The organism is Aminobacter sp. BE322 (genome assembly GCF_050433525.1).
In the GTDB taxonomy this organism is placed as follows: Bacteria; Pseudomonadota; Alphaproteobacteria; order Rhizobiales; family Rhizobiaceae; genus Aminobacter.
The window spans coordinates 227,296-281,324 of record NZ_JBNPXB010000001.1 but is presented as its reverse complement, the minus strand read 5'-3'; the positions used below and the strand labels follow the sequence as shown (position 1 = coordinate 281,324).

Annotated in this window: 57 protein-coding genes and 1 tRNA gene (2 of these 58 only partly in view); 31 read left to right on the top strand and 27 right to left on the bottom strand. The window is 65.5% G+C overall.

What is annotated here, in order from left to right:
- Window positions 1-429: the 5' portion of a histidine phosphatase family protein gene (locus tag J2X50_RS01380; RefSeq protein ID WP_429090816.1), read on the bottom strand. The gene continues 117 nt to the left of window position 1, outside the view; 429 of the gene's 546 nt are visible here — the first part of the coding sequence; it begins with the start codon at window positions 427-429; its stop codon lies off the left edge, out of view.
- Window positions 430-589: 160 nt separating this feature from the next.
- Between J2X50_RS01380 and J2X50_RS01375 the strand changes: the two genes are divergently transcribed.
- The 3 genes from J2X50_RS01375 to J2X50_RS01365 all read left to right on the top strand — a co-directional run bounded on the left by J2X50_RS01375 (window position 590) and on the right by J2X50_RS01365 (window position 4,698).
- Window positions 590-1,540: an AEC family transporter gene (locus J2X50_RS01375; RefSeq protein ID WP_429090814.1), complete on the top strand. Its 951-nt coding sequence runs from the start codon at window positions 590-592 to the stop codon at window positions 1,538-1,540.
- Between the two features lie 156 nt (window positions 1,541-1,696).
- Window positions 1,697-3,154 carry an NAD-dependent succinate-semialdehyde dehydrogenase gene (locus J2X50_RS01370; RefSeq protein WP_429090812.1) on the top strand — a complete coding sequence of 486 codons (1,458 nt, stop codon included), beginning with the start codon at window positions 1,697-1,699 and terminating at the stop codon, window positions 3,152-3,154.
- 335 nt (window positions 3,155-3,489) lie between these two features.
- Complete coding sequence (locus J2X50_RS01365) at window positions 3,490-4,698, top strand: cytochrome-c peroxidase (protein ID WP_429090810.1); 1,209 nt, start codon at window positions 3,490-3,492, stop codon at window positions 4,696-4,698.
- Between the two features lies 1 nt (window position 4,699).
- On the opposite strand, the gene J2X50_RS01360 is transcribed toward J2X50_RS01365, so the two are convergent.
- Complete coding sequence (locus tag J2X50_RS01360; protein ID WP_429090809.1) at window positions 4,700-5,152, bottom strand: Lrp/AsnC ligand binding domain-containing protein; 453 nt, start codon at window positions 5,150-5,152, stop codon at window positions 4,700-4,702.
- A gap of 171 nt (window positions 5,153-5,323) precedes the next feature.
- On the opposite strand from J2X50_RS01360, the gene putA reads away from it, so the two are divergent.
- Entirely contained in the window at window positions 5,324-8,929 is a 3,606-nt protein-coding gene (putA, locus tag J2X50_RS01355) for a bifunctional proline dehydrogenase/L-glutamate gamma-semialdehyde dehydrogenase PutA (RefSeq protein WP_429090807.1), read from the top strand.
- Between the two features lie 158 nt (window positions 8,930-9,087).
- Here putA and J2X50_RS01350 read toward each other — a convergent pair whose 3' ends face one another.
- The 3 genes from J2X50_RS01350 to J2X50_RS01340 are packed head-to-tail and all read right to left on the bottom strand — an operon-like array spanning window position 9,088 to window position 12,889.
- A complete protein-coding gene (locus J2X50_RS01350) occupies window positions 9,088-10,374 on the bottom strand; it encodes a TonB family protein (RefSeq protein WP_429090805.1) in 1,287 nt (428 codons plus the stop codon).
- A gap of 9 nt (window positions 10,375-10,383) precedes the next feature.
- Complete coding sequence (locus J2X50_RS01345; protein WP_429090803.1) at window positions 10,384-10,830, bottom strand: hypothetical protein; 447 nt, start codon at window positions 10,828-10,830, stop codon at window positions 10,384-10,386.
- A 4-nt stretch (window positions 10,831-10,834) separates the two neighbouring features.
- The gene (locus J2X50_RS01340) at window positions 10,835-12,889 is read right to left on the bottom strand and encodes a TonB-dependent receptor domain-containing protein (RefSeq protein ID WP_429090802.1); all 2,055 of its coding nucleotides are present in this window, start codon (window positions 12,887-12,889) and stop codon (window positions 10,835-10,837) included.
- Between the two features lie 274 nt (window positions 12,890-13,163).
- Here J2X50_RS01340 and hemP point away from each other — a divergent pair, with 274 nt between their 5' ends.
- Genes hemP through J2X50_RS01315 form a run of 5 tightly spaced genes read left to right on the top strand, consistent with a single transcriptional unit; the run spans window position 13,164 to window position 17,221 of the window.
- Window positions 13,164-13,316, top strand: a complete 153-nt coding sequence (gene hemP / locus J2X50_RS01335; RefSeq protein ID WP_429091817.1) for a hemin uptake protein HemP — start codon at window positions 13,164-13,166, stop codon at window positions 13,314-13,316.
- Between the two features lie 11 nt (window positions 13,317-13,327).
- A complete protein-coding gene (locus J2X50_RS01330) occupies window positions 13,328-14,383 on the top strand; it encodes a hemin-degrading factor (RefSeq protein WP_429090800.1) in 1,056 nt (351 codons plus the stop codon).
- 5 nt (window positions 14,384-14,388) lie between these two features.
- Window positions 14,389-15,291, top strand: coding sequence for a heme/hemin ABC transporter substrate-binding protein (locus J2X50_RS01325; RefSeq protein WP_429090798.1), 903 nt, complete (start codon window positions 14,389-14,391; stop codon window positions 15,289-15,291).
- A gap of 10 nt (window positions 15,292-15,301) precedes the next feature.
- Complete coding sequence (locus tag J2X50_RS01320; RefSeq protein ID WP_429090796.1) at window positions 15,302-16,411, top strand: FecCD family ABC transporter permease; 1,110 nt, start codon at window positions 15,302-15,304, stop codon at window positions 16,409-16,411.
- An 18-nt stretch (window positions 16,412-16,429) separates the two neighbouring features.
- On the top strand, window positions 16,430-17,221 hold the full coding sequence (locus tag J2X50_RS01315; protein WP_429090794.1) for a heme ABC transporter ATP-binding protein: 792 nt from the start codon (window positions 16,430-16,432) through the stop codon (window positions 17,219-17,221).
- 2 nt (window positions 17,222-17,223) lie between these two features.
- On the opposite strand, the gene rirA is transcribed toward J2X50_RS01315, so the two are convergent.
- Window positions 17,224-17,682: an iron-responsive transcriptional regulator RirA gene (gene rirA, locus J2X50_RS01310; RefSeq protein WP_340038986.1), complete on the bottom strand. Its 459-nt coding sequence runs from the start codon at window positions 17,680-17,682 to the stop codon at window positions 17,224-17,226.
- A 221-nt stretch (window positions 17,683-17,903) separates the two neighbouring features.
- On the opposite strand from rirA, the gene J2X50_RS01305 reads away from it, so the two are divergent.
- From J2X50_RS01305 to J2X50_RS01285, 5 genes are all read left to right on the top strand, one after another.
- A complete protein-coding gene (locus J2X50_RS01305) occupies window positions 17,904-18,476 on the top strand; it encodes an N-acetyltransferase family protein (RefSeq protein WP_429090792.1) in 573 nt (190 codons plus the stop codon).
- Between the two features lie 70 nt (window positions 18,477-18,546).
- A complete protein-coding gene (locus tag J2X50_RS01300; RefSeq protein ID WP_429090790.1) occupies window positions 18,547-19,854 on the top strand; it encodes a DUF445 domain-containing protein in 1,308 nt (435 codons plus the stop codon).
- 70 nt (window positions 19,855-19,924) lie between these two features.
- A complete protein-coding gene (locus J2X50_RS01295) occupies window positions 19,925-20,356 on the top strand; it encodes a phasin family protein (protein WP_429090788.1) in 432 nt (143 codons plus the stop codon).
- A 230-nt stretch (window positions 20,357-20,586) separates the two neighbouring features.
- Entirely contained in the window at window positions 20,587-22,095 is a 1,509-nt protein-coding gene (locus J2X50_RS01290; RefSeq protein WP_429090786.1) for a helicase HerA domain-containing protein, read from the top strand.
- A 78-nt stretch (window positions 22,096-22,173) separates the two neighbouring features.
- Complete coding sequence (locus J2X50_RS01285) at window positions 22,174-22,665, top strand: MaoC family dehydratase (protein ID WP_429090784.1); 492 nt, start codon at window positions 22,174-22,176, stop codon at window positions 22,663-22,665.
- 22 nt (window positions 22,666-22,687) lie between these two features.
- On the opposite strand, the gene J2X50_RS01280 is transcribed toward J2X50_RS01285, so the two are convergent.
- Window positions 22,688-23,386 (bottom strand): fumarylacetoacetate hydrolase family protein, encoded by a 699-nt coding sequence (locus J2X50_RS01280; protein WP_429090783.1) that lies wholly within the window; start codon window positions 23,384-23,386, stop codon window positions 22,688-22,690.
- Between the two features lie 237 nt (window positions 23,387-23,623).
- Here J2X50_RS01280 and J2X50_RS01275 point away from each other — a divergent pair, with 237 nt between their 5' ends.
- From J2X50_RS01275 to J2X50_RS01265, 3 genes are all read left to right on the top strand, one after another.
- Window positions 23,624-24,124, top strand: a complete 501-nt coding sequence (locus tag J2X50_RS01275) for a (2Fe-2S)-binding protein (RefSeq protein WP_429090781.1) — start codon at window positions 23,624-23,626, stop codon at window positions 24,122-24,124.
- A gap of 119 nt (window positions 24,125-24,243) precedes the next feature.
- Window positions 24,244-26,595 carry a xanthine dehydrogenase family protein molybdopterin-binding subunit gene (locus J2X50_RS01270; RefSeq protein WP_429090780.1) on the top strand — a complete coding sequence of 784 codons (2,352 nt, stop codon included), beginning with the start codon at window positions 24,244-24,246 and terminating at the stop codon, window positions 26,593-26,595.
- 123 nt (window positions 26,596-26,718) lie between these two features.
- Window positions 26,719-27,516: an FAD binding domain-containing protein gene (locus J2X50_RS01265; RefSeq protein ID WP_429090778.1), complete on the top strand. Its 798-nt coding sequence runs from the start codon at window positions 26,719-26,721 to the stop codon at window positions 27,514-27,516.
- Window positions 27,517-27,637: 121 nt separating this feature from the next.
- Here the strand turns inward: J2X50_RS01265 and J2X50_RS01260 are convergent, their stop codons facing one another.
- Entirely contained in the window at window positions 27,638-28,168 is a 531-nt protein-coding gene (locus tag J2X50_RS01260) for a dihydrofolate reductase family protein (RefSeq protein WP_429090776.1), read from the bottom strand.
- Window positions 28,169-28,475: 307 nt separating this feature from the next.
- Here J2X50_RS01260 and J2X50_RS01255 point away from each other — a divergent pair, with 307 nt between their 5' ends.
- The 3 genes from J2X50_RS01255 to dusA all read left to right on the top strand — a co-directional run bounded on the left by J2X50_RS01255 (window position 28,476) and on the right by dusA (window position 31,286).
- Window positions 28,476-29,618 carry an alpha-hydroxy acid oxidase gene (locus tag J2X50_RS01255; RefSeq protein ID WP_429090775.1) on the top strand — a complete coding sequence of 381 codons (1,143 nt, stop codon included), beginning with the start codon at window positions 28,476-28,478 and terminating at the stop codon, window positions 29,616-29,618.
- A 97-nt stretch (window positions 29,619-29,715) separates the two neighbouring features.
- Complete coding sequence (locus J2X50_RS01250; RefSeq protein ID WP_429090773.1) at window positions 29,716-30,156, top strand: YbaN family protein; 441 nt, start codon at window positions 29,716-29,718, stop codon at window positions 30,154-30,156.
- A gap of 125 nt (window positions 30,157-30,281) precedes the next feature.
- Complete coding sequence (dusA, locus tag J2X50_RS01245; protein ID WP_429090772.1) at window positions 30,282-31,286, top strand: tRNA dihydrouridine(20/20a) synthase DusA; 1,005 nt, start codon at window positions 30,282-30,284, stop codon at window positions 31,284-31,286.
- On the opposite strand, the gene J2X50_RS01240 is transcribed toward dusA, so the two are convergent.
- Both J2X50_RS01240 and J2X50_RS01235 read right to left on the bottom strand, forming a co-directional pair.
- Window positions 31,283-31,984: a TIGR02281 family clan AA aspartic protease gene (locus tag J2X50_RS01240; RefSeq protein ID WP_429090770.1), complete on the bottom strand. Its 702-nt coding sequence runs from the start codon at window positions 31,982-31,984 to the stop codon at window positions 31,283-31,285. The two genes, dusA and J2X50_RS01240, sit on opposite strands and share 4 nt — an antisense overlap.
- 15 nt (window positions 31,985-31,999) lie before the next feature.
- Entirely contained in the window at window positions 32,000-32,230 is a 231-nt protein-coding gene (locus J2X50_RS01235; RefSeq protein WP_347965253.1) for a DUF1289 domain-containing protein, read from the bottom strand.
- A gap of 230 nt (window positions 32,231-32,460) precedes the next feature.
- Here J2X50_RS01235 and J2X50_RS01230 point away from each other — a divergent pair, with 230 nt between their 5' ends.
- Window positions 32,461-33,459 carry a nicotinate-nucleotide--dimethylbenzimidazole phosphoribosyltransferase gene (locus J2X50_RS01230; RefSeq protein WP_429091814.1) on the top strand — a complete coding sequence of 333 codons (999 nt, stop codon included), beginning with the start codon at window positions 32,461-32,463 and terminating at the stop codon, window positions 33,457-33,459.
- Between the two features lie 18 nt (window positions 33,460-33,477).
- On the opposite strand, the gene J2X50_RS01225 is transcribed toward J2X50_RS01230, so the two are convergent.
- Window positions 33,478-34,995: a sensor histidine kinase gene (locus J2X50_RS01225; RefSeq protein WP_429090768.1), complete on the bottom strand. Its 1,518-nt coding sequence runs from the start codon at window positions 34,993-34,995 to the stop codon at window positions 33,478-33,480.
- 76 nt (window positions 34,996-35,071) lie between these two features.
- On the opposite strand from J2X50_RS01225, the gene J2X50_RS01220 reads away from it, so the two are divergent.
- From J2X50_RS01220 to J2X50_RS01205, 4 genes are all read left to right on the top strand, one after another.
- Window positions 35,072-35,689, top strand: coding sequence for a thermonuclease family protein (locus J2X50_RS01220; RefSeq protein ID WP_429090767.1), 618 nt, complete (start codon window positions 35,072-35,074; stop codon window positions 35,687-35,689).
- A gap of 39 nt (window positions 35,690-35,728) precedes the next feature.
- Window positions 35,729-36,340 (top strand): glutathione S-transferase, encoded by a 612-nt coding sequence (locus J2X50_RS01215; RefSeq protein WP_429090765.1) that lies wholly within the window; start codon window positions 35,729-35,731, stop codon window positions 36,338-36,340.
- Between the two features lie 2 nt (window positions 36,341-36,342).
- A complete protein-coding gene (locus J2X50_RS01210) occupies window positions 36,343-36,975 on the top strand; it encodes a uracil-DNA glycosylase family protein (RefSeq protein ID WP_429091811.1) in 633 nt (210 codons plus the stop codon).
- Window positions 36,976-37,067: 92 nt separating this feature from the next.
- Entirely contained in the window at window positions 37,068-37,559 is a 492-nt protein-coding gene (locus J2X50_RS01205; RefSeq protein ID WP_347965258.1) for an Lrp/AsnC family transcriptional regulator, read from the top strand.
- Here the strand turns inward: J2X50_RS01205 and J2X50_RS01200 are convergent, their stop codons facing one another.
- From J2X50_RS01200 to J2X50_RS01150, 11 genes are all read right to left on the bottom strand, one after another.
- Window positions 37,560-38,261: a DNA alkylation repair protein gene (locus J2X50_RS01200; RefSeq protein WP_429090763.1), complete on the bottom strand. Its 702-nt coding sequence runs from the start codon at window positions 38,259-38,261 to the stop codon at window positions 37,560-37,562. It lies immediately after the preceding gene.
- 11 nt (window positions 38,262-38,272) lie between these two features.
- Window positions 38,273-39,142, bottom strand: a complete 870-nt coding sequence (locus J2X50_RS01195; RefSeq protein ID WP_429090761.1) for an NAD(P)-dependent oxidoreductase — start codon at window positions 39,140-39,142, stop codon at window positions 38,273-38,275.
- An 85-nt stretch (window positions 39,143-39,227) separates the two neighbouring features.
- Complete coding sequence (locus tag J2X50_RS01190) at window positions 39,228-40,058, bottom strand: ABC transporter permease (protein WP_429090759.1); 831 nt, start codon at window positions 40,056-40,058, stop codon at window positions 39,228-39,230.
- The gene (locus J2X50_RS01185) at window positions 40,055-40,768 is read right to left on the bottom strand and encodes an ABC transporter permease (protein WP_429090757.1); all 714 of its coding nucleotides are present in this window, start codon (window positions 40,766-40,768) and stop codon (window positions 40,055-40,057) included. Before J2X50_RS01185 ends, J2X50_RS01190 begins: the two co-directional genes overlap by 4 nt.
- Before the next feature lie 131 nt (window positions 40,769-40,899).
- Window positions 40,900-41,676 carry an ABC transporter substrate-binding protein gene (locus J2X50_RS01180; RefSeq protein ID WP_429090755.1) on the bottom strand — a complete coding sequence of 259 codons (777 nt, stop codon included), beginning with the start codon at window positions 41,674-41,676 and terminating at the stop codon, window positions 40,900-40,902.
- A gap of 161 nt (window positions 41,677-41,837) precedes the next feature.
- Window positions 41,838-42,350 carry a molybdopterin-guanine dinucleotide biosynthesis protein B gene (mobB, locus tag J2X50_RS01175; protein WP_429090753.1) on the bottom strand — a complete coding sequence of 171 codons (513 nt, stop codon included), beginning with the start codon at window positions 42,348-42,350 and terminating at the stop codon, window positions 41,838-41,840.
- On the bottom strand, window positions 42,350-42,961 hold the full coding sequence (gene mobA / locus J2X50_RS01170; protein ID WP_429091808.1) for a molybdenum cofactor guanylyltransferase MobA: 612 nt from the start codon (window positions 42,959-42,961) through the stop codon (window positions 42,350-42,352). The genes mobB and mobA overlap by 1 nt, the downstream gene beginning before the upstream one ends.
- An 11-nt stretch (window positions 42,962-42,972) precedes the next feature.
- A complete protein-coding gene (locus J2X50_RS01165) occupies window positions 42,973-43,893 on the bottom strand; it encodes a DMT family transporter (RefSeq protein ID WP_429090751.1) in 921 nt (306 codons plus the stop codon).
- A gap of 85 nt (window positions 43,894-43,978) precedes the next feature.
- Window positions 43,979-44,449 (bottom strand): hypothetical protein, encoded by a 471-nt coding sequence (locus J2X50_RS01160; RefSeq protein ID WP_429090749.1) that lies wholly within the window; start codon window positions 44,447-44,449, stop codon window positions 43,979-43,981.
- Between the two features lie 44 nt (window positions 44,450-44,493).
- Window positions 44,494-45,504 (bottom strand): GTP 3',8-cyclase MoaA, encoded by a 1,011-nt coding sequence (moaA, locus tag J2X50_RS01155; protein WP_429090747.1) that lies wholly within the window; start codon window positions 45,502-45,504, stop codon window positions 44,494-44,496.
- Window positions 45,505-45,677: 173 nt separating this feature from the next.
- Entirely contained in the window at window positions 45,678-46,097 is a 420-nt protein-coding gene (locus J2X50_RS01150; RefSeq protein WP_429090745.1) for a lysozyme inhibitor LprI family protein, read from the bottom strand.
- 143 nt (window positions 46,098-46,240) lie between these two features.
- Between J2X50_RS01150 and J2X50_RS01145 the strand changes: the two genes are divergently transcribed.
- The 3 genes from J2X50_RS01145 to J2X50_RS01135 all read left to right on the top strand — a co-directional run bounded on the left by J2X50_RS01145 (window position 46,241) and on the right by J2X50_RS01135 (window position 48,269).
- Window positions 46,241-46,594: a gamma-butyrobetaine hydroxylase-like domain-containing protein gene (locus J2X50_RS01145; RefSeq protein ID WP_429090743.1), complete on the top strand. Its 354-nt coding sequence runs from the start codon at window positions 46,241-46,243 to the stop codon at window positions 46,592-46,594.
- A 65-nt stretch (window positions 46,595-46,659) separates the two neighbouring features.
- A complete protein-coding gene (locus tag J2X50_RS01140; RefSeq protein WP_429090741.1) occupies window positions 46,660-47,271 on the top strand; it encodes a pyridoxamine 5'-phosphate oxidase family protein in 612 nt (203 codons plus the stop codon).
- Window positions 47,272-47,381: 110 nt separating this feature from the next.
- Window positions 47,382-48,269 carry a sulfite oxidase heme-binding subunit YedZ gene (locus tag J2X50_RS01135; RefSeq protein ID WP_429090739.1) on the top strand — a complete coding sequence of 296 codons (888 nt, stop codon included), beginning with the start codon at window positions 47,382-47,384 and terminating at the stop codon, window positions 48,267-48,269.
- Here the strand turns inward: J2X50_RS01135 and J2X50_RS01130 are convergent, their stop codons facing one another.
- Window positions 48,270-48,719, bottom strand: coding sequence for a MarR family winged helix-turn-helix transcriptional regulator (locus J2X50_RS01130; protein WP_429090737.1), 450 nt, complete (start codon window positions 48,717-48,719; stop codon window positions 48,270-48,272).
- Between the two features lie 47 nt (window positions 48,720-48,766).
- Here J2X50_RS01130 and J2X50_RS01125 point away from each other — a divergent pair, with 47 nt between their 5' ends.
- Window positions 48,767-49,675, top strand: a complete 909-nt coding sequence (locus tag J2X50_RS01125; protein ID WP_429090735.1) for an alpha/beta fold hydrolase — start codon at window positions 48,767-48,769, stop codon at window positions 49,673-49,675.
- Window positions 49,676-49,680: 5 nt separating this feature from the next.
- Here the strand turns inward: J2X50_RS01125 and J2X50_RS01120 are convergent, their stop codons facing one another.
- Window positions 49,681-50,076: a rhodanese-like domain-containing protein gene (locus J2X50_RS01120; RefSeq protein ID WP_429090733.1), complete on the bottom strand. Its 396-nt coding sequence runs from the start codon at window positions 50,074-50,076 to the stop codon at window positions 49,681-49,683.
- 288 nt (window positions 50,077-50,364) lie between these two features.
- Between J2X50_RS01120 and J2X50_RS01115 the strand changes: the two genes are divergently transcribed.
- A complete protein-coding gene (locus J2X50_RS01115; RefSeq protein ID WP_429090731.1) occupies window positions 50,365-52,230 on the top strand; it encodes a L,D-transpeptidase family protein in 1,866 nt (621 codons plus the stop codon).
- 43 nt (window positions 52,231-52,273) lie between these two features.
- Here J2X50_RS01115 and J2X50_RS01110 read toward each other — a convergent pair whose 3' ends face one another.
- The 3 genes from J2X50_RS01110 to J2X50_RS01100 all read right to left on the bottom strand — a co-directional run bounded on the left by J2X50_RS01110 (window position 52,274) and on the right by J2X50_RS01100 (window position 53,531).
- Window positions 52,274-52,525 carry a hypothetical protein gene (locus J2X50_RS01110; RefSeq protein ID WP_429090729.1) on the bottom strand — a complete coding sequence of 84 codons (252 nt, stop codon included), beginning with the start codon at window positions 52,523-52,525 and terminating at the stop codon, window positions 52,274-52,276.
- Between the two features lie 180 nt (window positions 52,526-52,705).
- A tRNA-Val gene (locus J2X50_RS01105) sits at window positions 52,706-52,780 on the bottom strand.
- Window positions 52,781-52,847: 67 nt separating this feature from the next.
- Window positions 52,848-53,531 carry a phosphoglycolate phosphatase gene (locus J2X50_RS01100; RefSeq protein ID WP_429090727.1) on the bottom strand — a complete coding sequence of 228 codons (684 nt, stop codon included), beginning with the start codon at window positions 53,529-53,531 and terminating at the stop codon, window positions 52,848-52,850.
- A 145-nt stretch (window positions 53,532-53,676) separates the two neighbouring features.
- Between J2X50_RS01100 and rpiA the strand changes: the two genes are divergently transcribed.
- On the top strand, window positions 53,677-54,029 hold the 5' portion of the coding sequence (gene rpiA / locus J2X50_RS01095) for a ribose-5-phosphate isomerase RpiA (RefSeq protein WP_429090726.1). 346 nt of this gene lie beyond the right edge of the window; 353 of the gene's 699 nt are visible here — the first part of the coding sequence; it begins with the start codon at window positions 53,677-53,679; its stop codon lies off the right edge, out of view.

The following is a 54,029-nucleotide window of genomic DNA, read 5'->3' as shown; positions in this document are numbered from 1 at the left end:
CAGCACGATGTTGTCGGAGCCAGAGAAGTTGCGGATGATTTCCTTTACCGCCGTCACGTCGGCCTCGATCGTCGCTTCGGTGGGCTTGTCGAGCGCGGCCAGCGGCTCGACGAGGCTGTCGCCGAAGGCAAGGCGGGCGGTTTCGAGCGTGCGGCAGTAGCGGCTGGAAAGAACCTTCTCGACCGGCGCGGCACGTGCTGCAAACAAAGCACCGATCTTGCGCGCCTGCTGGCGTCCTCGGTCGGAGAGGTTGAGCTGGGTGGCGCATTTTTCGATGTCGAAGCTCGGCGGCTCGACGGTGCCTGTCGTGGCGGCGTGGCGCAGCAGCACGACGTGGCCGCCGTTGCGCAGGAGCGCCCAGCCGGCTTCGGTCGCCTGGGCCGGTACGGCACCCAGAAACACTATGATGGCAAGCGCAAGCCTGAGCATGAATCGTCCCGAATTCGCAATGCGGATATAGGGATGCCAAAGCCGATTGAAAGGCAAGGCGGCCGGCAATCGCAGCGGATGGCCGAAAGGCGCCGGCCGGCTTGATCGGGACGGGATAGGCGGCAATGCTGGAGCGCGATTCCTCACCCTGCGGCCACCGATGTCACCACTCGTCGAAACAGTGCTCTTCGTCTTCGGTCTCGTGGCCCTGGGCTACCTCGCCGGCGCGACCGGCTATCTGCGGGCCGAGGCCGGGGACCAACTGTCCCATTTCGCGGTCGGGGTGGCGCTGCCGCTGCTCTTGTTCCGCACGATGCTGGGCGCCGATTTCCAGGGCACCGCGCCCTGGGGCCTGTGGGCCACCTACTTCGCCTCAGCGGCCGTGGCCTGGACTGCCGGTCATCTGGCGACTACGCGCCTGTTCGGCCGGGACGGGCAGGCGGGCGTGGTCGGCGGCGTCTCCTCGGCCTTCTCCAACCTGGTGCTGCTCGGCATCCCGTTCATGCTCGGGGTCTTCGGTCAGGAGGGTTTCGAGATATTGTTGCTGATCGTGTCGGTGCATCTGCCGACGATGATGATGGCTTCGATCATCCTGTTCCAGCTGTTCGGGCCGCGCAGCAGCGAGCCCGTGCATTCGCTTCGGATCATCGGCGACTTCCTGCGCAAGATCTTCCAGAATCCGCTCATCATCGGCATCCTCGCGGGTCTCGCCTGGCGCTTCACCGGCCTGCCGCTGCCGTCGCTCGCCAACCGTTTCGTCGACGCGCTCGCCAACGTTGCCGGCCCGGTGGCGCTGTTTGCCATGGGGCTCGGGCTGAGGAAGTTCGGGGTTTCCGGCAATATCCGGCCGGCGCTCGTGCTGTCGGGGCTGAAGCTGTTCCTGATGCCCGCTGTTGCGCTGGCCTTTGCCTGGATGCTGGGCTTGCCGCCGCTCACGGCCAAGGTGGCGGTTGCGGCCGCCGGGCTCCCGTCCGGGGTCAATTCCTATCTGATCGCCACCCAGTTCGGCACCGGCCAGGCGCTGGCCTCGAACCAGATGACCATCGCCACGGCCTGCGCTGCGGTGACGACCGCCTTCTGGCTGACGGTTGCGACCGCTGTATTCGGATGAGGCTGGACCAACGTATCTATGCCATAATGCGGTTGATCGCGGACACTGCGGCAAGATACTAATTTGGCGACCGTGGCGCGGCGGCGGGAGCCCGTCCGCCCAACGTTTCTACCGATACGAAAAGCCTGCATCGACAGGCGGACAGGGAGGCAAACCATGCTCCAGAAAGCCAGTCAGTTCATGCGGCAGGCCAATCTCATCAACGGCGAATGGGTCCAGGCCGACTCCGGCAAGACCATCGACGTCATCAACCCGGCGACGGGATTGAAGATCGGCACCGTGCCCAGGTCCGGGGCCGCCGAGACCCGACGCGCCATCGAGGCCGCCGACGAGGCGTTCAAGACGTTCCGCAAGACCTCGGCGCTCGAGCGCTCGAAACTGCTGCGCAAGCTGCACGACGCGATCATGGACAATCAGGACGCGCTGGCCGAACTGCTCACCATCGAGCAGGGCAAGTCGCTGACCGAGGCCAAGGGCGAGATCGGCTCGTCGGCCGCCTATGTGCTGTGGTTCGCCGAGGAGGCACGCCGCACCTATGGCGACGTCGTGCCTTCGCCCTGGGCCGACCGCCGCGTGCTCGTCACCAAGGAGCCGGTGGGCGTCATTGCCGCGATCACGCCATGGAACTTCCCGTCTTCGATGCTGTCACGCAAGCTCGGGCCGGCGCTTGCCGCGGGCTGCACCGCAGTGGTCAAGCCGGCGTCGCAGACGCCTTATTCGGGTCTTGCCTGGGGCGCCCTGTGCGAGGAAGTGGGCTTCCCCAAGGGTGTCGTCAACGTGCTGACCGGCTCGGCCGGGGAAATCGGCGACGAGATCTGCGCCAACCCGCTGGTCAAGAAGATCACCTTCACCGGCTCGACCGAGGTCGGCAAGATGCTGATCGCCAAGTCGGCCTCGACGGTGAAGAAGGTGTCGATGGAACTCGGCGGCAACGCGCCGTTCCTGGTCTTCGACGACGCCGATATCGACCGCGCCGTTGAAGGCGCCATCACTGCGAAGTTCCGCAATTCCGGCCAGACTTGCGTCTGCACCAACCGCTTCTTCGCCCAGGCGGGCATCTACGACAAGTTCGTGGCCAAGTTGGCCGAGGCGTCGAACAAGCTCAAGGTCGGCTCCGGCCTGGACGCCGGCGTGCAGCAGGGGCCGCTGATCGACGAGAAGGCCGTCGAGAAGGTCGAGGAATTCATCGCCGACGCCACGGCCAAGGGTGGCAAGGTGGTTGCCGGAGGCAAGCGCCACGCACTCGGCGGCTCGTTCTTCGAGCCGACCGTCATTTCCGGTGCGACGCCGGCGATGATGTTCATGAAGGAAGAGATCTTCGGCCCTGTCGCGCCCGTCTTCAAGTTCGAGACGGAGGAGGAGGCGATCGCGCTCGCCAACGACACCGAATTCGGCCTCGCGAGCTACTTCTACACCGGCAATCTCGGCCGCGCCTTCCGCGTGATGGAGGGGCTGAAATACGGCATGGTCGGCGTCAACGAGGGCCTGATCACGACGCCGGAAGCGCCGTTCGGCGGCGTCAAGGAGTCCGGTCTCGGCCGCGAGGGCGGGCATCAGGGCATCGAGGATTATCTCGACACCAAGTATGTCTGCCTGGGCGGGCTGGGGTTCTAGGACCTCCGCCAGCTTGTAGCGAAATCGGCGCGCGGTCTCGGAAGAGATCGCGCGTTTTCATTTTCGTCTTTGACAAGGAGAATCCGAAAATGGATGCAAGATCATGTTTTATTTGGCAAAATCTTGCCAGAGCTTTGATTGGGGCGCCGTGGCCGAGACAAAGATCCTCCTCTTTGCAATAGATATCGCTGCCATCGGCTATAGTCGACGCGCCGGGGAATGCCGGATCGGCTGAAAACGTTGTCGTCAGGAGGCTAGGAGGGCGAATTGGTTTCGGCTGCGTGGCGAAGGATTGTCGGGGCGGCTTCGACAACGGGTGAGGCGCCTGCGGGACAATGAAGGCGGCTGCGATCAGGCATCTCGCCTTGGCTGCTTCGCTGGTGGTGATGCTGGCCGGCAGCAGCGAGCCTGATTTCACCGATGCCGAGAAGCGTGCCATCGCGTCGATGTCGTTGTCGGTACTGTCGCCGCTGCCGCCCGATCCCACCAACCGTTTCGCCGACGATCCCGGTGCCGCCGCACTCGGCGCGACGCTGTTCTTCGACACTGGCATGAGCCGCGACGGCAACGTCGCCTGCGGCACCTGTCACAAGATCGACCGGCAGTTCCAGGACGATCTTCCGCGCGGCGTAGGCATCGGCGAGACCAACCGGCGAACCATGCCGCTGGCGGGCGTGGCGCGCGATCCGTTCCTGTTCTGGGACGGGCGCCGCGACAGCCTCTGGGCGCAGGCGCTGGTGCCGCTCGAGAACCCCAAGGAGCAGGCGGGCACGCGACTGGCCTATGCCCACTACCTCAAGCGCCGTTTCGGCGAGCGCTATGAACGGATTTTCCGTCCTCTGCCCGATCTTTCCGGTCTGCCGGCGAGCGCCGGGCCGTTCGGCACGCCAGCCGAGCAAGCGGCCTGGGCGGCGATGACTGTCGAACAACGCGAGGGCGTCGACCGGGTGTTTTCCGACATCGGCAAGGCGATTGCCGCCTTCGAGCGCTCGCTCGTGCATCACCAGACCCGTTTCGACCGCTTCGCCGACGCCGTTGCCAAAGGCAGCATGCTCGCACCGGAGAACGATCTTTCCGATGAAGAGCGACGTGGGCTCGGGCTGTTCATCGGCAGGGCGAAGTGCGCGACCTGCCACACCGGTCCGCGCTTCACCGACAATGAGTTCCATAATACCGGCGTTCCGCCGGTCGCAGGCCTGCCCGAGGATCGCGGCCGCATCGCCGTGCTGGACGAGGTGCTCGCCGACCCGTTCAATTGCCTGGGAAAATTCCGTGACGGCGGGGAGGAGGCGTGCCGCGAACTGCGCTTCATGCAGAAAGGTTCGCCGGAACTGGTGCGCGCCTACAAGACGCCGTCGCTTCGAGGCGTTGGCGACCGTCCGCCCTACATGCATGCCGGCCAGTTCGCGACGCTGGAGCAGGTCGTGAACCACTACGCGTTGGCGCCGAAGGCTGTCGAAGGGGAGAGCGAAATCCATCCTGTCGCGCTCTCCGATCAGGAACGTGCGGCCTTGGTGGCGTTCCTGAAAACGCTGTCGGAATAGATCAGCGGTCCTTCACCGTCTCCATGGCCACGAAGGTCGACGTCTGGGCGACGTGGGGGAGGGCGGAGATGCGCTCGCCGAGTATGCGCCTGTAGGCCGCGATGTCCCTGGTGCGCACCTTGAGCAGATAGTCGAAGCTCGCCGCCATCATGTGGCACTGCTCGATCTCGCGCACGGCATGAACCGCGCGGTTGAAATCGTCGAGCGCGGCAGAGCGGGTGTCCGAGAGCTTGACCTGGACAAAGGCGACGTGGCCTTCGCCCATGCGCTCGCTGTCGATGATCGCCTGGTAGCCCCTGATGTAGCCGTCCTTCTCCAGCCGCTTGACCCGAGCCTGCACCGGGGTCTTGGAAAGGCCTACCTTTGTGGCGAGCTCGGCCATGGACAGCCTCCCGTCGCGAGACAGGGCGAACATGATATTGCGGTCAATGCGGTCCAATTGGTCTTCTGGCATCGAATTGATGATCCATATCGTCGTCACATGGCCTCAATGCTAGATCATTTGGTCTGTCGCGTCGACTTCTTTGGACCGGCTGAAAAACTGGCGTTATGCTAGCTTCCGGCAAAGGGCTCTGCGGCACCTTCTGCCGCCGCGCCGTCATGCCAACCGCTCCACAGGATCGCCATGCAAGCGCTCGACGCCATCCGCCAGGAAATCCGCGCCAACTACCTCCCCGACGAAGCTGAAGCTGTGAAGCGGCTGGCGGCTCTCGCCAACCTGTCCGTCGACGACCGCAAGGCGATCTCGGCGCGCGCCGCCGACCTCGTGCGTGCCGTTCGCGGCTCGACCGATCCGCGGCTGATGGAGGTCTTCCTCTCGGCCTACGGCCTGTCGACCAAGGAAGGTGTGGCGCTGATGTGCCTGGCCGAGGCGCTGCTGCGCGTACCCGACACCGAGACCATGGACGACCTCATCGCCGACAAGATCGCGCCGCATGACTGGTCGGCCCACTCGGGCGGCTCCAGCTCGATCTTCGTCAATGCCTCGACCTGGGCGCTGATGCTGACGGGCCGCGTGCTGGACGAGGGCGAAGGCTCGATCGAGCGCACCCTGCGCTCCATGGTGCGCCGTCTCGGCGAGCCGGTGATCCGCACCGCGGTTGCCGCCGCCATGCGCGAAATGGGCGAGCAGTTCGTGCTCGGCCGCACCATCACCGAAGCCGTCAAGCGCGGCCGCTCGATGATCCAGAAGGGCTATCTCTATTCCTTCGACATGCTGGGCGAGGCCGCCCGTACCGAAGCCGACGCGCTGCGCTACCACCGCGCCTATGCCGAGGCGATCTCGTCGCTCGACAACGGCAGCAACGGCCCCGACATCCGCTACAACCACGGCATCTCGGTCAAGCTGTCGGCGCTGCACCCGCGCTACGAGGTCTCCCACAAGGAAGACATGCTGCCCGTGATGGCTGAGCGGCTGCTGTCGCTGTGCCTTGCCGCCAAGCGCGCCCGCATGGGCCTCAACATCGACGCCGAGGAGGCCGACCGCCTCGACCTGTCGCTCGACGTCATCGAACGTGTGCTCGCGCATCCCGATCTGGCAGACTGGTACGGCTTCGGTGTCGTCGTGCAGGCTTACGGCCCCCGCACGGCCTTTGCCATCGACTGGCTCTATGCGCTGGCCAACAAGCTCGACCGCAAGATCATGGTGCGCCTGGTCAAGGGCGCCTATTGGGACACCGAGATCAAGCGCGCCCAGACGCTGGGCCTGCCGGGCTATCCGGTGTTCACCCGCAAGGCCAACACCGACGTTTCCTACATGGCCTGCGCCCGCAAGCTCCTGTCGATGACGGACCGGATCTACCCGCAGTTCGCCACCCACAACGCGCACACGGTTGCCGCCATCCTGTCGATGGCCACCGACCGCACCTCCTTCGAGTTCCAGCGCCTGCACGGCATGGGCGAAGCCCTGCACGAGACGGTGCGCAAGGCCGAGGGCACGCGCTGCCGCATCTACGCGCCCGTCGGCGCCCACTCTGACCTGCTCGCATACCTGGTTCGCCGCCTGCTCGAGAACGGCGCCAACTCGTCCTTCGTCCATCAGCTGACCGACGAGGACGTGGCGCCCGAGGACATCGCCCGCGATCCGCTCGAAACGGTCGAGACGCAAGGTTCGGCCTCGAACCCGTCGATCCCCGCGCCTGCCGCCATCTTCGGCGCCGGCCGCCAGAACGCCAGGGGCTGGGACATCACCGACACCACCACGCTTGCGGCGATCGATCATGCCAAGTCGGGCTTCAAGGGTCCTGACCGCTGGACGGCGAAGCCGATCACGCGTGCCGCCGGCTACGGCGCGTCGCGCAAGGTCATCAACCCGGCCAAGCCTTCCGACATCGTCGGCACGGTGACCGAGGCTGCCGCCAAGCAGGTGGATACGGCAGTCCGCATCGCCGTCGAGGCGCAGCCCGCCTGGGCGAGGAAGCCTGTCGCGGAGCGCGCCGCGATCCTGCGCCGCACCGCCGATCTCTACGAGGCCAACGCGGCCGAGTTCTTCGCGCTCGCCACCCGCGAGGCCGGCAAGTCGCTGTCCGACGGCGTGGCCGAAGTGCGCGAAGCGGTCGACTTCCTGCGCTACTACGCTGCCGAGGCCGAGAAGGCCGAAGCCGGCACCGAGGCACGCGGCGCCATCGTCTGCATTTCGCCGTGGAACTTCCCGCTGGCGATCTTCACCGGCCAGATCGCGGCAGCGCTTGTCACCGGCAACACCGTCATCGCCAAGCCGGCCGAGCAGACCCCGCTGATCGCTGCGCGTGCCGTCGAGATGATGCGCGAGGCCGGTGTGCCTGAGGACGTGATCCAGTTGCTGCCCGGTGACGGCCCGACTGTCGGCGCGCCGCTGACCGCCGACCCGCGCATCGCCGGCGTCTGCTTCACCGGCTCGACGGAGGTCGCCAAGATCATCGAGCGGCAGCTTGCCGAGACGGCGCAGCCCGATGCCATGCTGATCGCCGAGACCGGCGGCCTCAATGCCATGATCGTCGACTCCACCGCTCTGCCCGAGCAGGCGATCCGCGACGTGCTGGCCTCGTCGTTCCAGAGTGCGGGCCAGCGCTGCTCGGCACTGCGCGTGCTCTACGTCCAGAAGGACGTCGAGAAGAAGATGGTCGAGATGCTGAAGGGCGCGATGGATGCGCTCACCGTCGGCGATCCGTGGCTGCTGTCGACCGACGTCGGCCCCGTCATCGACGAGGAAGCACAGAGCGGCATCCGCGACTATTGCGAGAAGATGGAAGCCAAGGGCAAGCTGATCGCCAAGCTCGACGCGCCCGCCGATGGCCGTTTCGTTGCCCCGCATGTCTTCAAGGTCAAGGGCATCGAGGAGATGGAGCGCGAGATATTCGGTCCCGTTCTCCACGTCGCGACGTTTGAATCCGACCAGATCGACGAAGTGGTTTCGGCCATCAACCGCAAGGGCTACGGCCTGACCTTCGGCCTGCACACCCGCATCGAGGGCCGCGTGCAGCACATCGTCGACAGCATCCATGCCGGCAACATCTATGTGAACCGCAACCAGATCGGGGCCGTGGTCGGCTCGCAGCCCTTCGGCGGCGAGGGCCTGTCCGGCACCGGCCCCAAGGCCGGTGGCCCGCACTACCTGCGTCGTTTCCGCAAGTCGGCCGAGGGCGGCCAGGTCACGGCGGATGGCCGCAAGGTGACGGCGACCGAGCTGATCGACAATCTCGTCGATGCCGGCGAGTGGGCAACGCGCGGCGACCGTATCGCCGTGCTGCGCAAGCACCTGCGCGGCAAGGGCGCGGCGGCCATCGCCGCTGCTGCCGGGATCGACTTCGGCCAGGTGGACCTGCCCGGACCGACGGGCGAGGCCAACACGCTGTCGCTCAATCCGCGCGGTCGCGTGCTGGTGCTCGGACCTGACGCCGAGACGCTGCTTGCCCAGGCGATCCAGGCACTCGCTGCCGGCTGCTCGGCACTGGCGGTGGCTCCCGGCGCGCCGGCGGCACTGCAGTCGCTGCTCGGCAAGGGTTTGCCGATCGCCGCGCTCGACGCCCGCGCCGATCCGGTCGAGGCACGCGCGCTGGCGGTCGATGCCGTTGCCTATTCGGGCACGCAGGAAGGCATGAAGACCATCCGCAAGGTGTTGGCCGAGCGCAAGGGACCGATCATCCCGCTGATCAGCGAAGTGATCTACCCGGCAGCCTACGCCCACGAGCGGGCGGTCTGCGTCGACACCACGGCCGCCGGCGGCAACGCCAGCCTGCTGGCCTCTGTCTAACGGAGAAAAGGGGCGGGCTCAGGCCTGCCCCTTTCGAACCTGAAGGCGCCGGCGGTCACGTCAACTGACTTCGACCGCCGAAAATTCCTTGAATTGCGGATGGCCGAAGGCTTGTCCGAGCGCGCGTTCCTGCGCGCATTGCGCAAGTTCTCCGATGGTCAACGGCCGATGCCGAGCGGCAGGGTGAACTGCCAGCTGGACCGGCCTGCCTCGGCAGGAATCGGCGGGAACGGGGCGGCGCGGCGGACGACGTCCAGGGCGGCGGCGTCGAGTTCGGCCGACCCGGAACCCTGGACGATGCGGATGCCGCCGACACCGCCCGACGCGCCTACGGTGAAGGTCACCTGCACGTCGCTGCGGGCCTTGGCCCTGGCGGCGCGCGAGATGCCGCGCAGGGCGCGGCGCAGCTTGGCCGCGACCTTGCCGGGATAGTTCGAAACCGAAGCGTTGCCGGCCGACCAGCTGCTGCCGTTCTTGCCCTTGGCGGCCGTGGTGCCGTTTGCCGCGCCGTCGGCTTCGCCCTTGCGGGCGTCGGCCCGGCCTTTGCCCGCCGAGCCGGCCTTGCTCAGGGTGGCCTTCTTGGCCGGTGTCTTTTCCGCTTTCTTCGGCTGCTCGGCCTTTTTCTCCAGCGTCTTGACCGGCTTCGGTTCTGGCTTCTTCACTCGTTCCGGCTTTGCCTGGGGCCTGACGGGCTCCAGTTCGGTCTTGGCGGCGATCTTTTCAGGAGCCGGAGCCGGCGTGGGCTCGGCCTTCGTCTCGACGGGCTCGACCTTCGCCAACTCGACAGGCTCCTGGACGACATCGTCGTCCTCGACGGGCTCGACCTTGTCGGTCGCGAGGATTTCCGGAAGCTGGTCCGTGTTTGCCGGCAGCGACGGCTGCTCGGCAGCGGGCTCGATGATCTCGTCCGGTGCTTCTTGCGCGGCCGCTTCGACGGCCTCGACTGGTCCAGGCTCGGGCACTGCCTCGACCGCGACGGTTTCCACCGGCCTGGCGTCCAGCATCGTGATCATCGTCACGTTGGTTACGGTGTTGGGATCGATCTCGGACGGTTCGCCGGCAGCGGACTGATCCTCAGCGGCATTGCCGAGCAGCGTGACGCCGGCGTCGGCGCTTCCCTCGATCAGGATCTGGTCGCTGTTGCGGGTCACGAAGAACATGGCCACAGCCGAGTGCAGGGCGACGGAGGCGAGCACCGCGGCGAGCCACTTCCGGCTGCGGGCCTTGGCCGGTGCTGCCTTGGGAGCGAGCGGCTCGCTCGCCGGCACCGGCAAAAGCGGGCTTGCATCCGCGATATAGGTCCCGTGCGCGGTGTCGCGGGCGCAGATACGGAGCGCACCGAGCGGGATCGCAAACGCCGGATCGTCGGGCTCGATCGGCCATGCGCCGATACCCGCCAGCGGCCAGGCGAGGGTGGTTTTGGCGAAGGCCGGTTCGAGTCCCACGGCAGCCCCTCAGATCCCGAATGCGATGCCGGATTTGGATTCGGTGCGCAGCAACTTCAGGCAGGCCGACGGCTCCACGCCGGGGCCGGCACAGTCGGTGGCCTGGTTGACCAGCGCGCGGTTTACCTTGGTGCAGTCGGTGCCGGGCAGGTCGAACCGTGTCACCTTGGTCTTGCCTGCAGGCAGTCGCTCGAAGTCGAGAACGGTCAGGCGGTCGACCACGCCCGCTTGGTTGAACAGGGCGATCTCGAACGCCGCCCTGGAAAGCTCGGCTCCGAGCCTGTTGCTGACCACGAAGGTAAGGTGGCAGCCCTTGTCGGACGGGGTGGCGGCATTGAGCTCGAGCAGCAGTTCCGGCGTTGCCGGGGCGCTTTGCGCCCCGGCCGAACCCGCCGCCCCGAGCAGGGCAGTCGCAGCCACTGCCAGAATGCAGAACTTCCCGGCGTTCGCCCTCATCGCATCACCAGTCCAGCTGCTTGACCAGGGTGAGCTTGAAGGTGCGACCCTTGCCGGCCGTGCCCGAGAGGAACTCGCGGTACTGTTCGTTGAAGATGTTGTCGACGCGGAAGTTGGTCTCGAACCCCTTCCACGCGCCGTCCTGCGGCTTCCAGGTCACGAACATGTCATGGGTCGCGAAGGAGGGGGTGGCCCGGCGCATGTTGGGCAGCTCGCTGACGCGGTCCTGGGCCGCAACGAAACGGCTCGTCCAGCCGAAGGACAGGTCGCGGTCCGGCACGCGGCCGCCGAGGGTGAAGGCGAACTCATGCGGCGCGACCGTGTTCAGCGGCATGTCCTTCAGCAGGTCCTCGCCGATCACGTAGGAGTAGGCCGCGTTGCCGAAGACGTAGTCCGAATCGTAGGCAAGTTCGACTTCGGCACCGTAGATACGTGCCTCGCCGATGTTGGTGTAGCGCGGATTGGCGCCGTTGCCGTTGTCGGTGATCAGGTCGGTGATGTCGTTGTAGAAACCGGTGGTCTTGAGCTGCACCGCATCGCCCGGCTGGGCCAGGTCGTAGAGCGACACCGCGACGCCCGCCTCGTAGTTGTTGGACAGTTCCTTCCTGAGATCGGGACGTCCGATCTGCGCCGAATCGAAGACCTCGTCGATGGTCGGCACGCGCTCTGTATGGGCGACCGACCCGAACACGGCAAAGGTGTCGTTGAACTTGTAGTGCGCCGCGATCTTGGGGGAGAAGGCCGTGTGGTCCTTGGCGCTGGCTGCGGCGATGTCGGTCGGCTCGAGCCTTTGCCAGTCGAGGCGCGCGCCGCCGATGAGCGTCAGGCGCTCGTCCCAGACGAATTCGTTCTGCACGAAGGCGCCGGTCGCCGTCCGGGTACCCTGCGGATGGGTGCCGGACTTGCTCTTGAGTGTCGTCCGTTCCTGAAAGTTGCTCTGCGAGCCGACGGTGAGATGATTGACGAAGTTGTCGCCTTCATAATCGAAGGTGTTCTGGACGCTGAACTGGTAGGTTTCGTAGCCGAAGGTGCGGTTGAGCGAGGGGATGCTGGCATCCGACTGGTCGTTGACGGTGTCGGAGAAGGACGCCTGCACCTTGAGGTCGAGCCAAGGATTGTCCGAGGCCGGGTTCTCGTAGGAGATGATGGCCGTCTTGTCGGTGATCTTGCGGTCGACCGTGCCGAAACCGGGCGGCACATCGATGCCGGTCTGGTTGTAGTATTGGTCGTCCTCGTCGGTCTGCCACTGCATGTAGGAGGCGCGCAGGGCCTGCTCGTCGTTGTCGCCGAAGCGATAGGTGCCTTTCAGCAGGCCCGACAGGGCGCCGATCTCGGAGCCGGGGACCTCGGTACCGTTGCCGGAGGTGTAGGCGTTGGCATAGCGATAGTTGCCGGCGGCCAGCAGTTCGAAATTGTCGCCGAGGCGCGTGGCCAGGATCGCCGAACCAAGCGCGCCTTCGGAGTTCGAATCGAAGGCGGACTTGAGCCGCAGCGCGCCCTTCTGGCCGTCGGCGAGGAAGTCGGCCGCGTCCTTGGTGGTGAAGTTGATGACGCCGCCCAGCGCGCCCGATCCGTAGAGCGTGGAAGATGCCGGCCCGCGCAGCACCTCGACGCGCTTGAACAGCTCGGTGTCGGTGAACAGGCCGCCCATGCGGTACTGCTCGTAGAACTTGGTCGCGCCGTCGACGTTGACGATGATGCGGCCTTCCTCGCCGCCGCTCTCGGGGCCGCCGACACCGCGGATGTTGAAGGTCTGGCCAAGCGCGCGGTCGGAACCCGACACGTTGACGCCCGGGATCGTCTTGACCAGTTCGCCGACCGTTTCGGCCTGCTTCCGGTCGATGTCCTCCTGCTCCATGACTGACACCGCCTGCGGCGTGTCGATGGCCACTTTTTCGGCGCCCGCGCCCAGGATCAGGCGCTGCAGCAGCGTCACGCGGCCCTTCTTGTCCAGTTCATTGGTCTGCACTTCCTGGGCTTTCGCGCCCTGCAGTCCAACCAGCACCATCATCGCCGCTCCGCCCAGCAGAGCAGCCTTGTTCCGAGCAACCAGCCCCATGTCCCAACTCCAAATGTCCTTTGCTGGCTTGCCCGCTGCTTGCTCGCACTTTTTCGCCTGCCCGGTTCGTCATAAATCTTGACTAATTCACTCCGGTATTGCACTGACTAATAAACATGATAGTTCGAGTCAACAATTTGATTTGAACATTTCAGCCCGTCGGAATGGTCCGGCGGGTGGGTGGACCAAGGAGTGCAATGAGATGAATTCGCACAATCCGAACCACTTCCGTTCGGGCCAGTACAGGCACGGATACCGGCGCCCGGAAGGGCAGATGGGCGTACGCCCGATCGCCGAATCGCTGGCCGTCAGGACCCTGACCAGCGAGTCGCTGTTCCTCGGCGACTACGAGATCGGCATCAACCACGGCGGCGCGCTCTACCGCCTCAAGATCACCCGTCAGGGCAAGCTCATTCTCAACAAGTAGGTGCTTCGAAAATGGACCAGCGCGTGAAACCCGCCCCGCATGCAATCAGGCGGGCGCGATCGGGCAACCCCAAGATGCGCGAGCGCGACCTGGCCGGGCAACTGGGGATATCCGAGGCGGAACTGGTTGCCGCCCACTGCGGCGAGGGCGTGGTTCGCATCGAACCGCGCGTCAACGACCTGCTCGCCGGGCTCGAGGCCGTCGGCGAGGTGATGGCGCTGACCCGCAACGAAAGCGCAGTGCACGAGAAGATCGGCGTCTACGACAAGGTGGTGCAGGGCAAGCTGAGCGCCATGGTGCTGGGCGAGCAGATCGACCTGCGCATCTTCCCGGGCGCCTGGGCGCATGGTTTTGCCGTCGAGAAGCGCGATGGCGACGACATTCGCCGCAGCCTGCAGTTCTTCGATGCCGCGGGCAATGCCGTGCACAAGGTGCATCTGCGTGCTGCGTCCAATCTCTACGCCTACCAGAAGCTGGTCGAGGCGCTGGCCAGCGCCGATCAGGACCCCGCGCTGGTCACGGTGCCCACGGCACTCGACCAGCCTGCCGGCGACGGCTCGGCAAGTGTCGACGAACTGCGCCAGCGCTGGAGCAGCATGACCGATACGCACCAGTTCTTCGGCATGCTCAAGTCGCTGAAGCTCGGCCGCCAGCAGGCGATGCGCATGGTTGGCCGCGACTATGCCTGGACGCTGGACCGAGGCGGGCTGCAGACGATGTTCCACCAGGCTGCGGAGACGGAACTGCCGATCATGTGCTTCGTGGGCAACCGCGGCTGCATCCAGATCCATTCGGGTCCGGTGAAGAACGTCAAGCCGATGGGGCCATGGATCAATGTCATGGACGAGACCTTCCATCTGCACCTGCGTGCCGACCACGTCCAGGAACTGTGGGCCGTGCGCAAGCCGAACAAGGATGGCCATGTGACCTCGGTCGAGGCCTATGACGCCAATGGCGACATGATCATCCAGTTCTTCGGCAAGCGGAAGGAAGGGCAGGGCGAACGCCAGGAGTGGCGTGGCCTGGTCGAGACGCTGCCGGGCGCCGCACAGCAGAACGCGGCATAAGGAGAATGAACATGTCGATCACCAAGGGGCTGGCTCGCTCGGCCGCGATCGGGCTCGTCCTGCTGTCGACCGCAGGCGCAGGCCGAACGGCGGAAGAACCTGGCGTGCTGCCGGATCGCTCGCGGATTGCCACGGTCGGCGGCTCGATCACCGAGATCGTCTACGCGCTTGGCGAGGAAAAGGCGCTGGTCGCGCGCGATTCGACGAGCGTCTATCCCGAAGTGGCCCTCAAGCTGCCCGACGTCGGCTACATGCGGGCGCTGTCGCCGGAGGGCGTGCTCTCGGTCAACCCTTCGGGCATCCTCGCGCTCGAGGGCAGCGGTCCCAGGGAAGCGGTGGATGTGCTCAAGAAGGCGAGCATACCGCTGATCACCGTGCCCGAAGGCTTCAGCCACGAGGGTATCGTCGACAAGATCCGGATCGTCGGCAAGGCGCTCGATGCCGAGGCGAAGGCCGAAACGCTGGCCAAGGAGGTCGACGCGCAGCTCAGTGCCGCCGAGGCGCTGACGGCCGACATCCCGCAGGCCGAGCGAAAGCGGGTGCTGTTCATCCTCGGCATGCAGGGCGGCAAGATCATGGCTTCCGGCAGCGGTACGGCCGCCGACGGCATCATCGCATTGGCCGGAGGGGTCAACGCGGTCGAGGGCTTTTCCGGCTACAAGCAGCTGACGGACGAGGCGGCGCTCACCGCCAGGCCGGACATCATCCTGATGATGGACCGCGAGGGCGAGCTCGCGATCGACGATGCACAGGTCTACGGCAGCCCTGCGATAGCCTCGACGCCGGCCGGCCAGGCCAGGAAGCTGATCCGGATGGACGGAGCCTATCTGCTCGGCTTCGGCCCGCGCACTGCCGGGGCCGTCAAGGACCTCGCCGCGGCGCTCTATGGCGACGCGGTGAATCGATAGGACCGGTACAGTGACGGATGAAGCGATCGCCGGCGTGGCCGGCGCGGAAGCGGGCGGTCGTCATGCGAGTGGCGACCGTTCCGCGACGGCACTGTTGGTGATCGGCCTGCTGGCCGCGGTGCTGGCGGTGACGGCGCTTACCAGTCTCACCTGGGGCGCGTCCGATGCCTCGGCGATCGGGCTGCTCCGCGAATGGCTGTTCGGCGCCACGCCCGGCAACGAAGCCCTGTCGGCGCGCGATGCCATCATCGTCTACGACATCCGCCTGCCGCGCGTGATCCTCGGTATCCTCATCGGGGCGGCGTTGGCCGTTTCGGGCGCCGTCATGCAGGGCCTCTTCCGCAACCCGCTTGCGGATCCGGGTCTGGTGGGGGTGTCCGCCGGATCGGGCCTGGGCGCAGTCTCGGTGATCGTGCTCGGCTCGACGCTGCTTGCGCCGTTCACCGCCATGTTCGGGAGCTACGCGCTGCCGCTAGCGGCGTTCTTGGGCGGGTTGGTGACGACGATCATTCTCTACAACGTCGCGACGCGGCAGGGGCGAACCTCGATCGCCACCATGCTGCTTGCCGGCATCGCGCTGGGCGCCATGGCGATCGCGCTGACCGGCATCCTGGTCTACATGGCCGACGACCGGCAACTGCGTGACCTGACCTTTTGGCAGCTCGGATCGCTCGCCGGCGCCACCTGGGTCAAGATCGCCGCGGCCGGCCCGATAATCGTCGCAGCGCTAGCCGCGACCCCGTTCCTCGCCAGGGGGCTCAATGCCATGGCGCTCGGCGAGGCCACCGCCGCCCATCTCGGCGTGCCGGTGCAACGCCTGAAATATGTCGCCATCGTCGCGGTCTCGGCGGCCATCGGTGCCGCGGTGGCCGTCAGCGGCGGCATCGGTTTCGTCGGCATCGTCGTTCCGCATCTGCTGAGGCTCGCCATCGGTCCGGACAACCGCTACCTGCTGCCGGCCTCGGCGCTTCTCGGCGCCTGCCTGCTGCTGCTCGCCGATGCGGTGAGCCGCACCATCGTAGCACCCGCCGAATTGCCGATCGGCATCGTCACGGCTGCGGTGGGCGGTCCGTTCTTCCTCTGGATCCTGCTGCGCAAGCGCGGCGTCGTCGACCTCTGACGGGCGAAGGATAAAATCATGCTCGAAGCCCGTCAGGTTTGCGTGAACATCGGCTCCGGGCGGATCGTCGCCGACGTCGACTTCTCCGTTCGTTCCGGCGAACTGGCCGCGATCGTCGGTCCCAACGGATCCGGCAAGTCGACCTTGCTGAAGGCCTTGACCGGCGAGCTGCCGTATTCCGGCAGCGCCTCGCTCAACGGCCGCGACATCGCGTCCCTCAAGCCGTGGCAGGCCGCCGCCATGCGCGCGGTGCTGCCGCAGTCGACCGCCCTTTCATTCCCCTTCACGGTCCGCGAGATCGTCAAGCTCGGCGTCACCGGCGGTCGTTCAGGCGCATTGGCCGGCGAGGACGACAGGCTGCCGGAGCGCGCGCTGGCGCGCGTCGACCTGCAGGGATTTTCGGGACGCTTCTATCAGGAGCTTTCGGGCGGCGAACAGCAGCGTGTGCAGTTGGCGCGCGTCCTCTGCCAGGTTTGGGCGCCGGTGCTCGACGGGCAGTCGCGCTACCTCTTCCTCGACGAGCCGGTGTCCAGCCTCGACATCAAGCACCAGCTGATCATCATGGAGATCGCCCGCGACTTCGCGCGGCGTGGCGGCGCGGTGGTGGCCATCCTGCACGACCTCAACCTGACCGCGATGTACGCCGACACGATCGGCGTCATGCACCGCGGCCGCCTGGCGGCGAGGGGCACCCCCCAAGAGGTGCTCAGCGACGATCTGATGGAAAGGGTGTTCGACTGCCGCCTGCGCGTCGGCGCCTTGCCGTCGGCCCGCGTGCCGTTCGTGCTGCCGCAGTCGGCACCCGCCTGAATTCAGCTTGCCAGCGACTGGGGCGCGGGGAAGTTGATGCCCAGGACGTCGCGCATGTTCGGCCGGGCGGCGACGAGATCGGCGATCGTGTAGCGGCCCAGCACCTCGAAGAAGGCGTTCAGCGCCTCGCGCAATGCCGAGTTGAGACCGCAGCTGTCCATCAGCGGGCACTCGGCGTCGGCCTCGAAGCATTCGGCCATGGCGAAATTCTCTTCGGTCACGCGCACGACGTCGAACAGCGAGATCTTGTCGGCCGGTTTGCCCAGGCGCACGCCGCCGTTGCGGCCGCGCACGGTCTCGACCAGACCTGCCTCGACCAGCGGCTGCAGGATCTTGAACAGGAACAGCTCCGACACCGTGTAGGCGGCGGCAATCTCGGGAACGCGGCTCAGCCGTCCTTCATTGGCCGCGCAGTACATGAGGATACGCATGGCGTAGTTGGTCTGGCGTGTGAGTCGCATCGGTGATTCCTCGCAGTGGCGCGGACAGGCCTCTTATATGGCCTACATCTTAGAATAATTCCAGACAAGCGCTGTCAACAATTTCAGCGCCGTTCTGCCTCCGGCGCAGGCCAGCCTTGCGTTGATGGCCGGGCTGGGCGCTTGAATTTCATTTTGCACTGCACAATATTGTGCACGTCGGGAGTCGAAGACTCTGGGGAGGAACCCATGAGGACTGCGACATGGAACAGATCAAACTTGCTCAGCGCCCCCTGGTCGGCACGATCCGCCAGCTTCGGCCTTCCGATCTGACCCGTTTTGCCGAACATCTCCTGAGGCTGGACGAACAGAGCCGCCGCGATCGTTTCAACGGACTGACGGACGACGATTTCCTCCGCGCCTATGCCGAGCGCTGCTTTCGCGAAGGCGTGACCGTGGTCGGCTATGTCGAGGGCGACAAGGTTCTGGGTGCTGCCGAACTGCACGAAAGGCCCGAGGAAAGCGAGCCGACGGCCGAGATCGCGTTCAGCGTCGAGCACCAGTTGCAGCACCGGGGCATCGGCGGGCGACTCTTCCGGCGCCTTATCGCGCAGGCGAGGGGGCTCGCATATAGCCGGCTGCAGGTCACGACGCACTCGAACAACGGCGCCATGAGGGCGCTAGCGCGCCGCTTCAACGCCAAGCTCAGCTTCGAGCATGGCGAAGCCCACGGCGTGATCGAACTGGATGCCGAGGGCACGCCGGAGTTCGATCTCGAAATGCGCCTGCCGGCCGACTTCGGCAGGCGCGGCCCCGGCAAGGCGATCGCGGCCTGACGCTTTTCCGAATTGAAGCGCCCGGCGGGCGTGCCGATATTGTCCCTGTGTTCAACGGGGAAGGCGCCTGATGTCATCATTGCAAAGCCGGGCCGTGCCCTCCGGCGCGATCGCCTCCGCCAGGGTCATCGACGCCGAAAGGCTCGCGGCGTTGCGGCGGACGAAACTGCTCGCCACCGCGGCACTGGTGCTGTGCGTCATCGTCTTCGCGGTCGCCAAGTCGTTCCAGGGGCGCTGGCCGTGGCTCGGCTTCGTCGCTGCCTTTGCCGAAGCGGCGACCATCGGCGGGCTGGCCGACTGGTATGCGGTCGTCGCCCTGTTCAAGCGGCCGCTTGGCCTGCCCATCCCGCATACGGCGATCATCCCCTCCAATCAGCACCGCATCGCCGACAATCTCGGCCGCTTCATCGAGACCAACTTCCTTGCGCCGGAGCCTGTCCGGCAAAAGCTGAAGGAGGTCGACTTTGCGGCGCTGGCGGCCGACTGGCTGTCGGATCGCGCCAAGGCCGAGGCGCTCGCCCGCTTCGTCGGGCGGCTCGTGCCGAAAATGCTGCAGGCCGTCGAAGACACGGGCCTGCGCGACTTCGCAACCAAGCGGATACTGGAGCGCGTCGGAAAGGTCGATTTGGCGCCGCTCGCTGCGGAGCTGTTGTCCGCCTTCACCGACGACCGCCGGCACCAGCGCCTGCTCGACGAATTCACCAAGATCATCGGCAACTTCCTGAAGGACGAGCAGGCGCTCGCCGCGATGCGCGAAAAGATCCGCAACGAGCTGCCGTCCGTCTTCAACCTGTTCAGGGCCGACGCCTATCTGTTGAAGCGCATCGTCGCCTCGGCCGCGACCTTGCTCGAAGAGGTGCGCGCCGATCCCAATCATCCGCTGCGCGGCGAGTTCGACAGCTTCGTCCATGGCTTCGTCGAGCGGCTGCGCCAATCGCCGGACTATGCCCGGCGGGCGGAGCAGCTCAAGCGCAACTTCCTGGCGCGCCCCGAATTGCGCGGCCTTGCCAAGGACGTGTGGGAGAGCATGCGTCGCTTCATCGAACAGGATGCGGTGGCGGAGCGCTCGATGACGCGACGGCACCTGACCAGCCTGTTCGTCGAGATCGGCCAGAACCTGGCGCGCGACCAGCAGATCAGGGCCGACATGAACGAGGGCTTCGTCGTTGCCCTCGCGTCCTTCGTCGAGGGCCAGAAGAGCGGCGTTTCCGGCTTCATTGCCGAGCAGGTCAAGGGCTGGGACCTCGGCCAGATGACCGCCATCATCGAGATCAATGTCGGACGCGACCTGCAATACATCCGCTTCAACGGCATGTTGATCGGCGGACTTGCAGGGCTGGCGCTCTATTCTGCGGAGTTGCTATTGCTGGCGAATTGACCGGGCGTCTTGCTGGTCTATGCTGGCCTTGCCACCTCCGGGGGAGGCCCGGAGCAGACGGGAGCAAGCCATGGCGAAGAAGCCGGAACCGGAATCCTTCATGGACATGTTTGCGAAGTTCGGGCGCGACCTGAAGATGCCCGAAGTCGACGTCGATTCCATCGTCAGCCATCATCGCAAGAATTTCGAGGCGCTGGAGCAGTCGGTCAAGGCAACCGCTTCGGGGGCGTCGTCGCTGATGTCGAAGCAACGCGAAATGCTGCAGGACGCATTGCGCGAGATCACCGACGCGGCGCAGAGCCTGCGGGTTCCCGGCAATCCGCAGGAGATGCTGGCCAAACAGTCCGATTTCGCCAAGCGCTCCTTTGAGGCCGCGGTCAAGAACGCCGGCGAAGTGGCTGCGATCGTGCGCAAATCGGGCGAGGAGTCGGTCGACATCCTGCGCAACCGCATCCACGAGTCGATCGAGGAAATCTGCGACAGCATCGAAAAGAAGAAATAGCGCACCTGAGCCAACCTTCTGGCTGGGCGTCGGTTTCAGCTCTCTTGTGGGTTTCGCCACACGGGCCGCGCATTGCCCGCCGCTGGGTGCTAAGGAATGCCCGTCACATTTGCAGCCTCGCCAGTCATTGGGACTCGCAGAGACGCTGCAGCACCTGGAACCTGTGCGTGAAGGTCCGGCAGCCTATCCCCGCTGTCGGAAGCGACGCCGGCATTCGGCCGAGGAAGAGGATGAAGGTAGGTATCGAGATGGGGTCTGCGTCCGGCGGGACGAAGGCTCAGCTTGATCTCGAGGAGCTTCTGGCCACCCGCTTGCTCGTTCAGGGCAATTCGGGCTCCGGCAAGTCGCATCTGCTTCGCCGCCTGCTCGAGCAGAGCGCGCCCTGGGTCCAGCAGTGCGTTGTCGACCCGGAGGGCGATTTCGTCACGCTCGCCGATCGCTTCGGCCATGTCGTGGTCGATGCCCAGCGCACGGAAGCCGAGCTCACCCGCATCGCCGGCCGCATCCGCCAGCACCGCGTCTCCGTCGTGCTCAACCTGGAGGGGCTGGACGTCGAGCAGCAGATGCGCGGCGCGGCTGCCTTCCTCAATGGCATGTTCGATGCCGACCGCGAATTCTGGTATCCGGTGCTCGTCGTCGTCGACGAGGCGCAGCTCTTCGCTCCCGCGGTCGCGGGCGAGGTATCCGACGAGGCGCGCAAGATCTCGCTTGGCGCCATGACCAACCTGATGTGCCGCGGCCGCAAGCGCGGCCTTGCCGGCGTGATCGCCACGCAGCGACTCGCCAAGCTCGCCAAGAACGTCGCCGCGGAGGCGTCCAACTTCCTGATGGGCCGCACCTTCCTCGACATCGACATGGCGCGTGCCGCCGACCTGCTCGGCATGGAGCGGCGCCAGGCGGAGATGTTCCGCGATCTCGCGCGTGGCAACTTCGTGGCGCTTGGGCCGGCAATGTCGCGCCGTCCTTTGCCTGTCGCCATCGGTCCGGTGGAAACGTCCGCGCGTTCCGTCAGCCCCAAGCTGATGCCGTTGCCCGACGCCAACGACGATACGCGCGAACTGATCTTCGCGCCGGCGCCGCTGGAAGCGCGTCAGCCGGCTCGCCGCCAGGCTCCGCCCGCGCCCACGCCAACCGCCGACATCATCGCCCAGCTTACCCAGGTGAAGGCCGAAGCGTCCCCACCTGTAGCCGAACCGATTTTCCCGCTGTTCGACGAGGCCGAACGCGAGGCGCTGATCGATACCATCGTGCGCGAGATGGTCGAGGACCCGGATGCGGCCTTCCGCACCGATGCGGTACTCTACCAGGACTTTCTGGTGCGCTGCCGCATCAAGCGCATGCAGGGCGAGCCGCCGCCGCTTTCGACCTTCCGCCGCCGCTATGCGGTGGCGCGGTCGGGCATCGACGAAGAGACCGCCTCGAGCGACAGCTGGCAGCAGGCGCTGGTGCTTTCCGCCTCGCTGCCGGAGGATCTTCAGGCGGTGTTCCTGATCGTCGCGCAGGCGGCGGTCAAGCGAGCGCCATGCCCTTCCGACGCTGCGATCGCACAGGCCTATGGCAGCCACTCGGCGCGCCGGGCGCGGCGCCTGCTCACCTACTTCGAGGAGCAGGGGCTGGTTGTGGTGCGCACCGACTTCCATGGCAAGCGATCCGTGGCGTTCCCCGATCTGGGCTGCGAGACGGCGCCTGGCGATCCGGAGCGGACCGATGACCTCACGGAGCGCCAGGCGGCGGAATAGGCGACGGACCGCCGCGAAGGTTGACAAGCGAAGGCTTCATGGTTCCCAGATTGCGCCAAGCTGTCGGAGGTGGGGGACATGAGCCTGGAGAAGCCGATCGAGACTTATGAGGACCTGCGCGCGAAGATCGGGCAGGAGCTCGGCGTTTCCGATTGGGTGCTCGTCGACCAGAGCCGCATAGACGCCTTTGCCGATTGCACGGGCGACCGCCAGTGGATCCATGTCGATCCCGAGCGGGCGCGGCGGCGAAGCCCGTTCCGCACCACCGTCGCCCACGGCTTCCTGACCTTGTCGCTGGTCGGCTCCCTGGTGCAGGAGATCGGGGTCGTTCCGGAAAACACGCTTGCCGCCTTCAACTACGGCCTCGACAGGGTGCGCTTCATCGCGCCGGTCAAGGTCGGGTCGCGCGTTCGCTTGCGCACGACGCTGATGTCGATGGAAGACAAGGGCCCGGGGCAGTATCTGGTCAAGGCCGAAAACACCATCGAGATCGAAGGCGAGGACAAGCCGGCGCTCGTCGCGGAGACTTTGGTCATGCTCTACGAGCGGCGCGGCAAGGCGACGGCCTGAGCCGCCGCGCTCGGCAAGGCTTTTAGCGCGGCGCGCCGATAATGATCTCGATCTCGCCGATACCCTCGACGCCGCCGGCGATCCTGTCGCCGGCCTTGACCGCGCCGACGCCGGCCGGCGTGCCGGTGTAGATCAGGTCGCCGGGCTCGAGTTCCATTGCCTCGCTGCAGATCGCGATGACCTCGGGGATCGTCCAGATCAGTTCGGTGAGATCGCCCTCTTGCCTGGTCTCGCCGTTGACGGCGAGCCAGACGCGGCCGCGCGTCGGATGGCCGCTCGTGGCGGCGGGGACCAGCGGCCCGCAGGGCGCGGACCGGTCGAAACCCTTTGCCCAGTCCCAGGGACGGCCCATCTTCTTGGCGGTGTCCTGAAGGTCGCGCCGGGTGAAGTCGATGCCCACGCCATAGCCCCAGACATGGTCGAGCGCTTGCGAGACGGGGATGCGCAAGCCGCCCTTGCCGATGGCCACCACGAGTTCGATCTCGTGGTGCAGGTTCGCGGTCAGCGGCGGGTAAGGGATGGTCGAGCCGCTGTCTATGACGGCATCGGCGGGCTTGCCGAAGAAGAAGGGCGGCTCGCGCTCGGGATCCTGGCCCATCTCGCGGGCGTGGGCGGCATAGTTGCGGCCGACGCAGAAGATGCGCCGCACGGAGAACCGATCCGAAGAACCGGAGACGGCGACCGAAGCGGGCGCGGGCGGGGCGAAGACGAAGTCCGACACGATGTCACTCCATGGAACCGTTGCGGCGTTCTCGCACGATCGGGCTGCCGCTGTCACCACAAGTCCGGCACGTTCCAATGATCGTGGCTGCCGGCGAAGCTATTTGCGCTGGCCTGCACGCAATGCGTGTCTGGCATCCAAAAAGGCGCTTGCAGCCGCAATTTGCAGGGATAGGATTTGCGCACCTGACGGGTGCGGGGTTCTGCCTGGCCGGTCGCGGCAACAGTGGGAGGTTTCATGTCAGAGGTTACTTTGGTCGTGAATGGCCGAAAGGTCAGCGGCACGGTGGAGGACCGTACGCTTCTTGTGCATTTCCTGCGTGAGCATCTGGGGCTGACCGGCACGCATGTCGGTTGCGACACCTCGCAATGCGGCGCCTGCGTCGTCCATGTCGACGGCAAGGCTGTGAAGTCCTGCTCCATGCTCGCGGCCCAGGCCTCCGGCTCGACCGTGACCACCATCGAAGGCCTCGCCAACGGCGCCGACCTTCATCCCGTCCAGGCGGCATTCAAGGAGCATCATGGCCTGCAGTGCGGTTTCTGCACTCCGGGCATGATCATGACGGCGACCGACATGATCCGCCGCCACCCCGAAGGCCTGGACGAAGCGACGGTGCGCGCGGAACTCGAAGGCAACATCTGCCGCTGCACCGGCTACCACAACATCGTCAAGGCGATCCTCGCGGCATCGAAGACGATGGGCAAGGCGTCCAAGGGCAAGGCGAAGAAGGCTGCTTGAACAGAGTTGGGAGTAGGGCAGTAGGGCAGTGAGGCAGTAGGAAGAAGCTGCCGCCCACGGAAGCTCACCTACTGCCTTATTGCCTTACTCCCGTACAGCCCCTCCGGAGGAGAATTCAGATGGGAATGGAAGGCATCGGCGCGCGCGTGACGCGTAAGGAAGACAAGAGGTTCATCACCGGCGGCGGCCGCTATGTCGACGACATGGTCGTGCCCGGCATGAAACACGCGGCATTCGTGCGCAGTCCGCATGCGCACGCCGACATCAAGAAGATAGACATCAAGGCTGCGGAGGGCATGCCCGGCGTGATTGCCGTGCTGACCGGCAAGCAGCTCAAGGCGGACGGCATCGGCAACCTCATCTGCGGCTGGATGATCCACTCCAAGGACGGATCGCCGATGAAGATGGGCGCCTGGTCGCCGCTCGCGGTCGATCGCGTCCGCTATGTCGGCGACGCGGTCGTCATCGTCGTCGCCGAGACCAAGGGCCAGGCGCGCGATGCGGCCGAGGCGGTCGAGATCACCTACAAGGAGCGCAAAGCCGTCATCGACGCCGTCGAGGCGCTGAAGAAGGGCGCGCCGCAACTGCATCCCGAAGCCGAGGGCAACCTGATCTTCGACTGGGAGATCGGCGACGCCAAGGCGACGGACGCGGCGATCAAGAACGCGGCGCATGTGACCAAGGTCACCATCCATAACAACCGGCTCGTTCCGAATGCAATGGAGCCGCGGGCGGCACTCGGCCACTACGACAAGGCCGAGGATCACTACACCTGCTGGACGACGTCGCAGAACCCGCATGTCGCCCGCCTGGTGATGAGCGCGTTCTACAACGTCGCGCCGGAGAACAAGCTGCGCGTCATCGCCCCCGACGTCGGCGGCGGCTTCGGCTCGAAGATCTACATCTATCCCGAGGAGATCATCTGCCTGTGGGCGTCCAAGCGCGCCGGCGTGCCGGTCAAATGGGTGGCCGACCGCACGGAAAGCTTCCTCACCGACGCGCATGGCCGCGACCATGTCTCGGAAGTCGAGATGGCCTTCGACAAGAACAACAGGATCGTCGGGCTCAAGGTCGACACCATCGCCAATCTCGGCGCCTACATGTCGCTGTTCTCGTCCTGCGTGCCGACCTATCTCTACGCCACGCTGCTGTCGGGCCAGTACGACATCCCGGCGATCCACGCCAATGTCAGGACCGTCTACACCAACACTGCACCCGTCGATGCCTATCGCGGGGCGGGGCGGCCGGAGGCAACCTACCTGCTCGAGCGGACGATGGAGATCGCCGCGCGCGAACTTGGCGTCTCGCCGGCGGACCTCAGGCGCACCAACTTCATCACCCAGTTCCCGCACCAGACGCCGGTCATCATGAACTATGACGCTGGCGACTATGCCGCCTCGCTCGATGCGGCGATGAAGCAGGCGGACTATGCCGGCTTTGCCAAGCGCAAGGCGGCAGCCGCCAGGAAGGGCAAGCTGCGCGGCATCGGCATGAGCTGCTACATCGAGGCCTGCGGCATCGCACCCTCGGCGGCGGTGGGTAGTCTTGGAGCGGGTGTTGGTCTGTGGGAGTCTGCCGAGGTGCGGGTCAACGCCGTTGGCACCATCGAGGTGCTCACCGGCTCGCACAGCCATGGCCAGGGCCACGAGACGACCTTCGCCCAGCTCGTCAACCAGCGCTTCGGGGTGCCGCTCGACAGCGTCTCCATCGTCCATGGCGACACCGACAAGGTGCAGATGGGCATGGGCACCTATGGCTCGCGCTCGGGCGCGGTCGGCATGTCGGCCATCGTCAAGGCGCTCGACAAGGTCGAGGCCAAGGCAAAGAAGATCGCCGCCCACCTGCTCGAGGCCGACGAGGGCGACATCGTCATCGAGAACGGCGCACTCAAGGTGGCGGGCACCGACAAGAACGTGCCGTGGTTCCAGATGGCGCTGGCAGCCTACACCGCGCACAACCTGCCGGCGGGCATGGAGCCGGGGCTGAAGGAAACGGCCTTCTACGATCCGTCGAACTTCACCTTCCCGGCAGGCTGCTACATCTGCGAGGTCGAGGTCGACCCCGACACGGGCAAGACCGACATCGTGCAGTTCGTGGCAGCCGACGACTTCGGCAACATCATCAACCCGATGATCGTCGAGGGCCAGGTGCACGGCGGCATCGCCCAGGGCGTTGGCCAGGCACTGCTCGAAGGTGCCGTCTACGACGCCGGCGGGCAACTGCTGACGGCTAGCTACATGGACTACACCATGCCGCGCGCCGACGATTTGCCGTCGTTCCAGGTCTCGACCACCAACACCCCGTGCCCGGGCAATCCGCTCGGCATCAAGGGTTGCGGCGAGGCCGGCGCCATCGGCTCGCCGCCTGCCGTCATCAACGCCATCACCGACGCGCTGGGTCACGACAACCTGAACATGCCGGCGACGCCGGGCAGGGTGTGGGCCGCGCTGCGCGCCGGCACGAAGCACTGAGCAAAGCAAATAGGGAATAAGGAGTAGCGAATAGGGAGAGAGCGGCGAAGCGAAGACAAGGGCAGAATCCCTACTCGCTATTCGCCTTTCCCTGTTCGCTCTTTCCCGAAGGGAGAAAGATCGATGTATTCCGTCACCTACCATCGCGCCACCTCGGTCGCGGATGCCGTCAAGAAGGTGAAAGCCGGCGACGGCAAGTTCCTCGCCGGCGGCATGACCCTAATACCGGCCATGAAGACGCGGCTCGCGGCACCATCCGATGTCGTCGACCTCACCCATATCGCCGAGCTCAAGGGCATCAAGGTGTCGGGCAAGACCGTCACCATCGGCGCAACGACCACCCATGCCGAAGTCGCCAACGACGAGAAGCTGATGAAGGTCTGCCCGGCGCTGTGCGCGCTGGCGAGCCATATCGGCGACCCGGCCGTGCGGCATCGCGGCACCATCGGAGGGTCGATCGCCAACAACGATCCGGCGGCGGACTATCCCTCGGCGATGCTGGCTCTGGGGGCTACCGTCGTCACCAACAAGCGGGAGCTGCCGGCCGACAAGTTCTTCAAGGGCCTGTTCGAGACCGCGCTCAAGGATGACGAGGTGATCACCGCCGTCACCTTCACCGCGCCCGCCAAGGCGGGCTACGCGAAGTTCCAGAACCCGGCCTCGCGCTACGCCATGACCGGCGTGTTCGCGACCAAGGGCAAGGACGGCGTGCGCGTGGCCGTGACCGGGGCGGGCGACGATGGCGTGTTCCGCTCCAAGGAGATCGAGGCAGCACTTGCCAAGAAATTCGAGGCTTCAGCGCTCGGAGGCGTCACCGTCCCGGCCAAGAACCTGATGAGCGACATCCACGCCTCGGCCGAGTATCGCGCCAACCTCGTGGTCGTGATGGCCCGGCGCGCGGTGGCTGCGGCAAACGCCTGACCGATCCCGGATTGGGACCGGCGAAGGGGCCTGCGGGCCCCTTTTGCTTTTTCCGGTAGCGCGTGGCCGCGGTGGCCTTTCGACGCATCGTCGAAAGCGGTCCCGCTGGACAATCGCACGGCTATGCAGGGACGTATGTCAACCTAATCACGTCCGCGCCAATTCGATCGCTCGCCACGAGGCGCAGCGGTGGCCGCGGGCCGGCGAAGAACGGCTTGCCGCGACCAAGCACGACGGGATGCAGATACAGTCGATACTCGTCAACGAGACCAAGGTCTGTCAGACTTCGCGCCAGGTCGGGTCCGGCAACTTCAATCTCCCCATCCAGTCGAGCCTTCAGCCTTCGGATCGCCGCCTCGACGTCATCCGCGACAAGTGTGGCGTTCGGGCCGACGGATTTCAGCGAACGCGACACGACCCATTTCGGTTGGTGCCGCCACGCCGCTGCATACGCGCGTTCGTCCTCGTCCCATTCGGAATGGTCTTCGTCCCAATACCGCATCACCTCGTACATGCGACGACCGTACACGCTGCCGGCAAGGCCGCGCACGTCGTCGATGAAGTGGCGAAAGAGCGCGCGATCGGGCGCAAATTCCATGTGGTCGACATACCCATCCAGGGATTGGTTCAAAGCGAACACGAGCTTCGCCATGCGGCAGGATCTCCTCCCCAAGTTCTCAAAAGGCTTGAGCGATGCTACGCAGGAATGAAATCGGTCACAATCTGCCCGCCGCTTCGTCGGTGACACCAATGACAGAGTTCCGATTTCCAGCCTGTACGCACAAAGCAGACCGTTCCCAAACCCTCGGTCATTTCCGATTTATGGGTTGACGGCCTAGAACCAAAGTCTGCGGCGGCGGGCCAAACATCTTGGCGACTGGCTCTTGGCATGGATCGTCAAGGCGGCTTACATGCCGCGCACGGTTTCATCGCAGTCCCGAGACGTGGAGCAAAACGGAATGGCGCGCCCGATAACTTCGATTGCCGATCTTCGCGCTATCGCCAAGCGCCGCGTGCCACGCATGTTCTACGACTATTGCGATTCCGGCTCCTGGACGGAAAGCACCTATCGCGAGAACGAGACCGACTTCGTGCCGATCAAGCTGCGTCAGCGGGTCGCCGTCGACATGCGCAACCGCACGCTCGAGACGACGATGGCCGGCGAGAAGGTGTCGATGCCGGTGGCGATCGCGCCGACGGGTCTCACCGGCATGCAGCATGCGGACGGGGAAATCCACGCGGCGCGCGCCGCGGAGAAGGCGGGCATCCCCTTCACGCTCTCGACCATGAGCATCTGCTCGATCGAGGACGTGGCCGAGAACACCTCGAAGCCCTTCTGGTTCCAGCTCTATGTGATGAAGGATCGCGATTTCGTTTCGCGGCTCATCCAGCGCGCCAAGGCGGCGAACTGCTCGGCGCTGGTGCTGACGCTCGACCTGCAGATTCTCGGCCAACGCCACAAGGACATCATCAACGGCCTGTCGACGCCGCCGCGGATGACAATCCCCAATATTATCAACCTGGCGACCAAGCCGCGTTGGTGTCTCAACATGCTGCGCACTAACCGGCGCACCTTCCGCAACATCGCCGGCCACGCCAAGGGCGTGACCGACCTGCGCTCGCTGTCGTCCTGGACAGCGGAGCAGTTCGACCCGGCGCTGAGCTGGGACGACGTCAAGTGGATCAAGGACCAGTGGGGCGGCAAGCTGATCCTCAAGGGCATCATGGACGCGGAGGATGCTCAGAATGCGGTGGCCAGCGGAGCCGAAGCGCTGATCGTCTCCAATCACGGCGGGCGTCAGCTCGACGGGGCGGTGTCGTCGATCTCGGCGCTGCCGGAGATCGTCGATGCCGTGGGTGACCGCATCGAGGTGCTGATGGATGGCGGCATTCGGTCCGGCCAGGACGTCATCAAGGCGGTGGCGCTCGGCGCCAAGGGCGTGTTCATCGGCCGCGCCTTCCTCTACGGGCTCGGTGCCGGCGGCGAGGCGGGTGTTACCACCTGCCTCGACATTATCCGCAAGGAGCTCGACACCACCATGGCCTTCTGCGGCCTGCGCGACATCAGGGACGTCGACGGCCGCATCATCGCACGGCGATGACGGGCGAGGGCCAATCGGACGCTGCAGTCCATCCAGGCTCGCCGGAGCCTGAGGCAAAGCGTCCGATCGCCGGCGCCCCTAGCTCGGATCGGCTCCAGTGAGACGGCACGTCCGCCGCATTGCCGGCATCGCGACCCTCAACACCAGGCGCGCCGGTTTCCTGGCCCTGGGCCTGCTCATGCTTTTACTCGGCATCGTCGGCGCATTCCTGCCGCTGATGCCGACCACCATCTTCCTGATTGCCGCCGCGTGGTGCTTCGGGCGCTCGTCGCCGCGTTTCGAAGCCTGGCTGCTCGACCATCCCCGCTTCGGTCCGCCGCTGCGGGACTGGCGCGAACAGGGCGCCATTCCGCGCAAGGCCAAGGTCACGGCCTGGATCGGCATGGCGCTGGGATATGGCCTGTTCTGGCTCGGAAAGCCCGATGCGCTGGTCGCAGCAGCGGCAACGGCCTTCGTCGCGGCAGGTGCCGTCTATGTGGCGACGCGGCCGGATCCAAAGCCGAAGCCGGACGTCGCGGCGTGCAGCGGAGACGATTAGCGGGGCCTGGCGACGGCCTTTGCTCTGGGGCGCAATCAACGGCGCATCCCGGACCGATTTGGCCCCTCGGCCTTGTTGTGCTAGGGAGCGGCGTTATCTGCAGCCCTGCGCGAATTCGAGAAGCCATGACCAAGCTTTATGCCGACGGCGCGAAAATCGTTGCCGTTGCACCCATGATGGACTGGACCGACAGGTGCTGCCGCAACTTTCACCGGCGGATCACCAGGGATGCGTTGCTCTACACCGAGATGGTGGTGGCGGACGCGGTTATCCATGGCCCGCGCGAGCGCCTGCTCGGTTTCGACGCCTCCGAGCATCCCATCGCGCTGCAGCTTGGCGGCTCCGATCCGGCGAAGCTTGCCGAGGCGGCACGCATCGGCGAGGGCTTCGGCTATGACGAAGTCAACCTCAATGTCGGCTGCCCGTCCGACCGCGTGCAGTCGGGCACCTTCGGCGCCTGCCTGATGAAGACGCCCGAACTCGTCGCGGACTGCGTGTCGGCGATGAAGGCGGCGGTGAGCATTCCGGTGACGGTGAAATGCCGCATCGGCGTCGACCATCAGGATCCCGAGCCGGCACTCGACACGCTTGCCGACATGGTTTTTGCGGCTGGCACCGACGCGCTGTGGGTGCATGCCCGCAAGGCCTGGCTCGAGGGTCTGAGCCCCAAGGAAAACCGCGAAATCCCGCCGCTGGACTATGATCGCGTCTATCGCCTCAAGGCACGATATCCGCACAAGTTCATTGGCATCAACGGCGGTATTCAGGCGCTGGACGAAAGCCGCGCGCATCTCGAAAAGATGGACGGGGTCATGCTCGGCCGCGCCGCCTACCACACGCCGAGCGTTCTCGGCGGCGCCGATGCGCTGCTGAGCGGAGCAGGGGCGGAGGAGATCGACTACCCCGCCCTGATCGAGGCCATGGCCGGCTATGCCGCCCGCCACATCGCCGGCGGCGGCCGCCTCGGGCACGTCACCCGCCACATGGTCGGGCTGTTCCACGGCCATGCAGGTGCGCGCCGCTATCGCCAGATCTTGTCGACGGATGCGACCAAGGCGGGTGCCGGCCCGGAGGTGCTGCGCCGGGCCTTTGCCGCCGTCGATCTCGGCGGTGCCAGCGAAGCAGCTTAATCTCTCAGAATCATCCGGTCGCCGCGGACGTCGAAGCCCGACAGCGAACCGATGAAATTCATGCCGAGAAGGCTCTGGTCCAGCCCGCGGTCGGCCACCAGCACCGGCAGGTTCTTCCGCTCGATCGCGCCGAGCCGGATGCTCTCGACAGTCACGCGGGCGGCGCGGGCGATGCCGTTCGCGGTCGAGACCGGCACGGCGAAGTTCAGGCTTTCGGGGTCGAAGCCCGCTAGCCGGGCGTCGGAGGCGGTAAGCACCGTGCTGGTGGCGCCGGTGTCCACCATTGCCTGGATGGTCGCGCCGTTGACCTGAAGGCGCGCCCCGAAATGGCCGTTCGGAAGCTTGTCGAGGGTGACGGTGGCGCGGCCGTCGCCGTCGATCACCGACAGCGGGCTGCCGGGCACGAGTCCGGCGGTCACGCGGCTCGCGACATCCTGCAGCTCGTAGCGGTATTGATAGCCCGCCACGAGCACCAGGATGATCAGCAGCCACAGCGCGAAGCTGCGCAGGCTGGCGCCCAAATGCGCGCGGCGTCCGAGGATGCCGGCGCCAATCACCAGGGCCAGTGCTCCTAGATAGACCAGCCTGCCGAAGCTGTCGTTGTCCAGGCCGAGTGTCTCGCCGCCGGAATCGTTGAGCATCAGCAGCAGCAGTCCGACGCCGAGCACCGCGATGACGATCCAGAACAATCGGCTCATGTGCTTTGAAGGTCCTCAGACGGCGCCGCGTTCGCGGGCCATGCGCGCGCGCCGCGTCTCGCGGCGCGGCTTGCGCTCGACCGTTTCGAGCCGGGCGGGCAATTCCGCCATCACGGCGCGGCGCGTCTGCGGCGTCATCTCGAGCCAGGCGGAAATTTCGGCGCGCGTGCGGCCGCAGCCGAAGCAGTAGCCGGTGGCCGTGTCGATGGAGCAGACGAGGATGCAGGGCGATTCTATGGCCGTCATCATGAAATCCGGTGCATGGGCCGACTTATGCCCGCTGCCGCTTGCCGCCGCAATATGCAGGCTGCCTCAGCCAGATGGTGTAGCATGCCGCACGATGCAAGCCCGCACCCGCAGCGGCGCGGCGCGTCGCCTGCATGATGTCCCGACAGGTTGGACGCCATGCCGCGATTGTTTTCCCGTGCGGGGAGGGCTATTCGGCGGGCGACGATTTCCGAACGGCAGGCCCAGCGATCATGACAAGCGCCCAACCCTTTGACGATTTCCGCAACCTTTTCGCGCACATGCCCGAGGGCGACGTGGCGCAGGCGGGCAAGGTGTGGTCGCTGTTCGCCAAGGCCGACAAGCCGCAGGGTTCGCTCGGCCGCATCGAGGACATCGCCGCCTGGCTGGCGCGCTGGAGCGGCCGGGCACCGCCTTCCGTGCTGAAGCCGTCGGTGGCGATCTTTGCGGGCAACCACGGTGTCGCGGTCCACGGCGTGTCGCCGCGGGCGATGGAGGCGACGGCGCAGCGCGTCGAACTCTGCGCTGCGGGCGGCGCGGCGATCAACCAGATCTGCGTCGCCAACGATCTCGGCCTCAAGGTCTTCGACCTCGCCCTGCATCTGCCGACGGCCGACATCACGGTCGAGCCGGCGCTCGACGAGCGCGCTTGCGCCGCCACCATGGCCTTCGGCATGGAGGCGATCGCCGGCGGCACCGATCTCTTCTGCATCGGCGATCTCGGCGTCGCCAACACCACCGTGGCAGCGGCCCTGTCGGCCGCCTTGTTCGGCGGCCGAGGTGCGGACTGGGTCGGGCCGGGCTCCGGCGCCGACGCGGCGATGCAGGCTCGCAAGGCGGCGGTCGTCGACCGGGCGCTGGCAGTGCACGGCGACCGCCTCAGGGATCCTTTCGAGGCGCTGCGCCGCGTGGGTGGGCGCGAGTTCGCGGCGATCGCCGGCGCCATCCTCGCAGCGCGCATGGAGAAGATCCCGGTGCTGCTCGACGGCTTCGCCACGACGGCGGCGGCGGCCGTGCTCTATGCCTGTGATCCGAGGGCGCTCGACCACTGCATGTTCTCGCATGTCTCGACCGAACCGGGCCATGCCCGCCTGCTCGCCAAGCTCGGGGCGCGGCCGCTGCTCGGCCTCGGGATCGACCATGGCGAGGCGGTGGGAGCAGGGCTCGCCGCCGGACTGGTCAAGACGGCGGCCCAGATCAGCTCGGGCATGGCGGCGGCCGTCCGCTGAACGGAGAGGGCGGCTGTCCTAGGGACGGGCCGCCAGGCTTCGCGGCAATGACGTGGGCAGGCCGTCGATCACCCTGGCCGGGGGGAAGATGGCGACTGCCTCGGTGCCTTCCCTCAGCTTCGACTTGAGATCGAACTCGCCGCCATGCAAGGCGAGCAGGCCCTGCACGATCGGCAGGCCGAGGCCGGTTCCCTGTTCCGCGCTCTTGATGGCGATCGAGCCCTGGCCGAAGGCGGAGAGGACGATCGGGATCTCCTCGGGCGGGATGCCGGGCCCGTTGTCCTTGACCGAGATGTACTGCCCGCCGCCCGCGGTCCAGCCGACGCGCACCCGGATCTCGCCGCCTGTCGGCGAGAATTTTATCGCGTTCGACAGGAGATTGAGCGTGATCTGGCGGACGGCGCGCTCGTCGCCGAGCAGGCGCGGCAGCGACGGCTCGAAATCCTGGACGATGCGCAGGTCCTTGTTGCGCGCCTTGAGTTCCATCATGTGGCAGCAATCCTCGACCACCGAGAGCAGGGCGAGCGGCTCCTCGTTGAGCCTGTAGCGCCCGGCCTCGATACGGGAGAGGTCGAGGATTTCGTTGATGAGGTCGAGCAGGTGCTGGCCCGAATCGTGGATGTCGCGGGCATATTCGCGGTAGGTAGGGCTGTTGATCGGCCCGAGCACCTCGCCTGCCATGACTTCGGAAAAGCCAAGGATCGCGTTGAGCGGCGTGCGCAGTTCGTGACTCATCGTCGCCAGGAAGCGCGATTTCGCGAGATTGGCGTCCTCGGCCCGACGCCTCGCCTCGTCGGACATCGACTTGGCCGTTTCCAGTTCGGCGACGAGCGCGTCCATCTCGGAGCGGAAAGACATCAGCATCAGGGCCGAGCGGTTCATGATGCGGGCCACATGGGCGAAGAAGGGCAGGGCCGCGACGAGCAGCGCCACCATCATGATGCCCAGCGGTTCGGAGAGCTCGACTCCGAAGGCGGCATAGGCGGCAACAGGCAGTGCAAAGGTGGCGACCAGCGCACCGCGCAGCGAAGAGGCCAATATGGCCGTGGCCGCCATGGCGACCAGCAGCGATACGCCCTTGACGGTCGTCAGTTGGCCCGGTTCGCAGGCCGGGCAGGTCATGGCCGCCAGATAGGCCCAGGCCAGGCCGGTGATGAAATGGCCGGCGAGGAAGTTACGGTGCGCGGACACGGGCGAAATCTCGGCCGCTGGGGCGCTGTCGACGCGGCGGGCAAGGATGGCGAGGCCAACATAGCCGGCGATGGCCGCGATCGCCCAGACAAGGATCTCGGCGCCGGCGCCGAAAGCGACGGCGGTCGCGGCGAGGATGGCGATCAGGAGCGGAATCGTTGCCGAATTGGCGACGATCGACCCGGCGTGCTGCTTCAGCAATTCGCGGTCGAAGGCCAGGCCGCCGGGCTGTTGCGAAAGACGGTCACGGGTCTTGCGCACGGCACGCGCAACATCGCTGTTGCGGTGGCGTTTCCTGCGGTCCACAATGATCTTGTCCGCCGTGTCCGAGCGTTGCAACGGCATGTGTTAAGTCGATTTTCGCGCGCGCTTTCCTTGTCCCTCCACGCTACGTCCGAATGATTAAGGGATTGTTTGCCATATGAGCCGTTCGTGGCCCGGCAGACCGCGGCAGCGGCAATTCCGGCAGCCGCGCAGCCGTTGGCGCAAGCTCGCCGACTATGCTCTGACGGCCGCCATCCTGGCCTTGGTGGCGCTCGTCTCGGCTCGCCTCGACCGCTTCGAAACGCGCAACGCCGAAGGCGTGGCCATCGTCAACGACGGCGATTCGATCACGCTCGGCGCCGAACGCATCCGCCTGCGCGGCATAGATGCGCCCGAGTTCGCGCAGGTCTGCAGGAAGGACGGCGAGGAATATGCCTGCGGCAGGCGTGCGCGGGATGCGTTGTCGAAGCTCATAGCCGGGCGCCGCGTCGCCTGCGCCGGCTGGGAACGCGACAAATACGACCGGCTGCTCGGCGAATGCAGCGCGGGCGGGGTCGATCTCAACAGGGCGCAGGTCGAGGCCGGATGGGCGGTCGCCTATGGCGACTACCAGGCGGAGGAGCTGGCCGCGCGCCGGGCCGAAAGGGGCATGTGGGTCGGCGAGTTCGACCGGCCGCGCGACTGGCGCGCGACGCATGGCGACGTGGCCGACATCGAGCCCGGCACCTATGGCCGCATCCTCAACTGGCTCAGGGAAATCCTTCGATTCTCGTAGTTTGCGACCTATACTTGATAGATGAAACCGGGAGGCGTCATGAAGCTGTTCGACGGAAGCAAGGCGCCCAATCCGCGGCGTGTGCGTGTGTTTCTCGCCGAAAAGGGCCTCGAAGTGCCGATGGTGCGCGTCGACATGGCAGCGTTCGAGCACAAGCAGGCCGATATGTCCACGCGCAACCCGCTGCAGCGGCTGCCGGTGCTGGAACTCGACGATGGCACGATTCTCACCGAGTCCATTGCCATCTGCCGTTACTTCGAGGAGCTGCATCCCGAGCCGGCGCTGTTCGGCCGCGGCGCCCTCGGCAAGGCGCTGGTCGAGATGTGGCAGCGGCGGATCGAACTCAACCTGTTCCTGCCCGTGGGCTTTGCCTTCCGTCACATCCATCCGGCGATGAAGGAATGGGAAGTGCCGCAGGTGCCCGAATGGGGCGAGGTCAACAAGCCGAAGGTCATCGATTTCCTGGCGCTGCTCGACAGGGAACTCGCTGCACGCGAATTCGCCGCCGGCGACCGGTTCTCCGTCGCCGACATCACCGGCATGATCGCCATCGACTTCATGAAGCCGGCGCGCATATCGGTGCCGGAGGAATTCTCCAACGTCCGCCGCTGGCATGCTGCGCTTGCCGCCCGGCCGAGTGCTGCCGCGTGACGATGGCTGCGGACCTCGGCGGGCTGGTTGCCGAAATCAAGGCCTGCCGCATCTGCGTGGAACGTCCGTCCGGCAAGGCGTTGCCGCACGAGCCGCGGCCGGTGGTCGTGCCCTCGGCCACGGCGCGCATCCTGATCGCCGGGCAGGCGCCCGGCACCAAGGTGCATCTCAGTGGCGCGCCATTCACCGATGCCTCGGGCGACAGGCTGCGCAGCTGGCTGGGCGTCACCCCGGAGGAGTTCTACGACCCTTCGAAATTCGCCATCGTGCCGATGGGCTTCTGTTTCCCGGGACAGGACGCCAAGGGCGGCGACCTGCCGCCGCGACGCGAATGCGCGCCTGCCTGGCGTGCCAGGCTGATGGTCGGCATGCCGCAAGTCGATCTGGTGTTGGCGATAGGCCAGTATGCCCAGCGCTGGCACATGGGGGCGGCACGGAACGGCTCACTCACCGACACCGTCGCCGACTGGCGCTCGGCCTGGGCGCGTTCAACTGAGCCGCATGTATTGCCACTACCTCACCCGTCTTGGCGCAATACGGGCTGGATCAAGCGGAATCCGTGGTTCGAAATGGAATTGCTGCCTTTCCTCAGGGAGGAAATCCGGCATCGCCTCGGCCAGATCGAACGCAAATAATTACCGCGCCTACGAGGTGCGTGGAGAATTCCTTTCTTGTATGATCTTTTGAATATCGGGATTATGGCGAGCGTTTTCTAACGGAGCCACAAATGGACCGCCTCGACAGGAAAATTCTTCGCCTCCTCCAGGAGGATGCAACGCTGGCCGTTGCCGACGTCGCCAAGAAAGTCGGGCTGTCCACCACGCCCTGCTGGCGCCGCATCCAGAAACTCGAGGAGGAAGGCGTCATCAAGAGGCGCGTGGCGCTGCTCGAGCCCGAGAAGATCAATGCACGCGTCACCGTCTTCGTGGCGATCCGCACCAATTCGCACAGCCACGAATGGCTGCGCCGCTTCTCCGAGGTGATCCAGGAATTCCCCGAGGTCATCGAGTTCTACCGCATGAGTGGCGACGTCGATTACCTGCTGCGCGTTGTTGTGCCGGACATCGGGGCCTATGACGCCTTCTACAAGCGGCTGATCGCCAAGATCGAGATCCGCGATGTCTCGTCGTCGTTTGCCATGGAGCAGATCAAATATACGACCGAGCTGCCGCTCGACTACATGATCCTCGACAAGGAAAGTGGCGCGTCGGCCGCCTGATCAGGCTTTCCTGGCCTCGAGCCGTTCGACCTGCTTGGGATCGGTGAGTTCGCGCACGGCGTCCTTGCCGATCCACCTGGCGGTCCTGTCGGGCGAGGCGGCGAGCGTCTCTGCCATCCGCAGCGCCGGGACGTGCAGCGCGAGCGACCGCTTGCCCACCTGCCGAAGCGCCCAGTTCACCGCCTTCTTGACGAAGTTCCTGCCGTCTCGGGCATGTGCCTCGACCAGCTCGAGCCAGCCGACGAAGGTTTCGTCCGGCTCCTTCCTGAGATGTACGGCTGCTGTGGCAATGGTCGAGAAGGCGGCACGGCGGACGAATTCACGCTCGTCGGCCGCATAGGCGGGAATGATTTGGTGGGCCAGCTTCGCCTCGCAGAACAGGTAGGCCGCATGGTCGACGATCTCCCAGCTGTCGAAGTCGGCGGCCAGCGCATCGGCCCCGGCACGTGTCAGCCTCGCCGGCTCGTCGGTCGAGATCGCGAGGATGCGCGCCTCGCGGATGCCCGTTGCCCACAGCGCCTGAGCACGGATGTGATCCTGCTTGAGCGTCTTGGCGATCGGCCTGAGCACCGCATTGGAAATGCCGAGCGCCCGGTCGTTGGCGATCCCGAAGCGGGCGATGCCGGCGCGGTCCTCCTCGGAGCCGAGCGTGCGCAGATGCGCGACGATCTCGTCCGTGGTCGATGCGGGCGAAAGCGACATAGGGGCTCGCGCTATTTCTCGAGCCGGGCGAGAAGCGAAGAGGTGTCCCAGCGGCCGCCGCCCATCGCCTGCACGTCCTTGTAGAACTGGTCGACGAGTGCGGTCACCGGCAGCTTTGCGCCGTTGCGGTCCGCCTCGGCGAGGCAGATGCCGAGGTCCTTGCGCATCCAGTCGATGGCGAAGCCGAAGTCGTATTTTCCCGCATTCATGGTCTTGTGGCGGTTCTCCATCTGCCAGGAGCCGGCGGCCCCCTTGGAGATGACATCGACCACCTTTTCGATGTCCAGCCCGGCCTTCTTGCCAAAGTGGATGCCTTCGGCGAGGCCCTGGACGAGGCCGGCAATGCAGATCTGGTTGATCATCTTGGTGAGCTGGCCGGCGCCCGCCGACCCCATCAGGCCTACCATGCGGGCAAAGGCTTCGATCACCGGCTTGGCCCGGTCGAAGGCGTCCTGTTCGCCGCCCACCATGACGGTCAGAACGCCGTTTTCGGCGCCGGCCTGGCCGCCGGAAACCGGGGCGTCGAGGAAGTGGAAGCCGCGCGCCTCGGCTTCGGCGGCGAGCTCGCGCGCGACCTCGGCGGAGGCCGTGGTGTTGTCGATGAAGACGGAGCCCTTCTTCATCACATGGAAGGCGCCGTTTTCGCCGATGGTGACGGCGCGCAAGTCGTCGTCATTGCCGACGCAAGCGAAGACGAAGTCCTTGTTTCTTGCGGCTTCCGCCGGCGTCGGCGCGTGGCTACCGCCATGCTGGGCCGCCCATTGCTCGGCCTTCGCGGTCGTGCGGTTGTAGACGGTTACGTCGTGCCCGCCCTTGTTCTTGAGGTGGCCGGCCATGGGATAGCCCATGACCCCGAGACCCAGGAACGCGACCGATGCCATGCGAGACCCTTTCCAAGCGTGTTCGTTCACCCGGTGGTCTATGCCATGAGGCGGATTCGTCAAGATGACGGAGCTTGGGCCAGGCCTATCGATGCAGGTGGCGCGTGATGCGTCTTTCGACCCAGTCGATGGCGTGGCGCAGGCTTTCGACCAAGGACAGGTACAACAACGCTGCCCAGAGGTAGGTCTGGAAGTCGAAGCTGCGCGAGAAGGCGCGCCGCGTCTCGCCCATCAGGTCGTAGACGGTGATGATGGCGACGATGGCCGAGCCCTTGACCATCAGGATGATCTCGTTGCCGTAGGGGCGCAGCCCCACGATCAGCGCCTGGGGCAGGATCACCTTGTACATCGTCTGCAGCTTCGACATGCCGAGGGCCGACGCCGCCTCCCATTGGCCCTTGCCGACGCTTTCGATGGCGCCGCGCAGGATTTCGGCCTGGTAGGCAGCCGTGTTGAGCGAAAACGCGAGGATCGCGCAGTACCAGGCCTCGCGGAAGAAGCCCCACAGGCCGATCGCCTCCAGTTGCGGGCGGAACGAGCCGAAGCCGTAGTAGATCAGGAAGGTCTGGGCCAAAAGCGGCGTGCCGCGGAAGAAATAGACATAGCCATAGGAGATCGCGTTCAGCACGCGGTTGCTGGACATGCGAGCATAGCATATCGGCAGCGACAGCAGCGCGCCGAGTATGATGGAGATCGCGACGAGCGTAATCGTCACGCGAACGCCGGACAGATAGCTCGGCGCATATTTGTTGAAGAGTTCGGGATTCCAGGCGCTGATCAGATAGGCGACCACGCCAAGTCCAAGGGCGATCCACAGACCGACGAAGATCCAGCCAAGGATGCGCACTGTCGGCCAGCCGCGCGGCGGGGCTGGCGGGCGCTGGACCTTGTCGGCCGCTTCCGTTGTCGCGTTCACCGTGCGGCCTCCCGCTTGCCGACCCGGCGCTCGATGGCGCGGATACCGAATGACGAGATGATGGCTAGGACCAGGTAGATGAGGCAGGCGACGCTGTAGAACAGGAAGGCCTGCTTGGTGACGCGCGAGGCGATGCTCGCCTGGCGCAGGATGTCGGTCAGGCCGATCGCCGAGACCAGTGCTGTATCCTTGAGCAGGATCAGCCACAGGTTCGACAGGCCGGGCAGGGCGATACGCACGAGCTGCGGCAGGATCACCAGCCGCATTGTCTGGCGCGGCGACAGGCCGACGGAGTAGCCGCCCTCATACTGTCCGCGCGGGATGGCCCGGAAGGCGGACAGGAACACCTCGCTGGCGTAGGAGGAAAAGACCACGCCCAGCGCCACCATGCCAGCAACGAAGCTATTGATCTCGACCGTGGCTTCGGGGCTGATCAGGCGTATGGCCTGCTGGATGCCGATCTGCGCGCCATAGAACACGAGAAACAGCGTCAGCAGTTCCGGCAGGCCGCGGAAGATGGTTGTGTAGATGTTGCCAGCGAGCCGCATCGACGGTTCGCTCGATTGCTTGGCGAGCGCCACCATGAAGCCGATCAGCAAACCCAAGGGAAGGGTGACGAGGGCAAGAGAGATGGTGGTGAAGATACCGTAGGCAAGGTCGTCGCCCCAGCCTTCCGGCCCGAAACTCAGAAGCGCCCAGATGCTCTGCATCGGTCGACTGTCCCCTATTGCCAGCCCTTGGGCAAGGCGGTCCGCCTTTCATGGCGGCTCGTTGTTATGTCGATTCCAGCCGGACGGCGGGGATTTGTCCCGCCATCCGGTAAGCTTCAGATGGCCGCGGCTCAGTCGCCGTAGACGTCGAACTTGAAGTACTTGTCGTTGATTTCCTTGTACTTGCCGTTAGCGCGGATCGCCGCGATGGCCGCTGTGAACTCGCCGGCCAGCGGATCGCCCTTGCGGACGCCGACGCCGGCGCCGTCACCGTGGATTTCGGGCATGTTCGGAATTGTGCCGACGATCTTGCAGCATGAGCCATCGGCCGTTTCCAACCAAGCGCCCAGCGTCACAGCGTCGTCGCTGACGGCGTCGAGGCGGCCGTTGGCCATGTCGAGCTTGTATTCGTCAGCAGTGGGGTACGACTTGATCTCGCTGTCGGTGTAGACCTTCTCGGCGTAGTTGAAGTGAATGGTCGACCCCTGCACGCCGATCTTCTTGCCGGCCAGGTCTTCCTTGGTCACGCCTTTGATATCGCTGTCCTTGGCGGCGGCGATCACGGCCGGGGTGTTGATGTACTTCTTCGAGAAGTCGATCTTCTCCTTGCGTTCGGGCGTGATCGACATCTGCGCGATGATGGCGTCGAACTTTCCGGCCTGGAGGGCGGGAATCATGCCGTCCCATTCCTGGGCGACGATCTCGCACTTGACCTTCATCTGCTCGCAGAGGGCGTTGGCGATGTCGACGTCGAAGCCGACCAGCTTACCGTCGGAGGTCAGATTGTTGTAGGGAGGGTACGCGCCCTCGGTGGCGATCTTTATCGTCTTCTCCTGCGCCTGCGCAGCTCCTGCCAGGAGCGCGATTGCCGCCGTGGCGGCCAAGGCGATACGCATCGAAGTTCCCATTTGTTCCTCTCCCATTTCTTGCGGCCGATCCGTGTTCATCCGGTCGGCCAAACGGAAGTCTCCCTCCGCATTGGCGGCGATACTCCCACTGTTTTCAGTTAAAAATCAATCGTGAATCGGGTGTTTCCCGTGAACTGCGCCGGCCTGGAGATTACGCTGCGTCACGCCTTTTTCAGGCCGGACCGAGCCTCGATGAAGTCGCCGATGGCCCTGATGTCGTCGATGTCGAAGACCGGGACATGCTCGCCGTCGACGGGGTGATCGGCGGCGATGGCCACGATTGCCGGGTCGGTTGCAGACAACGGCGACCGGTCCTTTGCCTCGAGGCGGCGTGCCTCGATCTTCATGTGGCTCTCGCGCTTGTAGCCCTCGACGAGAACCAGGTCACAGGGCGCCAGGCGGGCAAGGACGTCATCCAGCGTCGGTTCGTCCTCGCCGCGCAGTTCATGCATCAGCGCCCAGCGACGGCCCGAGACGATGGCGACTTCGCTGGCACCGGCTTCGCGGTGGCGGAAGCTGTCCGTGCCCGCCTTGTCGATGTCGAAGTCGTGGTGCGCGTGCTTGACGGTGGAGACCTTCCAGCTGCGACCGGTCAATTCGGTCACGAGCCGCTCGGTCAGCGTGGTCTTGCCGGAGTTCTTCCAGCCGGTGATTCCGAAGACACGATGCGCCATCACCTGGCTCCCGCCAGCAGGCGCTCGGCTTCCGCCAGCTCTTCGGGCGTGTTGATGTTGAAGAACGGGTCGATCGCAGCGATCCCCGGCTCTTCGGACTGAAATTCCACCACGTCCATCCCTGCCTGTTCCATGAAGGTCATCACCCTGCGCGTATTGCCGCTTTCCAGGAACTCCGCAAGCGGGCGATGCAAAGAGACGGGCCAGAGCGCGAAGGTCGGGTGCACACGGCCGTTGGAAGCCGCGGCGGCGATGCGGCCGGCCGACGCACGATGAGCGAGCCTTGCCGCGAGATCGCCGGGGAAGAATGGCGTGTCGCCCGCGACGCTCAGCAGATGCGTGGCCGTCGAACGGTCCGCTACCCACTCCATGCCGGCCAGTATACCGGCAAGCGGCCCCTGATGGCCGGCGATCGTGTCGGCGATGACGTCGACGCCGAACCCGGCGAAAGCGGACGGGTCGCCGTTGGTGTTGATGGCTATGGGCGACGCCTGCGGCCGCAGCCGATCGAGCACGCGCGCGATCATCGGGCGTCCACCCAGCTCGATGAGCGTCTTGTCCGTGCCGCCCATGCGGGTCGATCGCCCGCCTGCGAGAATGAGCCCTGCCATCCGCATCGGTGTCACATCCCGTCCGGGGCCATGGCGGGGCCCGTGCTCGCGGCGGCTGGCCGCCGCTTGCCGACGACGCGTTCGCGGTAGAGCGAATAGAGCCCCGAGACGACGATGAGGCTGGCGCCGGCGATCATCGGAAGGTCAGGTATGTCCCCGAATACCGCGATGCTCAGCGAGATCGCCCAGATGAGCGCGGTGTAGCGGAACGGCGCGATGAAGGACACGTCGCCCTCGCGCATCGCCATGATGACGAACTGATAGCCGAAGAGCAGCAGCACGGCGGCGCCGGCAAGGTAGCCAACGACGTCGCCCGACATCGGTGCCCAGCCGCCGTACGGGACGAGAGTTGCAGCACCGGTGAGCGTGACGGCTATCGAGGTCGTGGTAGAGACGAAGAGCGAAGGAACGTGGCTTGGTATCTGTCGGGTGGCCAGGTCGCGCAAGGCGCAGAAGCCGACCGAAACCAGCGCCAGCAGCGAAAAGACATTGAAGCCCTCGAAGCCCGGCCTCACGATGATCAGCACACCGCTAAAACCGACGGCGATCGCCAGCCAGCGGCGCCAGCCGACACCTTCGCCGAGGAACAGTGCGGCGCCCATGGTCACAGCCAGGGGCAGTGCCTGCAGGACGGCCGAGATGTTGGCCAGCGGCAGATGCGGCAGGGCACTCAGGAAGCTGAGCGTCGCGAATATCTCGGCGAAGAGGCGTAGCAACACCATTGGGTGCAGATAGTCGCGCATGCCCTTCAGGGCACCCTGGTGCCAGGCGAGGACCGCGATCAGGGCCGAGGCGAACAGGCCGCGAACCAGCAGGATCTGGCCGATATTGGCCGACTGCGCCGCGAGCTTGGTCAGCGTGTCGTTGAAGGTGAAGGCGGCCATCGCGATCACCATGAACAAGGCGCCGCGCATATTGGATGAAAGAGGCAATTCGGCCTTCCGTTACTGCTTGCTGATCAAGGCTTACGCACCGGCATGCAAAACAGCAACGGCAAACGCATGGACCAACGAGCTCTCAGGGTCCTTCGAGGCTGGATGCGAGGGGAGAGACCAGGGCGTCGTACTTCTTCCTGGCGGAGGCGGGATATTTGAGCAGAAACGCGTGGATGACCCCGCGGCGCCCGAGTTCGAGGCGATGATAGAAAATCTCGTCGCCGTCGCGGCCCGAGAGCACGACCCAATTGCTGCCGACCTTGCGGTAGGTGACGTCGTGGCCCCCCGAGACGAAGTCGGCGAGCTGCTTGGGTGACTGCTCCAGCGCGTTGTTCGAGCCATAGACCGCGAGACTGGCGCCATCCTCAGCCAGGAAGGTCATGCCATCGCCATTTTCGGGCGGTTCGGCCTGGCCGGTGAAGACGTCGTCGGGGAAGGTGACCGACGTGCCGAAACGCGCGTTGGTGTAGGTGAACGGTTTCGCGATTGCGGGCGAGGCGAGGGCGCAGGCAACAAGCGCTGCCGAAAGCGACGTTCCAAGACTGCGAACCATCGTTTCCCTCCCCGGGCAGCCTGGTCGTGTTCGGCGGTTGTCGCTCAGCCTCCGGTCACGCTCATGTGACGCGCCACGGCGGGACGCTTGGTGCGGCGATCGATGACGAAGTCGTGGCCCTTGGGCTTGCGGCCGATGGCCTCGTCGATCGCCGTCGACACCAGTTCATTGCCTTCCGAAGCGCGCAGCGGCGTCCGCAGGTCGGCGTCGTCGTCCTGTCCGAGGCACATGTACAGCGTGCCGGTGCAGGTCAGGCGCACGCGGTTGCAGCTTTCGCAGAAATTATGTGTCATCGGCGTGATGAAGCCGAGCCTGCCGCCGGTCTCCGCGACCTCGACATAGCGCGCAGGGCCGCCGGTCTTTAAGGGAATGTCGTTCAGCGTGAACTGGCGCTCGAGGCTTGCCCTCAAAAGCGACAGCGGCAGGTACTGGTCGGTGCGGTCGCCGTCGATCTCGCCCATCGGCATCGTCTCGATGACGGTCAGGTCCATGCCTCGGGCATGCGCCCAGCGCAGCATCTCCGGGATCTCCAGGTCGTTGAAGTCCTTGAGCGCCACCGCATTGAGCTTGACGTGCAGGCCGGCCGCCTGGGCAGCGTCGATGCCTTCCATCACCTTGGCGAGGTTGCCCCAGCGGGTCACTGTGTGAAACTTGTCCGGGTCGAGCGTGTCGAGCGAAACATTGATGCGGCGCACGCCGCATTCGGCGAGTTCGCTGGCGAAGCGGGAAAGCTGCGAGCCGTTTGTGGTCAGCGTCAGTTCTTCCAGGGCGCCGCTCTCGAGATGCCGCGACAGCTGCCGGATCAGGTGCATGATGTTCTTGCGCACCAGCGGCTCGCCGCCGGTCAGCCGCAGCTTCTTGACGCCCTTCTCGATGAAGACGGTGCACAGGCGATCCAGTTCCTCGAGCGACAGGAGATCCTTCTTGGGCAGGAAGGTCATGTCTTCCGCCATGCAGTAGGTGCAGCGGAAGTCGCAGCGGTCGGTCACCGATACGCGCAGATAAGTAATCGAGCGACCGAAGGGATCGATCATGCCGGTGTCGTGAATTCCCATCTTGCCTCTGCTCACTCCCTCAGGCGGTTTCCCAGACCGCTGCCTTTCATGTCGTTCAAAAAACCTTACCATTCAAGTCCGAATGACCCTTGCAGGCAACATTTGGCTGGCTGGCGGGGTAATCGATGCCCCACACCGACTATAATATTACATTTCCGGCCGTGGAACGCCCATCAGTTTGCGGCCGGCACCGGGCAACTCGTGTCGCCTTCGTCGCATTTGAGATAGTTCTGCAAGTCTTTGATACGTTGCTGGGTCATGCCATCACGGCATTGCAGCACTGTCATCGGGTAGATGGACCCCTGGGCGACACCCGAACTCGAAAAGTCGCATTCTGCGTCGCGGAAGCCGACCCAGGCCCTTTGCGCGGCGACGAGCAGCTTGGCCGTGCCCTGATCGTCTTTCAGCCGGCCCTGGATCTGCTTGTACAGCGTGTTGAGTTCGGCATCCGATGCCCTGAAGGCCTTGCCGGCGCATTCGTTCATCGTCGCCTGATCGTTTGCCTTGGCGCAATTGTCGGCCGCTTGGGCAGCGGTCGCCGCCAGGATCGCTAACCCGGCAATCGGCCAAAGCGTCAAACCTGAAATCCGCATGTCCCGCTCCTCGCTGACGGCCCGTTGCAAGCCCGCATCGAGGTTAGCAAGATGCGAGCAGGATTCCAGACCATGCCATTCTGTTTGCCGCTTCCTTCGCGGGCAGTTTCGGCGTAACCGGAGGTGTCAAGCAGGGAGCAGATATGTCAGCGCCAAAGGAACTCAGGGTCTCCAAGGATCGCAAGCTGTTGACGGTCACCTTTCCCGACCACCGGCCGTTCGAGCTTTCGGCCGAATTGCTGCGCGTGCTTTCGCCTTCCGCCGAGGTGCAGGGGCATTCGCCGGAGCAGCGCGTGACGGTGCCGGGCAAGAGGAACGTCGCGATCCTCAAGATCGAGCCGGTGGGCAACTACGCGGTCCGCATCACCTTCGACGATTTCCACGACACCGGCATCTTCACCTGGAACTATCTGCACACGCTCGGCCACGAGAAGGATGCACGCTGGCAGGCCTATCTCGACGAACTGGCGCAGAAGGGACTTTCGCGCGACAGGTGACGTCGTCGTCGCGGCGTCATGTCGGCGAGGTAGGACGCGACGAAGTGCAGATGCGAGGCGGGACGATGACGGTCATCACCACGGTCGAGGAACTCGAGGCGCTCTATGGCCTTCCCGGCGAGACCTCGCTGGTGAAGGAACTCGACCACATCATCCCGGAATATGCCGCCTTCATCGAGGCATCGCCCTTCGTCGGGCTCGCGACCAGCGGACCGGAGGGGCTCGACTGCTCGCCGCGCGGCGACCTTGCCGGTTTCGTCCGCATCCACGATGCGAAGACGCTGATGATGCCCGACCGGCGCGGCAACAATCGAGCCGATTCGCTCAAGAACATCATCCGCGACCCGCGGGTCGGGCTGCTGTTTCTGGTGCCGGGCTCGGGCACGACCTTGCGCGTCAACGGCCGCGCCCACCTCAGCGTCGACCCCAACCTCTGCACGTCTTTCGCCGTCGAAGGCAAGCCGGCGCGGTCGGTGATCGTAATCGAGGTCGAGGCGGTCTATTTCCAGTGCGCGCGGGCGATTGTCCGCTCCGACCTATGGAACTCCGAGCGCCATGTGGATCCCAAGTCTCTGCCGACGCCGGGACAGATCCTGGCGGTCACCAGCGCGGAGAAGATCGACGGGGCAGCCTATGACCGCGACTGGCCAGCGCGCGCCAGCAAGACCATGTGGTAGGGCAGGGCTCGGCGCCCCGCCGCGCCCGGACTCAACATAAAGTGATTGCCCGCGCGTAACTTTGCCGGTTTTCTGTACGTATACCGGCAAGATAGCTGGGAATTCAGTTGATGATGCCTTGGACGGACCGCGCCGGAAACCTCTCGCTGCTCAAGACGGCGACCTTCGTCGTCACGCTCGTGCCGGCGCTGCTGCTTGCCTACTATGCGGTGGCCGGATTTCCGAAAGGGGCGGTGACCAGCAGCCTGCTCGGACCGCGACCGTTCAATGCCGCGATCCTGCACACCGGCGACTGGGCTATTCGCTTCCTCGTCCTCTCCCTGGCCGTTACCCCGCTGCGCCGCATCGGCCAGTGGCCGCGGCTCATCCTCGTCCGGCGGATGCTCGGCGTGGCGTCGCTCGGCTACGCGCTCGGCCATCTGACCCTGTATTTCTTCGACCAGAATTGGGACCTGTGGCGCGTCGCCAGCGAAATCGCGCTTCGCATATACCTGACCATCGGCTTCGTTGCCCTGCTTGGCCTGGTCGCGCTGGGGTCGACGTCGACGGACGCTGCAATCCGCACGCTCGGCGCCAACTGGAACCGCCTGCACAAAATCGTCTACGGCATCGGCATATTGGCTGCGCTGCACTTCTTCATGCAGTCCAAGGCCGACGTCTACCAGCCGACGCTGATCGCCGGCTTCTTCCTGCTGCTCATGGCCTACCGGCTGGCACACTGGCGCGGCTTCAGCCTCAACTCACCGCTCGTCCTTCTGGCGATCGCGATCGCTGCTGGGCTGACAACGGCCGCGGTCGAAGTCGCCTGGTACGGGGCCGCGACCGGCGTGGCGCCCGAGCGCGTGCTCGCGGCCAACCTGCAGTTTTCCTATTCGGTCCGGCCTGCCTGGTGGATCCTCTTCGCCGGCGCGGCCGTAGCATTGCTCGGCTACGTGCGCGCTCCCGGCAAGGCCCAAGCTCAGCGAGGGCGCAGGGCCCCGGCCAAGGCTGCGGCCTGACTAGTCCCGCAGCGCTTCGGCCACGCGCTGCATATGCATCCCGATCAGATCGCATTGCTCGGGGGTCGAGGCGCTCATCGCCTTCTCGATCAGCGCGCTATAGGACTTCAGCGCCTGCAACAGCAGAGCCTCGCCATCGTCCGTCAAGGTAAGGCGCATGATGCGCCGATCCTTGCCGTCGGCCTCGCGGCGCACCAGTTCGCGCCTTTCGAGCTGCGGCAGGAGCATGGTGATGTTCGAGCGGCCGACCAGCAGCTTGCGGGCGAGGTCGTGCTGCGACATGCCGGGATGACGGTAGAGATTCATCAGCACGTCGAGCTGGGCCGGCTTCAGGTCGTGCGGCTGCAGCGCCGCGCCCAGCGCGCGCTCCATCGAGTGGCATGCCTTTGCCACCGAGACCCAGTTTCGGAACCGTGGATTGTCCCAAGGTAAATCTTGCTTATTGTTCATGATTGAACGAATATGTTCATGATTGAACGGACGAATGGGCGCTCACTATGGCATCAATCGGGCTGAAGGTCATCCGCCGGATTCTTGGAGCTGCGGAACTGGTGTCGCCGAAGCTCGCCGGCCGCGCGGCGTTCGAACTTTTCCGGCGCACGCCCAACCCGAAGTCCATGACCGACGGGGAAAGGCGTGCCGTGGAGCGTGCGGCCGACTTCATGGCGGAAGCCCGCCATCACCGGGTCCGGGCCAGCTACGGTTGCCTGACCCTGCACGAATTTCGATCGCGGCAGGGGCGCTCGGCCGGCACGGTGCTGGTCATACATGGCTGGCGCTCGCGCACCGAATACATGCGGGCACTGATCGAGGGCTACCGGGACGCCGGCTTCAAGGTGGTGTCGCTCGACCTGCCCGGGCATGGCGGTTCGACTGGCCGCGCCCTCGACATGGCTCGTGCCGTCGAGGCGGCGCATCTGGCGGGGCAGTGGTTCGGGCCGTTCGCCGCGGTCGTCGGCCATTCGTTCGGTGGTGCGGTCGCGGTCAACGCCGCGGCCGGCTCGATCGGGCGCTTCGCGCCGCTCGAAACGAGCCGCCTCGTGCTCATCGCCGCGCCGAATTCGATGCCGCGGCTGTTCCGCGAGTTCGGCCGCCACGTCAGCCTCGGGCCGGCGGGCTATCGTGCAATGGAAGCGCGGGTCGAACGGGTTACGGGAACGCCGCTCCGCGACTTCGAAAATGGAAGGATGCTGGCGCGGCTGCCGGTCCCGACGCTCGTCGTCCATGCCCGCGACGATCGCGAGGTGCCGGAGACGGAAGCGCGTGCCATGGCGGGCGCCGGCGACCACGTCAGGATGCTGTGGGCCAACGGGCTCGGCCACCGCAGGATCCTGTCCGATGCTGCGGTCGTTCGCGAGGCCGTCGAGTTTACGGTTGCGGAACCGGACCGGGCCCTGGTGCACTGAGCCGGTCAGTTCTTTGCGTCGCCCGTCTCGGTGGGCAGTCCGGCGTCGCGCCAGGCGGTGAAGCCGCCCAGGATGTGCCGGACCGGCTCCAGGCCCATGTCCTTCGCTGTCTTGGCGGCAAGCGCCGAGCGCCAGCCGCCGGCGCAGAAGAAGACGAAGTTCTTGCCGCTGGCGAAGTAGGGCTTGTGATACGGGCTTTCCGGGTCGATCCAGAACTCGAGCATGCCGCGCGGGCAGTGACGCGCCCCGGGGATGCGCCCCTCGCGCTCGACTTCACGCGGATCCCGCAGGTCGACGAAAATCGTGTTCTCGTCGTCGAGCAGTGTCGCGGCTTCACCGGGCGAGACGACCTCGACCACGGCATTGGCCTCGTCCAGCAGGTCCCTGTAGCCCTTCTTCATCTTTCCCTCGCGTCACCCTCTGTGTCATTCACCTTGGCACGCCAAGCAATGGCACCCGGAACCCCTGTCTGTCATCGTGGCAGAGGCGCGCGGCCACCGCAAACTCCGCCGGTTGTGTGAAACTGTTCGGCAACAGTGATGCGCAAATTTATGAAACATTAACGCTGCCGGTATGAGCTGTCTGCACGAAGCGATATTGTCGCGCCTTACATCGGCCATGCGGCAGCACGAATTCTTCGGGCGGAATTCGCTGGTTCCGATACAGTCACGGGCGGGGACGGGTGACCAATGAAAAGTTCATTCCTCAAATTGCCGTTGCCGATTGCCGCGGCGCTGGCGGCCAGCGTTGCGCTCGGCGTGCCGGATGCATCCGCCCAGAATCTGTTCGACATCCTGTTCGGCAACGGCAGTCGGGTGCAGCGCCAGCCTCGCGGCGAGTATCCGCCGCCGCCCGACGCCATGCCGAAGAAGGCGCCGGCCAAGATCGCCAAGATCAGCGCGCCTTCATACTACACCTATAAGACCGATCCGATGGTTCGGGTGGACTTTTCGAAGCTGGCGGCCGGCGGGCAGTCGGTGTCGCTGGAGCCGTCGCTCGCAGGCACTTCCTTCCGTGAGGCGATCCCCAGCCTCGCCGATTCCGATCTCGTTGCCGAGAAGGACATCGCCAAGGCGCTGATCGATTATTATTCGGCCAATCCCGATTTCATCTGGGTCACCGGCTCGACGGCCAACAGCCGTGCCGAGGATACTGTCCGCGTCCTGAGCGATGCCGCGAGCCACGGGCTCCTGCCGGCCGACTACGCCGTGTCGGTTCCGCCGGCGGCCTATGCGCTCGACGGCACCGCGGACCGGCTGAAGGAGCTGATGCGCTTCGAGATGGCGATGTCGGCGCGCGTGCTGCGCTACGTGCACGACGCCCAGGGCGGGCGCATCGATCCCAACCGCATCTCCGGCTACCACGATTTCGCGCCCAAGCCGCTCGACATGGCCGGCGTACTGAAATCGCTGAGCCAAACAACGGACGTCCGTGCCTTCCTCGAATCGAAGCATCCGCAGAACCCGGAGTACCAGGCGCTGCGCGTCGAGCTCGAGGCGCTGCGGGCGAGCGAGGAAAACGACATCGTCGTCGATCCCAAGCTGCTGTTGAAGCCGGGCGAGACCAGCCCGGAGCTGCCGAAGCTGCTGCATCTGATTGCGCGCGATCTCGACGACGGGATGGGCGGCGAGTTCGGCGAAACGCTGGCGCGTCTCGCGGGCAGCGAGGTCTACGTGCCCGAACTCGTGCCGGTGTTCGAGGCGGTGCAGAAGCGGGCAGGGCTCAAGGCCGATGGCGTCGTCGGCCCGCGCACCGTGGCCGCGTTGGCCGGAACGTCGAAGGCCGATCGCCTCGACAAGGTGCTCGTGGCCCTGGAGCAACTGCGCTGGCTGCCGTCTGATCTCGGCAGCACGCGGGTGTTCATCAACCAGCCTGCCTTCACCGCGAGCTACTTCGAAGGCGGCGCGGAAAAGCTCAAGATGAAGACAGTGATCGGCAAGACCACCAACCAGACGAGCTTCTTCCAGGACGAGATCGAGCAGGTCGACTACAACCCCTATTGGGGCGTGCCGCAGTCGATCATCGTCAACGAGATGCTGCCGCGTCTGCGCAGCGATCCAGGCTATCTGGACCGTGCCGGCTACGAGGTCACCGATTCGAGCGGCCAGCGCATTCCGTCCTCGGCAATCAACTGGAGCCAGTACGGCGGCAAGGTACCCTACAGCGTGCGGCAGGCGCCGAGCGAAGCCAACGCGCTCGGCGAGCTCAAGATCCTGTTCCCCAACAAGCACGCTATCTACATGCACGACACGCCGCAGAAGGCGCTGTTCGATCGCGACAGCCGCGCCTTCAGCCACGGCTGCATTCGACTGTCCGACCCGCGCGGGATGGCGGCGGCCGTGCTGGGGACGACGGTCGACCATGTGGCGGCGAAGCTCAAGCAGGGGCACTCCTTCGAAAAGGTCACCCGCAAGATTCCGGTCTACGTCGCCTATTTCACCGCCTGGCCCGAAGCCGACGGCAAGATCGACTATTTCGGCGATGTCTACGACCGCGATACGCGGGTGATGGAGGCGTTCGCCAAGACCGAGGCAGCGCGGGCGCCGAGCATCTGATCTGACGCCCGAGCTGGCATGCCGGCACTCGGGCCGATCGGGATCATCCCATCCCGGGCACGTCGCCATGACGATACAGGACGGTTTCAGGGGAGCGGTCTTCAGGCAGCGTGCCGGTCGGGCCCGCCCATACGACCACCCCGGCGTGGTGGTCCTCGATCACCTTGGCAAACCGCACGGCGGCATCCTGGTTCTGCATTTCCCGGGCCGGGAAGGCCGGTGTGAGGCTGCCTCGTTCGTCGCGATTGAAAGCCATGACGACGGCTGGCTTGGCTGGCTCGGCAGTATCCTGCATGCGCGGCCTCCGTCGGGATGCCTGCGGCCGGTCGGGGGGCGGTGGGTTCGACAAGCGGGAAATCCGGTCGCGCTGGCATGATGCGCGCAGCCTCAGGTGTCTGCAAGGCCGCGCACCCGCCCGGACGTGCCGACACGTCATAGAGTTTCGATCCGACTGGCAAAATTTGGGCGAGGTGAATGGTGGGCGATGTAGGGATTGAACCTACGACCCCACCCGTGTGAAGGGTGTGCTCTCCCGCTGAGCTAATCGCCCGTCCTTGGCCCTGGGGCCGAACGTGACGGCGATATAGGGGAGCGGCAGGAGTCGTGTCAAGGCGGCTTTAGCGACTTCCCGCACTGATCAGCTTTTCGGCGAGGCCAAGCGTCAACTCGTCATAATGCGAGATGACCGCCGAAGGTTCGAATTCGCTGACATGGCGATCGGTGTAGCCGAAATCGACGGCGACGACCGGAATGCCGGCTGCCTTGGCGGTGTCGATGTCGGTGACCGAATCGCCGACCATGACGGCCCGCGACGCGTCGCCGCCGGCCATGGCGATGGTTTCGGTCAGGTGCCTGGGGTCGGGTTTTCGGATGCCGAAGGTTTCAGGCCCGGTGATGGCGGCGAAGCGGTCGGCAAGGCCGAGCCCAATGATCAGGTTGCGCGCAAGGGTCTCGTACTTGTTGGTGCAGACGGCAAGCAGATAGCCGGCGTCGGCAAAGCGTCCCATCGCCGCGACGACGCCGGGATAGGGCTGCGAGCGGCCGGGAATGTTGAGCGTGTAATGATCGAGGAAGATGTCGTGCATCCGCTCATGCTCGTCGCCGGCAAGCGGCTTCCGCTGCGCGGCATAGGCTCGTTCGATCATGATCTTGCCACCCATGCCGACGAAGCGGCGGAACGCGACGTCGTCCACCTCGACCAGCCCACCGGCGACCAGCGTGTGATTCAGGCTGTCGAGCAGGTCGGGAGCGGTGTCGACAAGGGTTCCGTCGAGGTCGAAAACAATGATCGGTCTGGACATGGGCACGGCTTTCGTCGGTTGTCGTCGCGGCAGGCGATAGCCCCCAGGTGGGTTCGGTGCAAGCCGCGGGCTCCATAAAGCCTTTGACCCATCGGGCAAAAATGCTAGGAGCCAGACCGTTATTCGGGAACTTTGCGAACATATCATGGATGCCAGGGCTTTGAAGATCGAGGCGGCGCGTGCCGCCCTTGGTTATGTCGAGAGCGGGATGCGGCTTGGCATCGGCACCGGCTCCACGGCTGAGGAGTTCGTTCGGCTGCTGGCGGAGAAGGTCGCCGGCGGGATGAAGGTGGTCGGCGTGCCGACCTCCGAACGCACCGCCGCATTGTGCCGCGAGCTGTCGGTGCCGCTGTCGACGCTCGACGAGACGCCGGAGCTCGATCTGACGATCGACGGCGCGGACGAGATCGATCCGGCGCTGTCCCTGGTCAAGGGCGGCGGCGGCGCGCTGCTGCGCGAGAAGATCGTGGCATCGGCCTCCGCGCGCATGGTCGTCAT

What these genes read in the sequence shown, in the direction of transcription:
- J2X50_RS01375 (WP_429090814.1), top strand. Translation starts at nt 590, where the DNA reads ATGTCACCACTCGTCGAAACAGTGCTCTTCGTCTTCGGTCTCGTGGCC.
- J2X50_RS01370 (WP_429090812.1), top strand. Translation starts at nt 1,697, where the DNA reads ATGCTCCAGAAAGCCAGTCAGTTCATGCGGCAGGCCAATCTCATCAAC.
- J2X50_RS01365 (WP_429090810.1), top strand. Translation starts at nt 3,490, where the DNA reads ATGAAGGCGGCTGCGATCAGGCATCTCGCCTTGGCTGCTTCGCTGGTG.
- J2X50_RS01360 (WP_429090809.1), bottom strand. Translation starts at nt 5,152, where the DNA reads ATGCCAGAAGACCAATTGGACCGCATTGACCGCAATATCATGTTCGCC.
- putA (WP_429090807.1), top strand. Translation starts at nt 5,324, where the DNA reads ATGCAAGCGCTCGACGCCATCCGCCAGGAAATCCGCGCCAACTACCTC.
- J2X50_RS01345 (WP_429090803.1), bottom strand. Translation starts at nt 10,830, where the DNA reads ATGAGGGCGAACGCCGGGAAGTTCTGCATTCTGGCAGTGGCTGCGACT.
- J2X50_RS01340 (WP_429090802.1), bottom strand. Translation starts at nt 12,889, where the DNA reads ATGGGGCTGGTTGCTCGGAACAAGGCTGCTCTGCTGGGCGGAGCGGCG.
- hemP (WP_429091817.1), top strand. Translation starts at nt 13,164, where the DNA reads ATGGGCGTACGCCCGATCGCCGAATCGCTGGCCGTCAGGACCCTGACC.
- J2X50_RS01330 (WP_429090800.1), top strand. Translation starts at nt 13,328, where the DNA reads ATGGACCAGCGCGTGAAACCCGCCCCGCATGCAATCAGGCGGGCGCGA.
- J2X50_RS01325 (WP_429090798.1), top strand. Translation starts at nt 14,389, where the DNA reads ATGAACATGTCGATCACCAAGGGGCTGGCTCGCTCGGCCGCGATCGGG.
- J2X50_RS01315 (WP_429090794.1), top strand. Translation starts at nt 16,430, where the DNA reads ATGCTCGAAGCCCGTCAGGTTTGCGTGAACATCGGCTCCGGGCGGATC.
- rirA (WP_340038986.1), bottom strand. Translation starts at nt 17,682, where the DNA reads ATGCGACTCACACGCCAGACCAACTACGCCATGCGTATCCTCATGTAC.
- J2X50_RS01305 (WP_429090792.1), top strand. Translation starts at nt 17,904, where the DNA reads ATGGAACAGATCAAACTTGCTCAGCGCCCCCTGGTCGGCACGATCCGC.
- J2X50_RS01300 (WP_429090790.1), top strand. Translation starts at nt 18,547, where the DNA reads ATGTCATCATTGCAAAGCCGGGCCGTGCCCTCCGGCGCGATCGCCTCC.
- J2X50_RS01295 (WP_429090788.1), top strand. Translation starts at nt 19,925, where the DNA reads ATGGCGAAGAAGCCGGAACCGGAATCCTTCATGGACATGTTTGCGAAG.
- J2X50_RS01290 (WP_429090786.1), top strand. Translation starts at nt 20,587, where the DNA reads ATGAAGGTAGGTATCGAGATGGGGTCTGCGTCCGGCGGGACGAAGGCT.
- J2X50_RS01285 (WP_429090784.1), top strand. Translation starts at nt 22,174, where the DNA reads ATGAGCCTGGAGAAGCCGATCGAGACTTATGAGGACCTGCGCGCGAAG.
- J2X50_RS01275 (WP_429090781.1), top strand. Translation starts at nt 23,624, where the DNA reads ATGTCAGAGGTTACTTTGGTCGTGAATGGCCGAAAGGTCAGCGGCACG.
- J2X50_RS01270 (WP_429090780.1), top strand. Translation starts at nt 24,244, where the DNA reads ATGGGAATGGAAGGCATCGGCGCGCGCGTGACGCGTAAGGAAGACAAG.
- J2X50_RS01265 (WP_429090778.1), top strand. Translation starts at nt 26,719, where the DNA reads ATGTATTCCGTCACCTACCATCGCGCCACCTCGGTCGCGGATGCCGTC.
- J2X50_RS01260 (WP_429090776.1), bottom strand. Translation starts at nt 28,168, where the DNA reads ATGGCGAAGCTCGTGTTCGCTTTGAACCAATCCCTGGATGGGTATGTC.
- J2X50_RS01255 (WP_429090775.1), top strand. Translation starts at nt 28,476, where the DNA reads ATGGCGCGCCCGATAACTTCGATTGCCGATCTTCGCGCTATCGCCAAG.
- dusA (WP_429090772.1), top strand. Translation starts at nt 30,282, where the DNA reads ATGACCAAGCTTTATGCCGACGGCGCGAAAATCGTTGCCGTTGCACCC.
- J2X50_RS01240 (WP_429090770.1), bottom strand. Translation starts at nt 31,984, where the DNA reads ATGAGCCGATTGTTCTGGATCGTCATCGCGGTGCTCGGCGTCGGACTG.
- J2X50_RS01235 (WP_347965253.1), bottom strand. Translation starts at nt 32,230, where the DNA reads ATGACGGCCATAGAATCGCCCTGCATCCTCGTCTGCTCCATCGACACG.
- J2X50_RS01225 (WP_429090768.1), bottom strand. Translation starts at nt 34,995, where the DNA reads ATGCCGTTGCAACGCTCGGACACGGCGGACAAGATCATTGTGGACCGC.
- J2X50_RS01220 (WP_429090767.1), top strand. Translation starts at nt 35,072, where the DNA reads ATGAGCCGTTCGTGGCCCGGCAGACCGCGGCAGCGGCAATTCCGGCAG.
- J2X50_RS01215 (WP_429090765.1), top strand. Translation starts at nt 35,729, where the DNA reads ATGAAGCTGTTCGACGGAAGCAAGGCGCCCAATCCGCGGCGTGTGCGT.
- J2X50_RS01210 (WP_429091811.1), top strand. Translation starts at nt 36,343, where the DNA reads ATGGCTGCGGACCTCGGCGGGCTGGTTGCCGAAATCAAGGCCTGCCGC.
- J2X50_RS01205 (WP_347965258.1), top strand. Translation starts at nt 37,068, where the DNA reads ATGGACCGCCTCGACAGGAAAATTCTTCGCCTCCTCCAGGAGGATGCA.
- J2X50_RS01200 (WP_429090763.1), bottom strand. Translation starts at nt 38,261, where the DNA reads ATGTCGCTTTCGCCCGCATCGACCACGGACGAGATCGTCGCGCATCTG.
- J2X50_RS01195 (WP_429090761.1), bottom strand. Translation starts at nt 39,142, where the DNA reads ATGGCATCGGTCGCGTTCCTGGGTCTCGGGGTCATGGGCTATCCCATG.
- J2X50_RS01185 (WP_429090757.1), bottom strand. Translation starts at nt 40,768, where the DNA reads ATGCAGAGCATCTGGGCGCTTCTGAGTTTCGGGCCGGAAGGCTGGGGC.
- J2X50_RS01180 (WP_429090755.1), bottom strand. Translation starts at nt 41,676, where the DNA reads ATGGGAACTTCGATGCGTATCGCCTTGGCCGCCACGGCGGCAATCGCG.
- mobB (WP_429090753.1), bottom strand. Translation starts at nt 42,350, where the DNA reads ATGGCGCATCGTGTCTTCGGAATCACCGGCTGGAAGAACTCCGGCAAG.
- mobA (WP_429091808.1), bottom strand. Translation starts at nt 42,961, where the DNA reads ATGGCAGGGCTCATTCTCGCAGGCGGGCGATCGACCCGCATGGGCGGC.
- J2X50_RS01160 (WP_429090749.1), bottom strand. Translation starts at nt 44,449, where the DNA reads ATGGTTCGCAGTCTTGGAACGTCGCTTTCGGCAGCGCTTGTTGCCTGC.
- moaA (WP_429090747.1), bottom strand. Translation starts at nt 45,504, where the DNA reads ATGGGAATTCACGACACCGGCATGATCGATCCCTTCGGTCGCTCGATT.
- J2X50_RS01150 (WP_429090745.1), bottom strand. Translation starts at nt 46,097, where the DNA reads ATGCGGATTTCAGGTTTGACGCTTTGGCCGATTGCCGGGTTAGCGATC.
- J2X50_RS01145 (WP_429090743.1), top strand. Translation starts at nt 46,241, where the DNA reads ATGTCAGCGCCAAAGGAACTCAGGGTCTCCAAGGATCGCAAGCTGTTG.
- J2X50_RS01140 (WP_429090741.1), top strand. Translation starts at nt 46,660, where the DNA reads ATGACGGTCATCACCACGGTCGAGGAACTCGAGGCGCTCTATGGCCTT.
- J2X50_RS01135 (WP_429090739.1), top strand. Translation starts at nt 47,382, where the DNA reads ATGATGCCTTGGACGGACCGCGCCGGAAACCTCTCGCTGCTCAAGACG.
- J2X50_RS01130 (WP_429090737.1), bottom strand. Translation starts at nt 48,719, where the DNA reads ATGAACAATAAGCAAGATTTACCTTGGGACAATCCACGGTTCCGAAAC.
- J2X50_RS01125 (WP_429090735.1), top strand. Translation starts at nt 48,767, where the DNA reads ATGGCATCAATCGGGCTGAAGGTCATCCGCCGGATTCTTGGAGCTGCG.
- J2X50_RS01120 (WP_429090733.1), bottom strand. Translation starts at nt 50,076, where the DNA reads ATGAAGAAGGGCTACAGGGACCTGCTGGACGAGGCCAATGCCGTGGTC.
- J2X50_RS01115 (WP_429090731.1), top strand. Translation starts at nt 50,365, where the DNA reads ATGAAAAGTTCATTCCTCAAATTGCCGTTGCCGATTGCCGCGGCGCTG.
- J2X50_RS01110 (WP_429090729.1), bottom strand. Translation starts at nt 52,525, where the DNA reads ATGCAGGATACTGCCGAGCCAGCCAAGCCAGCCGTCGTCATGGCTTTC.
- J2X50_RS01100 (WP_429090727.1), bottom strand. Translation starts at nt 53,531, where the DNA reads ATGTCCAGACCGATCATTGTTTTCGACCTCGACGGAACCCTTGTCGAC.